Raw genomic sequence first — 48,267 nt, 5'->3', positions numbered from 1 at the left:
GCTCAATGGCCTGAGCCCTGTCGACTACAGGGCTCAGGCTGCTGGTTAATACTGTCCAACTTTAGGGGGGCAGTCCACTCTGTGGGAGCGGGCTTGACCCGCGATTGGCCTGCGACTGTTACATCCTTTTTCCTGACCGATCAATCCGCTATGCTCGGTTCCAGACCGCGCCGCCTCGAGCCGGATAGTGCTGCAGGAAAGAGGGCTCCATGATCAGTAGCAAGTTGCCGAACGTCGGCACGACCATCTTTACCACCATGTCCCAGCTCGCCGCGCAAACCGGCGCCTTGAACCTGTCCCAGGGTTTTCCCGATTTCAACGGCCCGCAAGCACTGCTCGATGCGGTCGGCCGGCATGTCAGTGCCGGACACAACCAGTACAGCCCCATGACCGGCTTGCCGGCATTGCGCCAGCAGGTGGCGAACAAGATCGCCCGCAGCTATGGCGTCAGCGTCGATGCCGAGCATGAAGTCACCATCACTCCCGGTGCCACCGAAGCGATCTTCTGTGCCATTCAGGCGGTGATTCGCACAGGCGATGAGGTCATCGTCTTCGACCCCAGTTACGACAGCTATGAGCCCTCGGTAGAGCTGGCCGGTGGCCGTTGCGTGCATGTGCAACTCACTGATGGCGAGTTTGCCATCGACTGGCAGAAACTCACCGACGCGCTCAGCCCGCGCACGCGGATGATCATCCTCAACTCGCCGCACAACCCCAGCGGCGCGTTGATCAGCCGCGATGACCTGGACAAGCTGGCGCTGCTGATCGCCGAGCGCGATATCTACCTGATCAGCGACGAAGTCTACGAGCACCTGGTGTTCGACGGCGTGCAGCACGCCAGTGTGTTGGCCCATGAGGCGCTGTACCCGCGCGCTTTCGTGGTCAGCTCGTTCGGCAAGACTTATCACGTCACTGGCTGGAAAACCGGCTATGTGGTGGCGCCGCCAGCCCTGAGCGCCGAACTGCGCAAGGTCCACCAGTACGTCAACTTCTGCGGCGTGACCCCGCTGCAATGGGCGCTGGCCGATTTCATGGCGGCGCACCCCGAGCATGTCGAAGAACTGCCGGCCTTCTACCAGGCCAAGCGCGACCTGTTCTGCGACTTGTTGGGCAGCTCGCGCTTGCACTTCAGACGCAGCGCTGGCACTTACTTCCAGCTGGTGGATTATTCGCAGATTCGCCCGGACCTGAACGACGTCGACATGTCGCTGTGGCTGACCCGTGAACATGGCGTGGCGACCATTCCGGTGTCGGTGTTCTACCAGCACCCTATCCCCGAGCAGCGCCTGGTGCGCCTGTGCTTTGCCAAACGCGAGGAGACGCTGCGTCAGGCAGCGGAAAAACTATGCGCGATCTGAGTAGCCTGCCGAACCTGAACATCGCGTTGGTGCAGACCAGCCTGGCCTGGCAGGACCGCCTGGCCAACTACGAACATTTCGAAACCCTGCTGGATCAGGCCCGTGGCGCCGACCTGATCATCCTCCCGGAGATGTTCACCACCGGCTTTTCCATGGACTCCGAAAGCCTGGCCGAGCCCGAGAACGGGCCGACCTACAAATGGCTCAAGAGCCAGGCCAAGAAGCTCGATGCCGTGGTCACCGGCAGCGTGATCATCCAGGCCGCCGACGGTAGCCACCGCAACCGCCTGCTGTGGGCGCGGCCCGATGGCGAGATCCTGTTCTACGACAAGCGCCACCTGTTCCGCATGGCCGGTGAGCACAAGCACTACACCCCAGGCGAACGCCAGGTGCAGTTCGAACTCAAGGGCTGGCGGGTCCGGCCGTTGATCTGCTACGACCTGCGGTTCCCGGTGTGGAGCCGCGATGCCCAGGACACCGACCTGCTGCTGTACACCGCCAACTGGCCAGCAGCCCGTCGCCAGCACTGGAACCGCCTGTTGCCGGCGCGGGGCATCGAGAACCTCTGCTATGTGGCGGCGGTGAACCGCGTGGGTACCGACGGCAAGGGTTTTGCCTACACCGGCGACAGCCAGGTACTGGACTTCCAGGGAGAGAGCCTGCTGAGTGCCGGGGAGGCGGACGGGGTGTTTACCGTCGTGCTCAGCGCGGCGGACCTTGCGGCCTACCGCACGCGGTTTCCGGCCAATCTGGATGCCGATACCTTCGATCTGCACTGACCGCCATCGCTGGCAAGCCAGCTCCCACACCAGACCTGTAGGAGCGGGCTTGACCCGCGATGAGGCCCTCAAGGCTTAGTACACATCCCGCCGATAGCGCCCCAGCTCGATCAGCCGTTCAACCTCGGCAGCCCCCAGCACCTCGTTCAGCACCTCATCGACGCCACTGGCCATGCCCTGCAAACTGCCGCAGATGTAGATCGACGCGCCCTGATCCAGCCAGCGCCGCAGCTCTGGCGCCTGCTCGCGCAAGCGGTCCTGCACATAGACCTTGTGGCTCTGGTCGCGAGAAAAGGCCAGGTCCAGCCGCGCCAGATCAGCGCTGCGCTGCCAGCCCTGCAGCTCATCCCCGCAGAGAAAGTCATACGCCTGGTTGCGTTCGCCGAACAGCAGCCAGTTGCGCTGCTCACCGGCCACGATGCGGCCCTTGAGCAGGCTGCGCAGCCCGGCCAGCCCGGTACCGTTGCCGATCAGGATCATTGGCGTTGCCGGTGCCGGCAGGTGGAAACCGCTGTTGCGGCGCAGGCGCAGGCTGACGCTGTTATCCACAGCCAGGTGCTCGGTCAGCCAGCCTGAACCCAGGCCCAGGCTGCCGTCAGGGTGGCGTTCCTGGCGTACGATCAGCTCGAGCACGCCGTCACTGGCGATCGAAGCAATCGAGTATTCCCGAGCAGCCAACGGGATCAGCGCATCGACCAGGGCCTGGGCGTGCAGGCCGACCAGGTGCTCGCGGCTTTTCGGCAACTGGCGGCTGGCCAGGGCCTGCAGCAGGCTCTCCTGCAGGCCTTCGACCTGCACGCAAGTTTCGCCATCAAGCCCCAGGCCCTTGAGGAACAGCTCAAGGCTCTGGGGGGTGTTGCGTGGGAGGATCTCCACCAGGTCTCCAGCTTCCCACTGCGCGGGGTGCTCAGGCGTGAGGCTGAGCAGATAGACCGCCGAGCCCTGGCTGCCCGGGTTCATCAATTCGCGACTGACAAGGGTCCAGTTGCCGAACTCGGGTGCTTGCCAGGCAGCAGGCGGCGTGCTTGCGGTGATTTTCGCAAGCTCTTGCTGCCAGTGCTGCAAGGCCGCCGGGTCAGCGCTGTCGACTTCTACCGGGGTGAAGGCGCTAGTGGCGCCGCGCTCGCCCAGCCAGGCCTGCAGGCGCTGGGCAAAGCCGCAGAAATGCGGGTACTGGCGGTCGCCCAGAGCGAGCAGGGCATAGTTCAGATTACCCAGGGCCCAGGGCTGTCCAAGCACTTTACGTTCAAAGCCGCGGGCGCTGTCGGGAGCTTCGCCGTCACCGAAGGTGCTGACCACGAACAGCGCTTGCCGGGCCTGGTTCAAGTCCTGCTCGGTCAGCTCGGCCAGGGGCCGGACCTGTACCGCGACGCCGGCAGCCTGCAGTTGCCCGGCGCTTTGCCAGGCCAGTTGCTCGGCAAAGCCGCTCTGGCTGGCAAAGCCCACCAGCCAGCCGCCATCTTGCCCGTTCGCAGGCGCGAGATTGCCCCGTGCAGCGCGAACCTGGCGCTTTTTACGCCGGCGGTCCAGGTACAACAGCCAGCCGGTGACAAAGAACAGCGGCATGCTCAAGCTGGCGATGGTCACCAGAATCCGCCCGGTCAGGCCAAAGTAGCTGCCCACGTGCAGGGCATAGACGCTGGCCAACAGCTGCGCCTTGAACGACTTGTCGGCGTAGCGCTCGTTGGTCTTCACCTGGCCGCTGGCCGGGTCGATGCTCAGGGTGTTGAGCGCGCGTTCGTGTTCGGCGCCTTCAAGCAGGTAGAAGATCGTTGCCGGTTGCTCACCGGCTGGCGGCAGGCGCAGGTTGTAGCTGGTCATGTCGGGACCGGCAGCGGCCTGCAGGCTGGCCCAGACGGCGTCGTAGTCGACCACCAGCGGCTTGGCGTCCTTGCCCGGGGCACCACCTGGGCGCCCGCCGCGGCCTTCGCCGCGCGTGTGTTGCTGGCCAGCAGCCGGGCTGTCGGCGAGCAGCGTGTTCAGGCCTTCGCGGTACCACTCGTAGCTCCAGAACAGGCCGGTGAGGGCAAACAGCAGATAGAACAGCAAGCACCAGGTACCGGCCACGGCGTGCAGGTCCCAGTTGAAGGCGCGGCCTTTTTTCGCCCAGTCCAGGGTCAGCCAGGTCCGCCAGTTCAGTGCCTTGCGCGGCCAGCGCAGGTACAGGCCCGAGAGGCAGAAAAAAATCAGCATCAGGGTACAGGCGCCCGTGATCTGTCGGCCGCTATCACCCATGGCCAGGAAGCGGTGCAACTGCAGCATCAGGTCGAAAAAGCCCTGACCGGCTACCTCGCCCTGCAGCTTGCCGGTGTACGGGTCGGCATAGCGCAACACGCCCCGACGCTCGCCGGGAGGAGGGGTGAAGAAAACCCGCGCGGCCCTGTCGCTACGCGGCTGGACCCAGAGCATGGCGACCTTGTCGCCTTGCTCGGCCTCGATCCTGCGCACCAGTTCAGGCATCGGCAGTACGCCTTGCTGACGTACCTCGACGGTAAGCACCTCGGGGTTGAACAGTTCCAGCAGCTCATCCTGGAACGACCAGATGGCACCGGTAATGCCCATCAGCGCCAGCACCAGGCCTGCGGTAATGCCGAAGAACCAGTGCAGTTGAAACAGGGATTTCTTCACCACATCAATCACCTTGTCGTGTCGCAAATGCGAATGCGACGCGCATTATGCCTTGATACACAAAAGCCCAGTTCACCTAAATGAACGGGGCTTGCTGCACGCACCAATCTGAAGTGGACGTTCGCACTCAGGCCGTGTTCGATCCTGATAGTGCCCCAACCGCCGAACGGGCTTGTAGAGAGTCAATGGGAATCAATACCATTGGCATCCTTTCACCTTCAGGTGCTGTGCCATGCTGCTACCTATTTCCGGCCTGTTTTCCTCCGAGGAGGTTCAGCGCATTCGTGAGGCGCTGGAACAAACCGAATGGGCCGACGGCAAGATCACCGCGGGTTACCAGTCGGCCAAGGCCAAGCACAACCTGCAGTTGCCCGAAGGCCACCCGCTGGCCAAGGAAATTGGCACGGCGCTGATCGAACGCTTGTGGCAGCATCCGCAATTCATGTCGGCGGCCTTGCCGCACAAGGTGTTCCCGCCGCTGATCAATTGCTATCGAGAGGGCGGCAACTTCGGTTTTCACATCGACAACGCCTTGCGCCAGCCCCGAGGCAGCCACGAGCGGGTGCGTACAGACCTGTCCTCGACGCTGTTCCTGAGCAACCCCGAGGACTACGACGGCGGTGAGCTGGTGATCCAGGACACCTATGGCGTGCAGCAGGTGAAGCTGGCGGCGGGCGACCTGGTGTTATACCCGGGGACCAGCCTGCACAAGGTCAACCCGGTGACCCGTGGAGCGCGTTATGCGGTGTTTTTCTGGACCCAGAGCCTGGTGCGCGAAGACAGCCAGCGTGCGTTGCTGTACGAGATGGACCAGGCCATCCAGCAATTGGGCGCCGATGTACCGGATCACCCGGCGCTGATCCGCTTGACCGGTACTTACCACAACCTGCTGCGCCGCTGGGTCGAGGTTTGAGCCATGACTTTCGCCTTGCGCAACCGCCAGGAGCTGGACAGCGAACAGTTCGCCCAGATGCTCGAACACAGCCCGGCAAAAGCTGCCCAGGCTTTGCTGGCCGCGGCAGGGCAGGACATCGTCGAGGCGCAGTTGCTGCTCGGGCAGATCCTTCTCGACGGGCGTGGCATCGAGAAAGACCCGGCCCTGGCCCGGCGCTGGTTCGCGATTGCCGCCAACCGTGGCAGCGCCATGGCGCACAACATGCTCGGGCGGTGCCTGGAGCATGGCTGGGGCGGTGAAGTGGACCTTGCAGCGGCAGCCGCGCGGTATGCTCAGGCGTCACGAGCCGGGCTCGACTGGGGGATGTACAACTTCGCCAACTTAATGGCCACCGGTCGTGGTGTGGAGCAGGACAGCACCGCAGCCTTGGGCCTTTATCGTCAGGCCGCCGAGCTTGGGCATGCCAAGTCGATGAACCTGCTGGGGCGTTATCTGGAAGAAGGGCGGCATTGCCCGCGTGATGAAGCGAGCGCGCAGCATTGGTACCAGCGCTCGGCAGAGGCTGGGGATTTTCGCGGGCAGTTCAGTTATGCCGGGGTATTGGCAGGCAAGGGCCAGGTACACGAGGCCCTGGTTTGGCTACAGCGCGCGCTGGCCATCGGCAACGTGAATTTTCTGAAGGTCGCGGGACCTGCGCTGGAGCAAGCCGCGGACGCCGAAATTCGCGCCCTGGCGCCGGCCTACCAGGCGCGCCTGCTGCAATTGCAAGCGGGGCACTGAAACGAAAACGGGGCCAGCCCGCTGGCTGATCAGCAGCAGGCTGGCCCCGCGCCGAGCTGCCAGGCAGCCCGGTTGAACTTACAGGTAGTAAGCCTTCAGCGGCGGGAAGCCGTTGAATTCCACCGCGCTGTAGCTGGTGGTGTAGGCACCGGTCGACAGCCAGTACAGGCGGTCACCGATCGCCAGGTTCAGCGGCAGGCCGTACTTGTAGTGCTCGTACATGATGTCGGCGCTGTCGCAGGTGGGGCCTGCGATCACCACTTCTTCCATCTCGCCTTTCTTCTCGGTCCAGATCGGGAACTTGATGGACTCGTCCATGGTTTCGATCAGGCCGGAGAACTTGCCCACGTCGGTGTACACCCAGCGCTCGACAGCGGTACGCGATTTACGCGCCACCAGCACCACTTCACTGACCAGGATGCCGGCGTTGGCGATCAGCGAACGGCCTGGCTCGAGGATGATTTCCGGCAGGTCGTCGCCGAAGTCTTCCTTGAGGAAGCGGATGATCTCTTCGGCGTAGGTTTCCAGGCTGTTGGTACGGGTGATGTAGTTGGCCGGGAAGCCGCCACCCATGTTGATCAGCTTGAGTTCGATGCCGTCTTCTTCTTTCAGGCGCTCGAAGATCACTTTCACTTTGGCGATCGCTGCGTCCCAGACGCTGATGTCGCGCTGCTGCGAGCCGACGTGGAACGACACGCCGTATGGCACCAGGCCCAGGTCACGGGCGAGGATCAACAGGTCCATGGCCATGTCGGTCTGGCAGCCGAACTTGCGCGACAGCGGCCAGTCGGCGGTGGTCGAGCCTTCGGTGAGGATACGCACGTAGACTTTCGAGCCCGGGGCAGCCTTGGCGATGTTGCGCAGGTCGGCTTCGGAGTCGGTGGCGTACAGGCGCACGCCCTTCTCGTAGAAGTAGCGTATGTCCTTGGATTTCTTGATGGTGTTGCCGTAGCTGATGCGATCGGCGCTGACGCCGCGGCTCATCACCTTGTCCAGCTCATAGATCGAGGCGATGTCGAAGCTCGAACCCTTTTCCTTGAGCAGGTCGATGATCTCCACGGCCGGGTTGGCCTTGACCGCGTAGTAGACCTTGGCGAACTCGAAACCGGCGCGCAGGTCGTCATAGGCCTGGCTGATCATCTGCGTGTCGATGAGCACGAACGGGGTTTCTTGCTTGTCGGCGAACGCCTTCATTTTCTGGAAGGTATCGCGCGCGAAGTAGTCTTCGACCTGAATCGACATGCTTAGGGACTCCATGGGCAAACTGAAAAAATAAGTGGCTGCAACTGAACGTCCTCCGTATCCCCACTTTGGTTCGCCTACTTCCCAAGGCATGTCGCCGAAAGCAAAAAGGTCATCCGTGCGTGATAAAGCGAGCTACGGGTGACCTTGCTGTCTCGTCGTCAGTACTTGAGCCGGATGGATCGTTTCCAGCATGGACGTTCGGCGCGAACTTTAGGACCTGAGGGGCTTGAGATCAACAAAAAATGTCGCGTTTTTGCACACGTCCGTCGCCCCGGGGCGGCCAGCCACTTTGCTACCGACCCAGGTAAACAGTAGATGTTCAATTTGATGACAAAAGCGTTAAAAATACCGGTATACGCCGGGATCTCTCGTAGAACACGCAAATGGATGCAATAGTCGAAGTTGGTGGCGAAAGTGCGGTAAATATCGGTCATTTGCGGGCGCAACGACGCTCAAGCACAGCGCGCGATTAATCGGCGGCTGTTCATATTTTTTTTCGCCCTGACAGTCGGTCGTCGACACACTTTTTCGTCGATTTTTTTCCCGCCGGGCGCTTCGTCGGTAGCAGCGATCTTCGATTGCCGGCCTTAATAAGAAATATTACTATTCGCGCCATTCCTACTCGCCTGTGAAGACCTGTGCATCGTGTCGCGACACAAAGGCTTTCTCGACCACTACCACGAGCTGATCGGTACCTGGACGCGCAAACTGCGCAGTCGTCAGCAGGCCGAGGACCTGGCGCATGATGCATTTGTGCGGGTACTGGAAAGCGACCAGGCCGGGGTCGAGCAACCGCGGGCTTATTTGCACCAGACTGCGCGCAACATTGCGGTGGACGGCTACCGTCGCGAAGACCGTCGCCAGGCCCTGGAGCAGGACGCTTTCGAGCTCGGCAGTGATGCCTGCGGCGATCCGGAGGCCTATATGAATGCCGTGGAGCTGGCCGACAGCGTCGAACGTGCCCTGGCCGAGCTGCCGCTCAACTGTCGGCGGGTGTTCATCTGGCAGAAGCTCGAAGGCCTGACCCAGGCGGAGATCGCCGAGCGCATGGGCTTGACCAAGAACATGGTCGAAAAGTATATGATTCGCACGCTCCGGCATCTGCGTGAGCACCTGGATGTGTCGACGAGATGAGTCAGGCGAATGTTTTCATGAATCAGGACGCGTGCCGTTGCGGCAGCGAAACCGTGCGCGAGCAGGCGGCCCAATGGTTTGCCCGCAGCCGTGATGGCGCCCTGGCGCTGGCGCAACAGGGTGAGCTGCAGCGCTGGCTGGCCGAACACCGACAGCACCAATACGAATTCGATCTGCTCGGCACGCTCTGGGACGCTGCCGGGCACGTGCCGCATGCGCGTCTTGAGGCCCTGTGCCAGGCCGATCCGGTCAGCCAGTTGCCGCGTCGGCGCTTCATCAGTCAGGCATTGGCGGCCGGTGTTGCGAGCCTGGCGCTGGGTTTGGGCTGGTTTGGCTGGCAGCAGCACCAGCTCAATTATCAGGACCAGGTGCAGACGGCCCTGGGCGAACGTCGTCAGCTCGACTTGCCGGATGGCTCACAGCTTGAAGTCAACGGTCGAACGCAACTGGTCGTACAGTTCAGCGCCGGTCAGCGGCGTATCGAATTGCGTGAGGGCGAGGTGATGTTCAGCGTCGCCCACGACAGCGCGCGGCCTTTCATGGTCAGCACCGGGCATGGCACGGTGACGGTCACTGGTACTCGCTTCGATGTTCGCCAGGACCCGGAGCAAACCCGTGTGGCGGTCGAAAACGGCTCGGTGCGGGTCGAAGGCCGCGATGCCTCCAGGGCTCTGCTGACCGCCGGGCTCGGTTCGCATATCGATGCCCAAGGCCAGGTGGCGGCGCCCTACGCGGTAGATGCCGCAGCAGTGACCGCGTGGCGCAAGGGCAAGCTGGTGTTCAACGATGCGCCGCTCAGCGAGGTGGTCAAGGACGTCTCGCGCTACCGTGAGCAGCCCCTGCGTGTCGCCCCAGGCAGTGTTGCCGCGCTACGCCTGAGCAGCACCTTCAATGCCGACGATACCGACGCCTTGCTGCGGGCGCTGCCGAGCATCCTGCCAGTGGCGATCAAGACCCATGCCGATGGCTCCAGCGAAATAATCGCAAAATAAATTCAGGTTTTTTTCCAGTTGTTCGTCTTCCTGCCCAACTGCAACTGCCAAGCATTTCCATTTGCACGGCATTGACATCTATGTGGACCCTCAGGACCTCTCGACGACGTGAACAACAACAAGTTTTCCCCGCGTTCTAGCCGCTGGTTGCCTCTGGCCCTGGCCCTGGCTGTCAGTGGCGGTGTTGCCAGCAGCTATGCTGCACCGGCACCGGCACCGGCCAGCATCCAGATCCAGGCTCAACCCCTGGCTTCGGCCTTGAGCCAGTTGGGCCAGCAGACTTCGCTGCAGCTGTTCTTCAGCCCCGAACTGGTGGCCGGTAAACAGGCCCCGGCAGTGTCCGGCAGCCTGCAGCCGGAAGAAGCGCTGCAAGCCTTGCTTGAGGGCAGCGGCCTGACCTATGAAATCTCCCAGGGCACCGTCGTCCTGCACCCGCTGCAGACTGCCGGGACCTTGACCACCGGCAGCCTGGAACTGGCGCCCACCGACGTCAAGGTGGTCGGTGACTGGCTTGGCAGCGCCGAAGAAACCGTGGTCCACAACCATCCCGGCGCCCGTACCGTGGTGCGCCGCGAAGCGATGATCGAGCAGGGCGCGCTGAACGTGCGCGATGTACTGCGCGGCGTGCCGGGCGTCCAGGTGCAGGACTCCAATGGCACTGGCGGCAGTGATATCGCCTTGAACGTCGGCGTGCGCGGTCTGACCTCGCGGCTGTCGCCACGCTCCACGGTGTTGATCGACGGCATCCCGGCGGCGTTTGCGCCCTACGGCCAGCCACAACTGTCGATGGCGCCGATCTCTTCCGGCAACCTCGACAGCATCGACGTGGTGCGTGGTGCCGGCTCCGTGCGCTATGGCCCGCAGAACGTCGGCGGGGTGATCAACTTCGTCACCCGGGCGATCCCGGAAAAGGCCACCGGTGAGCTGTCGACCACGATGGAAACCTCCCGCCATGGCGGCTGGAAGCACATCGAGTCGGCGTTTCTCGGCGGCACTGCCGATAACGGCCTGGGCGCGGCGCTGCTGTACTCCGGGGTCAATGGCAACGGCTACCGCAGCAGCAACAACGACAACGACATCGATGACGTGTTGCTCAAGACCCATTGGGCAGTCACCGACAGCGACGAGTTCTGGCTCAACTTCCATTACTACGACGCCAAGGCCGACATGCCCGGCGGCCTGACCCAGGCCCAGTTCGACGACGACCCGTACCAGTCCGACCGCGATTACGACACGTTCAGCGGCCGACGCAAGGACGTATCCTTCAAGTACCTGCGCCAGATCGACGACGTCACCCAGTTCGAAGTGCAGACCTACTACACCGACAGCTTCCGTGGCAGCAGCATCGCTGCCCGCGACCAGAAGACCCTGTCGTCGTACCCGCGCAGCTACCACACCTTCGCCATCGAGCCACGGGTTTCACGGATCTTCTTCGCCGGCCCCACCACTCAGGAAGTCAGCGTTGGTTACCGTTACCTGAAAGAAGCGATGCACGAGCAGTCGACCCGCCTGGCGCTGATCAACAACGTGCCGACCGTCACCCCGACCTCCGACGGCCATGTGTTCCAGGATCGAACCGGCGGTACCGAAGCCAGCGCCTATTACATCGATGACAAGATCGATGTCGGCAACTGGACCATCACCCCGGGCATTCGCTTCGAGCACATCAACACCGACTGGCACGAGCGCCCGGTGCGCGGCACCAACGGTGTGCCGGTGCAGGAAGAGAACCGCAGCGTGACCAGCAACGAACCGCTGCCGGCACTGAGCGTGATGTATCACCTGTCCGATGAATGGAAGCTGTTCGCCAACTACGAAACCTCATTCGGCAGCCTGCAGTACTTCCAGCTCGGCCAGGGCGGCAGCGGCGATCAGACCGCCAACGGCCTGCAAGCCGAGAAAGCCAAGACCTATGAAGTGGGGACCCGCTACAACAACGGCACTTGGGGTGGTGAGCTGACCGCGTTCTACATCGACTTCGATGATGAGCTGCAGTACATCAGCAACGACATCGGCTGGACCAACCTTGGCGCGACCAAGCACCAGGGCATCGAAGCGTCGATGCATTACGACCTGTCGGGGCTCGATCCGCGTCTGCAGGGGCTGAGCGCCAATGCCGGCTTCACCTACACCCGTGCCACCTATGAAGGCGAGATCCCGGGCTTCAAGGGGCGCGACCTGTCGTTTTACTCGCGGCAGATCGTTAATGCCGGGCTGCGCTATGAGATTAATCGCTGGACCTGGAACCTGGATGCCTACGCCCAATCGAAACAGCGCGCACCGGGTACCGGCATGAATGCCGACGGCAGCTTCAACGGCAATTACATCACCGAGCCGAGTGCCGATGGCCAGTACGGCGACATTCCGGGCTACGTGACCTGGGCGGCGCGCGGTGGCTATGACTTTGGCAAGGAGCTGTCGAACCTCAAGCTGGCGGCCGGGGTGAAGAACATCTTCGACAAGCAGTACTACACCCGCTCCAGCGACAACAACGCGGGGATCTACCTGGGTGAGCCGCGCACTTTCTATGTGCAGGCCAGTGTAGGCTTCTGAGGCCTGATCGCGGGGCAAGCCCGCTCCCACATGTAGGAGCGGGCTTGCCCCGCGATGCTTTTCAGCGTTACGCGACCGCTTCTGCCGGCGACACAATGCAGGTCTTGCCCCCACGCGAACGCCCCGAACTCAGGTAGGCGGCAATCGATTCCTGGGTCACCTCGCCGAGGAACACCTGCTCGGCATCCAGCACCGGCAACCACGAGCGATTGAATTCGTACATCCGCGACAGCAGGATGCGCAGGTGCTCATCGTGCGACGCGGTGGCGTTGAAGGTACGCAGGAAGTCGGCGCAGGTGCCTTGCTGGCGATGCAGGTCGCGACGACGCACATAGCCCATGGCCTTGTTCTGCCCGTCGGTGACCACCAGGTAGCGACGGTCATGTTCGTCCATCAGTTCCAATGCATCGGCTACCGGCGTTTGTGGGCTTACCGCCGGTGCGTTGTCGGCGGCGTCTTCGGCACGCACCAGCAGCAGGCGCTTGAGGGTGCTGTCCTGGCCAACGAAGTTGCTGACAAAATCGTCCGCAGGATGGGCCAGCAGGGTGTCCGGGTGGTCGATCTGGATCAGCTTGCCAGCGCGGAAAATCGCAATCTTGTCACCCAGCTTGATCGCCTCGTCGATGTCGTGGCTGACCATGATCACGGTCTTGTTCAACGCCCGCTGCATCTCGAAGAACTCGTTCTGGATCATCTCGCGGTTGATCGGGTCGACCGCGCCGAACGGCTCGTCCATCAACAGCAATGGCGCATCAGCGGCAAGGGCGCGGATCACGCCGATACGCTGTTGCTGGCCACCGGACAACTCACGTGGGTAGCGTTGCAGGTACTGCTTGGGTTCGAGCTTGATCATGCTCATCAGCTCGCGGGCGCGCTCGTGGCATTTCTGCTTGTCCCAGCCGAGCAGGCGCGGGACCACGGTGATGTTCTCCTCGATGGTCATGTTGGGGAACAGGCCGATCTGCTGGATCACATAGCCGATGCGCCGGCGCAGGGTCACTTCATCCAGGCCGGTGGTGTCTTCGCCGTTGATCAGCACCTTGCCGGAGGTCGGCGCAATCAGGCGGTTGATCATCTTCAGCGTGGTGCTCTTGCCGCAACCGGACGGGCCGAGGAACACGCAGATCTCGCCTTCGTTGACGGTCAGGCTCACGGAGTCGACGGCTTTGACGTCCTTGCCGTTGGCGTGGAAGGTCTTGCTGAGGTTCTGGAGTTCGATCATTTGCGCAGTCCTTCTGGAGTCAGGGCACGTTGCAGGATTTGCAGCAGCAGGTCGGCGATGATGGCCAAAAGGCTCACCAGCACGGCACCGACCAGCAGCATCGACATGTCGCTGCGGCTGATGGAGGTAAGGATGAGCACACCCAGGCCACCGGCGCCGATGGTCGCGGCGATGGTCATGACACCGATGTTCATGACCACGGCGGTACGTACACCGGCGAGGATCACCGGCACGGCGATGGGCAACTCGACCATGCGCAGGCGCTGGCCGAAGGTCATGCCGATGCCGCGGGCGGCTTCCCGGATGCCCGGCTCGACGTTGGTCAGGGCCAGGTAGGTGTTGCGCAGGATCGGCAACAGCGAATACAGAAACACCGCCGTGATCGCTGGCAACGGCCCCAGCCCCTGGCCGAACGTGGAGTAGAACGGCAGCAGCAGGCCGAACAGGGCGATCGAGGGGATGGTCAGCAGCACCGTGGCAGCGGCTTGCAGCGGGCCGGCGAGGGCCGGGAAGCGGGTCATGAGGATGCCCAGCGGCACGCCGATGACAATCGCCAGGCTGACGGCGATGCCGACCAGGGTGATGTGCTGCCAGGTCAGGTGCAGGACCTGGGCCCAGTCCAGGTGGGTAAAGGTATCGAGCATGTTATGGCTGCTCCTGTGCAGGAGGATGCTGGCGCAGGTACTCGGCGGCGACGTTGCCCGGGCTCTGGTGTTCGACATCGACCTTGGCGTTGAGCTGGCGCATGGTTTCGTCGTCGAGCTGTTCGGCCAGGGGCTTGAGCAGGCTGGCCAGTTGCGGGTGGGCGTCGAGCACGGCCTTGCGCACCACCGGGGCTGCGGTGTAATCGGGGAAGTAGTGCTTGTCGTCTTCCAGCAGCTTGAGGTCAAAGGCGCTCAGGCGCCCGTCGGTGGTGTACACCAGGCCGCTGAACACCTGGCCGTTGCGTAGCGCGGTGTAGACCAGGCCGGCGTCCATCTGGCGGATGTCGCGGCGGGTCAGTTGCAGGTCGTAGGTTTCGCTCAGGCCCACCAGGCCATCGGGACGGTTGGCGAACTCGGTGTCCAGGGCCACCACGTGGGGGCGGTCCTGCTCGTCGCGCAGCACCTGGTTCAGTTCGCTGATGCTGTTGACCTGCGGGTATTGCTCGGCGACCCTGCGCGGCAGGGCCAGGGCGTAGGTATTACTGAACTTCGACGGCGTCAGCCAGATCAGGTCTTTCTTGGCATCCAGTTCCTTGACCCTGGCGTAGGTGGCGGCGGCGCTGGGCATGCGTTCGTCGATATGGTTGTAGGACACCAGCGAAACACCGGTGTATTCCCAGACCATGTCCAGCTGGCCGGTTTCGTGGGCGCTGCGGGCAAGGTTGCTGCCCAGGCCGCCGGTGATACGCACGTCAAAGCCGTTCTGGTTGAGGTACTGGGCAGTGATTTCAGCCAGCACCGTCTGTTCGGTGAAGACCCGCGCACCGAGGCGGATCACAGGTTTGGTCGCGGCCTGGGCAAATCCTGCGAACAGCAGGGCCGCGCCCAGCAACAAGGCGATTCTTTTCATGAGAGTTCCTTCGCTTAGTGGGCCAGGCCGCGTTCAAGCCAACGGCGGCTGGACTGCGCCACCAGGGCGTCGAGCACCAGGGCGAGCAGGGCGGTACAGGCAGCGCCGAGCAGCAGTTGCGGCTGATTGTTCAGGGCAATGCCGGGGAAAATCAGGCTGCCCAGGCTATTGGCGCCAATCAGGAACGACAGCGGCGCGGTACCGACGTTGATCGCCAGGGCCACCCGCACACCGCCGACGATGATCGGCACGGCGTTGGGCAACTCGACCCGCCAAAGGGTCTGGCGCGGGGTCATGCCGATACCGGTGGCGGCTTCCTTGAGCGAGGCGGGAACGTTTTTCAGGCCTTCGTAGGTGTTGCGTACGATGGGCAGGAGGGAGGCGAGGAACAGCGCGAAGACTGCGGGGCCGGCGCCAATGCCCAGGAAACTCAGGGCGATGGCCAGAACGGCCAGAGGGGGGATGGTGTTGCCAATGTTGAAAAACTGCATGAAGCGTTCGGCGCGGTCGACCCGGTGTGGTCGACTCAAGGCAATCCCAGCGGGTATGCCCACGGCTAACGCCGCCACCATCGACAGCAACACCAGCATCAGGTGCGCTTGCAGGTAGAACCACAGATCGGCGCGGTAGTGCGCGATCGTATCGATGCCGATCCAGTGGATCAGCAGGGCCAGGATGACGAGCACGAAGGCACATCCCATCAGCCCCTTGCCATAGCTTTTAGCCACAGGCGGACTCCTTTTGTTGTCGGCGAACACACTCCCGTGGCGGCCACCATTCCAGGCGGCAGGCAGTGTGATCGCGATAAGCAGCGCGTTGTCCGAAAACGGAGCGGAACACGCCATAAGCGAAGCCTCGTCAGGCTCGTAGTGCCGGTGAAACCAACCCTGACGAACGGTCATGACCGATTGCGGATCAGGGGAGTGGACGCCTCCACAGCCGTAAAGGTTCCCATCTGAAGCGGCATTTGGCCAGCGCTGATTAACCCAACGGTTCAGTTCGGGGGCAAATTTGGGCTATAATCTGCGCCCTTTTTTTGAATCACCTGCCAGGCGATTTCCCATGACCAACCAGGCCGCCGAAGTCGCGAAACGCCGCACCTTCGCCATTATTTCCCACCCCGATGCGGGTAAGACCACCATCACCGAAAAGCTCCTGCTGATGGGCAAGGCGATTGCCGTTGCCGGTACGGTGAAATCGCGAAAGTCCGACCGCCATGCCACCTCCGACTGGATGGAAATGGAGAAGCAGCGTGGTATCTCCATCACTACCTCGGTGATGCAGTTCCCCTATCGCGAGCACATGATCAACCTGCTCGACACCCCGGGCCACGAAGACTTCTCGGAAGATACCTACCGTACCCTCACCGCCGTCGACTCGGCGCTGATGGTGCTCGACGGCGGTAAAGGGGTCGAGCCACGGACCATCGCCCTGATGGACGTCTGCCGCTTGCGTGACACGCCGATCGTCAGCTTCATCAACAAACTCGACCGGGATATCCGCGACCCGATCGAACTGCTCGACGAAATCGAAGCGGTCCTGAAGATCAAGGCCGCACCGATCACCTGGCCGATCGGTTGCTACCGCGATTTCAAGGGCGTGTACCACCTGGCGGGCGACTACATCATTGTCTACACCCCGGGCCACGGCCACGAGCGTACCGAGGTGAAGATCATCGAGAAGCTCGACTCCGATGAAGCCCGCGCCCACCTGGGTGACGAGTACGAGCGCTTCCTCGAGCAACTGGAGCTGGTGCAGGGTGCCTGCCACGAATTCGATCAGGACGAGTTCATGCGCGGCGAGCTGACCCCGGTGTTCTTCGGAACCGCGCTGGGTAACTTCGGCGTCGACCACGTGCTCGATGCCGTCGTCGACTGGGCGCCACGCCCGCTGCCGCGCGAGGCCAACGAGCGCAGCGTCGAGCCGAGCGAAGAGAAGTTCAGCGGTTTCGTGTTCAAGATCCAGGCGAACATGGACCCCAAGCACCGCGACCGTATCGCCTTCATGCGTATCTGCTCCGGCCGTTACGAGAAGGGCATGAAGATGCGCCATGTGCGCACCGGCAAGGACCTGCGCATCGGCGACGCGCTGACCTTCTTCTCCTCCGAACGTGAGCAACTGGAAGAGGCCTGGGCCGGCGACATCATCGGCCTGCACAACCACGGTACCATCCAGATCGGCGATACCTTCACCGAAGGCGAGGCTCTGGGCTTCACCGGTATTCCGCACTTCGCCCCGGAACTGTTCCGCCGTGTGCGCCTGAAAGACCCGCTCAAGTCCAAGCAACTGCGCCAGGGCTTGCAGCAGTTGGCCGAAGAGGGCGCGACCCAGGTGTTCTTCCCCGAGCGCAGCAACGACATCATCCTCGGCGCCGTCGGTGTGCTGCAGTTCGATGTGGTCGCCAGCCGCCTGAAGGAAGAGTACAAGGTCGAGTGTGCCTACGAGCCAATCACCGTCTGGTCGGCGCGCTGGATCAGCTGCGACGACAAGAAGAAGCTCGAGGAATTCAAGAACAAGGCCGTGGAAAACCTGGCCATCGACGGCGGTGGTCACCTGACCTACCTGGCTCCGACCCGGGTCAACCTGGCGCTGATGGAAGAGCGCTGGCCGGATGTGAAGTTCCGCGCGACCCGCGAACATCACTGATCGTCATGCCCCGCCGCCTTCGGTGCGGCGGGGTTGCTTCCCTCATGGGTGCAGTTCTGCGCCTAACCGGTAGATCAGCAATGCCAGGCTGTCGGCATTGGACAGCATGATCTGCGCGCGTTTTTCGCTGTCATTCAAGAACACCTGGCGGGCCTGATTGAGGTCCCGGGCGCCGGTGATCTTCAGCACCAGCTTCTTGCCTTTACGATCACTGCGACGCAAGTCGCGCCGCGTGCCTGTGCCTTCATCGAACAGCGTGAACAACGTGTTCATCGGCGTCATGGCGCTGAAGCCGCTCTCGTGGGCGCGTTCCAGCCAGGCGCGCTCAGGACCTGCGATCAGCCAGTCAGCATAGGGGGCGGTGCCCAGGATGTAGATGATGTCGCGGGTCTGGCAGGCCAGGTGGGACAGCTCGTGCAGCAGGGTGAAGGCGCGGGTGAGGTTGGCGGCTTGCGGTTGGGTGTATTGCCCGCGTAGCGAAAGTTGATTAATGGTCGGATTGTCGAAGAAGGCGTCGAGCAAAAAGATCTGTCGGCTGCGGTCGGCGGGGTTGATGAAGGCGCTGGCATCGACGGGAGCCGCGAAACTGGTACCCATGACATAACGAGTCGAATGCACCGGTGAGTAGTTGCGTGAGAGCAGCAGCGTCAGCAGTTTCTTTATCGGCTTGCCTACTTGCACCAGGAGTGCGTCGGACACGTCCGCCACGTTGAAGAACTCCCTCAGGACCCTTGTCGTTTGCACCGGCAGCTGGCTCGCCGTGGTTCGACTGAGGTGGTAGTGGCAGTTCACCAGGTAGGTCACCGCCGTATCATGTGCTTCGCGGATCAAGTTGGCACGATAAGGGTTCACACGCTGGATCTGCGGCATGCCGACCGCGAGTATCGATATCTGTTCCCGGGACACCACCCGACGGGTATAGCGGCCGCTGAGGTCGCTGAGTACGCCGCCGGACTCGAGCGATCCGGCTTTTTCAGGCGGTGCCCTGTTCTCCAGGTTTTTCCAGAACACCTCCAGCGATTCGACCGCGCCAGTGACTTTGCCTACCAGCAAGCCCTGTACCAGTGCCGCGCAAAGTTCGGCCAGTGACTGGCCCCAGTTGCTGCGATCAAGTTTTTCCAGGGTTTGCAGCACGCCGGTTTCTGCCTGGAAGATGGCCAGCAGCGTGCCCAGCCGGCCAGGCAGGAACATGCTGACTTGCAACCAGAGCTGGCCGAGCAGGTTCTTCAATGTTTGCCAGCGGGCTTGTTCAAGGGTTACCAACTGGGCCTGGGCCATGTCCTGGAGCATCTGGGCGTTATCCACGAACAGTTGCTTGAGCAGGTTGCCGGCGATCGGACGCCACGCCAGGGTGATGGGGCCGGGGCGGGAAAACGGCAGGTCGAAATCCGATTCCGTGCTGAACGGCAGGTGCGGTTCTTCAAAGCCACCGCGGGCATAGCGCTTGCGCATCAGCGCAGGCATGCGCCCGAGCAGCAGGGCCTGCAGCGCCGGGGTGGTCCTGAGCTTTTTCAGCAGATCGCGGGTACCGGCAAATTGCTGATAGGTCTGGCGACTGTCGTAGGGGCTGTACAGCACCAGCGGGCCCGCCTCCTGTGCACCGATCAGGTACAGGCCGGGCACCTGGTCAGGCTCGAGCCCGGTATCGGCCACCAGCAGCAGTGGCGTCATGTTGATGCTCATGCCGGCAAAGGCTTGCCGCCTGCTGTCGTCCGGCATTTCCAGTACCCGGTAAATCAGTTGCAGCGCTTGAGCATTCAGCTCGCCCTTGAGCCTGGCGCGCCAGGCGGCTTCAAGCATCTGCCCGGGTAGTTGCCGGCAGAAGGTTGCCAAGCGCCGCGCATAGTCGGGGTCGTGTTCGGCGAATTTTTGCTGTAGCAGGCGCTGGTAATGGCCGCCAATGTCCAGCGCCTTGGCGAGGGTGCGTATGTACTGGCTGCGCAAGCTTGCCGGCAACAGATTATGGTACTGGTCGCTGACGAAGGTGATTGCATTGTCCCAGTCGCGGTAATGATCCAGCGCATACTCGACCAGTGTCTGGCGATGACGCAGGTAACTGGCAGGCAGCGCCAAGGGGATTTCGCCAGGCAGCGCCGGCGCGGTGATCCAGCGGTTGGTGGTAACGAAAATGTCTTCGGGTCGGTAATGCCCGGGGCCGAAATCCTGGTCCAGGCGCCGTTGCAGTTGTGCATGGGCGTAGGTGTCGATATCGGGGATATCGAACAGATAGTCCTCGGTTGTGCTCGACAGGTTCCTGGCCAGCACCTGCAAGTAGTCGTGCTGATCGGTTGCCGATGCCTTGCGTAACCAGGGCGGTGCATGGGCAGCAACAGTCTGCGCCTTGGCCCGCTCGCGCAGGCTAGCCAGGATCCCGGCAATCTCGTCACGCTCGCTGTAGTAGCGGTTGAGCGCCTTGACCACATTGCCCGGCAGCCGGGCAGCGATGGCCCGGTCGTAAAGCGTCAGAACCTGTGCTCGTCGTGCCGGCAGCGACGCGGGTGCAAGCGGGGTGTCGAGGCGGTCGGCCAGGGCGCGGATCAGCGCAAGTAGTTGCTGCTGGTAGCCTTGGGTCAGTTGCTCGTCGCTCATCAATACCTGTTGCAGTTGCGGGCGAAGGTTGCGGCGCACTCGCCCCGTGCAGTGGTGGATCAACGTCGGGGGTAGCAAGCGCAAGGGGATAGGCAGTTCAGTGGCTGTTGCGGCACTGGCCTGCCATTGCGTTTTGTCCGTGGGGTGCCAGATCAACTCGATCAAGGACAAGGCCGGGGTGCTGCTGCGCGAGGGGTGTACGGTGATGGCGTGCAGGGCCGGGCCCTTTTCCAGAAAGCGTGCCAGCTCATGTTTGACCAGCGCCCGGGTGATCGAGTTGAGGTTTGGACGCTGGGCGAGCATGGCGTGATACTCCGCTACCAATAGCCCTAGCTGAGTCTCTATCGAGGCGGCATCCGGGTTGCCATTGCTAAGGGTTGAAGCAATCCGTTGCAAAGCGGCCGTTGAGGGTGGTGCTGGCAGTGTGTGCCGGGGGCTGGTCCGGTCGCTAAGCCGATCATTGATCGTCAGCATCAGATGGTCGAACAGCGGTGTATCAACCAACGTGGCCTGAAAATCCACGGCAGGGTGCAGTTGCACTATCTGCCGTTGCGCCGCAGGTGCGTAACGCAGCACTTTCCCGATCAGTGCAGGATGATCCTGGAGGCTCAGCAGCGTCTGCTTGGCTTGATGCCGGTCGGCAAAGCGTTGCAGGCCGAAGTCGGGGTTATAGATGAACACTTCAGGCCAGTCGCGGTGGCTGAGCAGGAAAGTGGTATCCAGGGCGATGGCCTGGCCATCGCTTGTCAGGGCATCCAGGCGGTCCACGCGCAGGGCCGGGTCATCGCTCAGTCGCTGCAGGGATTGATGTTGTGGGTCCGTCAGCGGCTGCCTGGCGTGGAGCTGTTCGAGCTGACGAGCGAAGCCTGCACGCAGGACGTCACGGTGAAAGTAGGGCAGGTTGGCAAACGTCATGAAGCGGTCCCGGTAGTAAAAGACAACCGGGGGCCGATCCCCGCGGCAATCGCTGGAGATTGCCGCAGGCAAGCAGGGTAGAGGCGTTACTTATATCAATTGCCTGCCTTGATGCTGGTCCAGATCCGGGTGCGGATGCGGTCGATCTTGGCCGGCATCGCTTCCAGGGCATAGAGCTTGCCGAGCATCTGGTCGCTGGGGTAGATCATGCCGTTGGCTTTTAGCGCCGGGTCGACCAGGGTGTCGGCCGTGAGGTTACCGTTGGCGTACTGCACATGGTTGCTGATGTTGGCCATCACTTCAGGCTGCAGCAGGTAGTTCATATAGGCGTAGCCGGCTTTCTCGTCTGGTGCGTCGGCCGGCATGGCGACCATGTCGAACCACATCGGTGCGCCTTCCTTGGGAATCGAGTAGCCGACCTTCACGCCGTTTTTCGCCTCTTCTGCCCGGTTCTTGGCCTGCAGCACATCGCCGGAGAAGCCCACCACCACGCAGATATCGCCGTTGGCCAGGTCGCCGGTGTACTTGGAGGAGTGGAAGTAGCTGATGTACGGGCGCACAGTCATCAGCAGTTGCTTGGCCTTGTCGTAGTCTTTCGGGTCTTGGCTGTGGTGCGCCAGGCCCAGGTAGTTGAGGGCGATCGGCAGTAGTTCCGGGCCATTGTCGAGCACCGCCACGCCGCAGCTTTTCAGCTTGCTGATGTACTCGGGCTTGAAGATCAGGTCCCAGGAGTCCACCGGGGCTTTGTCGCCCAGCACCGCCTTGACCTTGTCGATGTTGTAGCCGATCCCGGTACTGCCCCACAGGTACGGGAAGCCGTACTGGTTGCCCGGGTCGTTGACCTCCAGGGCCTTGAGCAGCACCGGGTTGAGGTTTTTCCAGTTGGGCAGCTGGCGCTTGTCCAGTTGCTTGAGCGCCTTGCCCTGGATCTGCCGGGCCATGAAGTGGTTGGAGGGGAACACCACGTCGTAGCCGGAGTTGCCGGTCATCAGCTTGCCGTCGAGGGTCTCGTTGCTGTCGAACACGTCGTAGGTCGGCACGATGCCGCTGGCCTGCTGGAAGTGCTTGAGGGTGTCGGGGGCGATGTAGCTGGACCAGTTGTAGATTTTCACCGTATCGGCCGCCTGGGCGACGGAGGCGGCCAGTAGTACAGGTGCGAAGAGCAATGGGCGCATGTCCGGATTCCTTGCTTGGTCTGTTTTTTATCGAAGGAGGCAGGCGATCAAATGATCAGAAAATCAGCACGTAGGTCTTGCGCACGGTCTCCTGGATATCCCAGGTGCCGGTGCTGTTGGCCGGTAGCAGGATGGCGTCGCCGGCTTCGATGCTCAGCGGTTCGCCACCGTCAGGGGTGAAGGTGCAGCGGCCCTTGATGAAATGGCAGAACTCCTGCTGGACGATCTGCCGGCGCCAGCGCCCCGGGGTGCATTCCCAGATGCCGGTTTCGACGCCATCGCTGCGCTCGACGCAGGTTACCGAGGCGATCGAGACCGGCTCGCCGAGCGGTACGGCCACCGGGTTGGAGTCGTCGAGGGTGACGCTGTCGGTGTTCTTGAACTGGGTAATGCTCATACCGGTGAGTCCTGTGCAGGGGAACGAAAAGTCAGCGCATGAAACCTTCCATGAAGTCCGCCACGCCGCCTGCCAGGCGTCGGCGCCAGGGGGCGCTGGACGGGTTGGCGAGGGTCTGGTCTTCATGGACGAAACTCTTGATGATCGCGTTGTAGCCCAGCCAGCGGCAGGGTTCAGGCTCCCAGCCGGGCAGGCTGTGCAGGGCCCGGTCGTGGTTGGCCCAGGGCTGTTCGGTAAGCACGCTGCGCCGCTCCAGGATCAAGTCGGCCAGGGTTCGCCCGCCCAGGTTGCTGGCGCCGACGCCTTCGCCGCCGTAGCCACCCGCCAGGGCAATCCGCTGTTTGCGGTCGCAGAACATGTGCGGCTGGAAGCGCCGGGCCATGCCCAGGTTGCCGCCCCAGGCGTGGGTGATGGCGACGTTCTTGAGCTGCGGGAACAGTTCGCCGAACAGGTAGCGGCGCAGTTCGATTTCACTGTCGGTGAGGTCGAAGTTGTCACGCAGGCGCCCGGCGAAGCGGTAGCCGCCACGGGCGCCAAACACCAGGCGGTTGTCGAGGGTGCGCTGACCGTAGGTGACCTGACGGCTGTTCTCGCTGAAGGCTTGGCCGCGGTTGAGGCCGATCTGCTCCCAGGTCTGTTCGGGCAGCGGCTCGGTCGCCACCAGCAGGCTTTGTACCGGCATTTGATAGCGGCCCAGTGGCGGCAGATTGACCGAGTAGCCCTCGACCGCCGGTACCAGCCACTGGCATTTGACCCGTGCCTGCAACGTACGCACCTCGCCGGCGCGCCACTGGGTGACGGGGCTGCTCTCAAAGAGTTTCACGCCCATGGCCTCCACCGTACGGGCCAGGCCGCGTACCAGTTTGGCCGGCTGGATGGTGGCGACATTGGGGTTGAAGATTGCGCCATAGGGGCGGCTGATACGCAACTGGAGCGCCAGCTCATCGGGGCTCAGCCAGCGGTAGTCGGCTTCGCTCAGGCCCTGTTTGTAGCATTTGTTCAGGTAGGTGCGCAGGCTGGTTTCCTGCTCGGGGTAGCGCGCGGCGCAATACAGCACGCCAGCTTTGCGGTAGTCGCAGTCGATGCTTTCGCATTCGAGCACTTGGGCAACTTCATCGGGGATGCCGTGCAGCAGGTCAAAGCTGGCGCGTCGCTGTTCGGGGGTGCAGCCGGCGAGCAGGCGGTCTTCACCGAGCAGGTTACCCATCAGCCAGCCGCCATTGCGCCCGGAAGCACCGAAGCCTGCGATCTGCGCTTCGACGATGGCGATGTTCAGTTGCGGCGCCAGGCGTTTGAGGTAGTAGGCGGTCCACAGCCCGGTGTAGCCAGCGCCGATGATGCAGACGTCGACGTCCAGGTCCTGTTGCAGCGCCGGGCGTGAGGCCAACGGCTCATCGAGTTGGTCCATCCACAGGCTGATACTGCGCCATGCCAGCATTGTTCGGCTCCACATCGGTAACGGTCTGTGGCGATCCTAGAAGCTTGCGGGGCGCTGTGTCTTACGTGCGTGCACGCAGAGAATTCTGCTTCACGTAGGCCTTGGGCGACAGGCCGGTGTGCTGGCGAAAACACTTGTAGAACGCCGACAGCGAGTTGAAGCCGGCGGCAAAGGCCAGCTCGTCGACGCGCGCGACTGTGGCGCTGGCCCCCAGGCTGGTCAGCAGGTGTTGCAGGCGGGCCTGGTTGACGTAGCGGTAGAAGCTCTGGCCGAGCACCTGGTTGAGCAGGTAGGAGATCTGGTTACGGCTGTAGCCACTTTCGCGGGCGACGCGCTGTAGGTCCAGCTCCGGGTCCAGGTAGGGTTGCTGGTGCTGGAAGTACTGTTCCAGGTCCTGGGCCATGAAGCTCAGCTGGCGCGGCGACAGGCCCAGGCGGCTGACTGCCGGGCGCAGGTCGTTGTGGCCGGGGGCCTGGCTGGGGGCACGGACCAGCGAGGCGTACTCGTTGACCCGCCAGATCAAGCCGTCGCGCACGGTGATCGCTTCGCTGGACTGGAACGCCACCAAACCTTCGCCTCCGCGCAGGGTGACCTGGTACTGAATGAAGGCGGTGCAGCCGTCGACGCGGATGCGGTCACTGTGGACGATGTCTTCATCGGCTTCGCGGGGCATGCTCACGCGCACGTATTCGCGCAGCTGGTCGAGGTGCAAGACGCGGTTCTGGAAGAAGTCGTTGTAGTGGATATCGGGGTGATACAAGGCCATGACCCCGTCGAGGTCGCGATGCTTCCAGCACAGGTGGTAGCGCAGGACGGTGGCGGCGGTTTCCGGGGTTTGTTCCGGGCCGTCGGGGATAGGGGCTGGGGTCATTGACTGATAGTGCCCCAAGGCTGATCGAGGCTCAACTGCCGTTGGGGCCGCTGCGCGCCCCAATCGCCGGCAAGGCCGGCTCCCACAAGGGATCCTGTGGGAGCTGGCGTTGCCAGCGATGGGCTGCAAAGCAGCCCTTAGAGGAACTGCTCGGCGTAATGGCACGCCACTTGTCGCGTCCCTACCTGGCGGAACGCCGGTTCCTCCACCGCGCAGCGCTCGGTGGCATACGGGCAGCGCTTGTGGAAGGCACAGCCAGGTGGCGGATTCAGTGGGTTGGGCAGCTCGCCGGCGATCTTGATTTTCGGCTTGAGCGGGTCCGGATGAATGGTCGGTGTCGCCGACAGCAGCGCCTGGGTGTAAGGGTGCAGCGGCTTGCTGTAGATATCCTCCTTGGGGCCCATTTCCGCTGGCCGGCCCAGGTACATCACCAGCACCTGATCCGCCACATGGCGCACCACCGCCAGGTTGTGGGAGATGAACACGTAGGCGGTGTTGAACTCCTTCTGCAGGTCCATGAACAGGTTCAGTACCTGGGCCTGGATCGACACGTCGAGGGCCGAAGTCGGTTCATCGGCCACCAGCACTTTCGGTTGCAGCATCATCGCCCGGGCAAGGGCAATACGCTGGCGCTGGCCACCGGAGAACATGTGCGGGTAGCGCTGATAGTGCTCGGGGCGCAGGCCGACCTGTTGCATCATCGCCTGCACCTTCTCGCGGCGTTCGGCCTTGCTCAGGTTGGTGTTGATCAGCAGCGGTTCGCCCAACTGGTCGCCGATCTTCTGTCGCGGGTTGAGCGAGGCGTAAGGGCTCTGGAAGACCATCTGCACGTCCTTGCGCAGTTGCTTGCGCTCGGCCTTGTTGGCCCCGGCGACTTCCTGGCCGGCGATCTTCAGCGAACCGGAAGACGGCTCTTCGATCAGGGTCAGGGCCCGGGCCAGGGTCGACTTGCCACAGCCGGACTCGCCAACCACAGCCAGGGTCTTGCCGGCTTCCAGTTCAAAGGACACACCGTTGAGTGCGCGTACCAGGGCATGGCCCTTGAACAGGCCACGGGAAACTTCGTAGTGACGGGTCAGTTCACGGGCGGTAAGGACGACGGTCATTACGCCACCTCCTGGTTCAGCGGGTAGAAACAACGCACCTGGCTATGGGCCTGGGGATCGAGGGTTGGCCGTTGCCGGCGGCAGTTGTCCTGCACGTACGGGCAGCGCGGCGACAGCAGGCAGCCTTCGGGGCGATCGTAGCGCCCGGGGACGATGCCCGGCAGGGTCGCCAGGCGCTCGGCGCCTTGGCTGTGCTCGGGGATCGCCGCCAGCAAGGCTTCACTGTAGGGGTGCGCCGGTACGTCGAACAGTTCGGGCACCTGACCCACTTCCACGGCCTGGCCTGCGTACATCACGCACACCCGTTTGGCTGTTTCGGCCACTACGGCAAGGTCATGGGTGATCAGGATCAGGGCCATGTTCTGCTCTTTTTGCAGGTTGAGCAGCAGTTCCATGATTTGCGCCTGGATGGTGACATCGAGGGCGGTGGTCGGTTCGTCGGCGATCAGCAGCTTGGGCTCGCCGGCAATCGCCATGGCGATCGCCACCCGCTGGCTCATGCCGCCGGAAAGCTGGTGTGGATAGGCGTCCAGGCGGCTTTCGGCGCCAGGGATTTCAACCTTTTTGAGCAGTTCCAGGGCACGCTGGCGGGCAGCCTTGCCGCGCAGGCCGAGGTGCTGGCGCAGGACTTCCTCGATCTGGAAACCCACGGTGTAGCTGGGGTTGAGAGCGGTCATCGGGTCCTGGAAGACCATGGCCATATCCTTGCCGACCACCTTGCGTCGTTGCCGGCCGCTGAGCTTGAGCATGTTGGTGCCGTCGAAGGTCAGGGCGTCGGCGGTAATACGCCCGGGGGCGTCGATCAGGCCCATCAACGCCATCATGGTCACCGACTTGCCGGAGCCCGATTCGCCGACGATGGCCAGGACTTCACCTTCATTGACCGACAGGTCCAGGCCGTCGACCACCGGTACCGCATTGGCGTCGCCAAAGCGCACATTCAGATTCTTGATTTGCAGAAGTGACATGGCGATCTCCTCAGGCGGCATTCTTGAGTTTCGGGTCCAGCGCATCGCGCAGTCCGTCACCCATCAGGTTGATTGCCAGCACGCTGAGCAAAATGGTCAGGCCAGGCAGGCTCACGACCCACCAGGCGCGTTCGATGTAGTCGCGGGCCGAGGCCAGCATGGTGCCCCACTCGGGGGTTGGCGGCTGCACACCAAGGCCGAGGAAGCCCAGGGCGGCAGCGTCGAGGATCGCCGAAGAGAAGCTCAGGGTGGCCTGGACGATCAGCGGCGCCATGCAGTTGGGCAGCACGGTGACGAACATCAGCCGTGGCAGGCCGGCACCGGCCAGGCGCGCGGCGGTGACGTAGTCACGGTTCAGTTCACCCATCACCGCCGCGCGGGTCAGGCGCACATAGGATGGCAACGAGACGATGGCGATGGCGATCACGGTGTTGATCAGGCCAGGGCCGAGGATGGCGACGATCGCGACCGCCAGCAGCAGCGAGGGCAGGGCCAGCATCACGTCCATCAGGCGCATGATCGACGGCCCGAGGATGCGCGGGAAGAACCCGGCCAACAGACCGAGGAAGATCCCCGGGATCAGCGAGATCACCACCGACGACAGACCGATCAGCAGCGACAGGCGCGAGCCCTGGATCAAGCGCGAGAGCAGGTCGCGACCGAGTTCGTCGGTGCCGAGGATGAACTGCCAGTTGCCGCCTTCGAGCCACACCGGCGGGGTCAGCAGGAAGTCACGGTACTGCTCGCTGGGGTTGTGCGGCGCCACCCAGGGTGCGAACAGCGCGCAGAATACGATCAGGCTCATGAACATCAGCCCGGCGACCGCACCCTTGTTGCGCGAGAAGGCTTGCCAGAACTCCTTGTACGGCGAAGGGTAGAGCAGGCTCTGGTCGACAGCGGTGGCCGGGGTGGTGACAGATTTCGGAAGTGGGGTAGTCATGACGAGGCCCTCAGCGCTGATGACGGATGCGTGGGTTGGCCAGGCCGTAGAGAATGTCCACGACGAAGTTGACCAGGATCACCAGGCAGGCAATCAACAGGATGCCGTTCTGTACCACGGGGTAATCACGGGCGCCGATGGCTTCGATCAGCCACTTGCCGATGCCCGGCCAGGAAAAGATGGTTTCGGTCAGTACCGCACCGGCCAGCAGGGTGCCGACCTGCAGGCCGAACACCGTCAGCACCGGGATCAGCGCGTTGCGCAGGCCGTGCACGAACACCACGCGGGCCGGTGACAGGCCCTTGGCGCGGGCCGTACGGATGTAGTCTTCGCGCAGCACTTCGAGCATGGAGGAGCGGGTCATCCGGGCGATCACTGCCAGCGGAATGGTGCCCAGGACAATGGCCGGCAGAATCAGGTGCATCAGCGCGTCCTTGAAGGCGCCTTCTTCGTCGCTGAGCAAGGTGTCGATGAGCATGAAGCCGGTTTTCGGCTCGATGTCGTAAAGCAGGTCGATGCGCCCGGAAACCGGGGTCCAGCCCAGGCTTACGGAGAAGAACATGATCAGGATCAGGCCCCACCAGAAGATCGGCATCGAGTAGCCGGCCAGCGAGATACCCATGACCCCGTGATCGAACAGCGAACCGCGCTTGAGCGCGGCGATTACCCCGGCCAGCAGGCCGATCACCCCGGCGAAAAACAGCGCCGCCATGGCCAGTTCCAAGGTTGCCGGGAACAGGGCGAGGAACTCGGTCCAGACACTTTCACGGGTACGCAGCGATTCGCCAAGGTCACCCTGGGCAAGCTTGCTGACGTAGTCCAGGTACTGTTCGGGAAGTGGTTTGTTCAGCCCCAGGCGCTCCATGGCCTGGGCGTGCATTTCCGGGTCGACCCGCCGTTCACCCATCATGACTTCAACCGGATCGCCGGGTATCAGCCGTATGAGCGCAAACGTCAGCAAGGTGATGCCGAAGAAGGTCGGGATCAGCAATCCCAGGCGCCGGGCAATAAAACTAAACATCTTCTGGAGTACCTCATCAGCCGGTCAGGCATGCCCACCGGCACCCGGGTAGGGCGCCGGCGGTCGTTCTTGTTCTACTTCACCTGGGTAGTGGCGAAGTTGTTATTGGTGAGGGGATTGATGTGGTACCCCTCAACGTTGTCGCGCATGGCGGTGAACATCTGCGGGTGCGCCATGCTGATCCACGGTTGATCTTCATCGTACACCGCCAGAGCCTTTACATAGAGCGCTGCACGCTCATCGTTGTCGGTGACTTCGCGAGCCTTGGTGATCAACTGCTGGAAAGTTTGATTGCACCAGCGGGCATAGTTCTCGCCACTTCTCACCGCGTCGCAGCTAAGCAGTGGGCTGAGGAAGTTGTCCGGGTCGCCGTTGTCGCTGGCCCAGCCGGTGGAAACCATATCGGCTTCGCCTTTTTTGGCGCGGCGCAGCATCTCCGCCCACTCCATCACGCGGATGTCGACGGTCAGGCCGATCTTGGCCAGGTCTGCCTGGAGCATTTCGGCGCTCAGTCGCGGGTTGGGGTTGGTCGGGCCGCCGCCGTTGCGGGTGAACAAGGTCAGCACCGTGCCCTCGGGCACACCGGCTTCCTTGAGCAGGGCACGAGCCTTGTCGAGGTCGCGGGGCGGGTTCTTGTTGTCGGTGTTGTAGCCGATCATGGTCGGTGGGTAAGGGTTGACCGCGACCAGCGCGTTGCCTTTGCCGAACAGCTGGTCGACGTGGGTCTGGCGGTCGAAGGCGATATTGATGGCTTTGCGCACGCGCACATCGCTCAGGTACTTGTGTTCAGTGTTGAGCGAGATGTAGCCGGTGGTCAGCGCTTCCATCTCGGCCACTTTCAATTTGGGGTCGGCCTTGATGCTGGGGATGTCGTCGGGCTTGGGATACAGCGCCACCTGGCACTCGTTGGCCCTGAGCTTTTGCAGGCGCACGTTGTTGTCGTTGGCGATGGCGAAGATCAGGGCATCGGCTGGCGGCTTGCCGCGAAAGTATTCCGGGTTGGCCTTGTAGCGAACCTGGGCGTCCTTGTTGTAGCGCTGGAAGATGAACGGGCCGGTGCCGATTGGCTTGCTGTTGAGCTCGGCGGTTTTGTCGGCCTTGAGCAACTGGTCGCCGTACTCGGCGGAGTAGATTGAGGTAAAGGCCATGGCCAGGTCACGCAGGAAGGGCGCTTCTGGGCGATTGAGGGTGAAGACCACGGTGTGATCGTCGGTCTTTTCGACGCTTTTGAGCAGGTCCTTGAAACCCATGCTCTCGAAATAAGGGAAACCGATGCTGGTCTTGTTGTGCCACGGGTGATTCGGGTCCAGCTGTCGTCGGAAGCTCCACAGCACGTCGTCCGCATTCATATCGCGAGTGGGTTTGAAGTAGTCGGTGCTGTGGAACTTGACCCCTTCGCGCAGGTGGAAGGTGTAGGTCAGGCCGTCTGCGCTGATGTCCCAGCGTTCGGCCAGGGCTGGCTGGATATCGGTGGTGCCTGGCTTGAAGTCGACCAGGCGGTTGAAGATGGCCTCGGCCGAGGCATCGGCGGTCACGGCAGTGGTGTACTGGACGATATCGAAGCCTTCCGGGCTGGCCTCGGTACACACCACCAGCGGCTTGGCCGAGAGGCCCGCCGCAGTACTCAACAGGACGGCTGCCAGGGCAGCCTGTAGTGGTAACAGTTTCATGAAACCTCCTGCAATCGATTAACCAGAGTAGCCGTCCCGGTCGATTCGGCGAACCGACCGGGCTGCCGCGTTCTAGAGGAAGTTGAAAGGAATGGTGGTGACAATCCGCAGCTCGTCCAGGCTACCGTCGGCCTGGGCCTTGCTGGCCCGGTGGGCGGTATAGGTCGCGCGGATGGTGGTGTCCTTCAGGGTGCCGCTCTGCACCGCGTAGGTGGTGCCGATGCCCCACTCGTAGTGGTTCTCGTCGTCCAGGCCGCGGACGTCGTAACCGGTGCCCTTGTAGTGGGTACCGTCGATGCCCCAGCCACGGGCGTTGTACAGGTTGAACTTGAGCCCCGGCACGCCGTATTGGGCCATGTTCAGCACGTAGGCGATCTGCATCGACTTCTCGTTCGGGCCGTTGAAGTCCGAGAGCAGGGAGTTGGCCAGGAAGATCGCGTTGGTGTCGTGCAGGTAGTCGAAGTATTCGTTGCCGTTGACCTGCTGGTAGGAGAAGGTCAGGTTGTGGGCCTGGTGGGTCAGGCCGAACGACAGACTGTAGGTGTCGTTGTCGATGTCACCCAGCTTGCTTTTGCCTTCGTCCTTGGTCTTGTAGTAGTTCAGGCCGGTGGTCAGGCTCAGCACCGCGCTGTCGCCCAGCTCATGGCTGGCACCGAAGTAGTACTGGTTCCACAGGTCTTCGACGTTGGACACGTAGAAGTTGGTTTTCAGGCTCTTCAGTGGTTGGTAGTTGACGCCGGCGATGTTGACGTGATCGGCTTCAAAGGCGCGATCACCGTACTCGGCAACGAATTTGCTGGTGCCCTGTTCGGTCCGGGTCGAGAGTCGGTCGAAGGTGCCGAAATCGAAGGCCAGGTTGTCGAATTCTTCGCTGCGGATGCTCACGCCCTCGAAGCTCGATGGCAATGCCCGGTTGCCGATGTACGCCAGTACCGGGGTGTCCATCGATTGGCGGCCGGCGGTCAGGGTGGTGTTGGAAACCCGCGCCTTGACGTTGGCCAGGCCCATCTTGCTCCACTGGCCGATGACGTCGCCATCGCTGTGGGTCAGGGTCCGGTTATTCGGCCCGGCCACTGCGGCACGGCCGCGCTGCAGGGCAATGGCGTTGTAGGCCGCGACTTCGGTGCTGAAACCAACGGTGCCTTCGGTAAAGCCCGAGGTGTAGTTGAGGATGGTGCCCTGGACCCAGTTGTCCCGGCTGTGGGTGTCGTGGCGGGTACCATCGCTCTTGTAGTACTTCCACATCGGCGCGCGGGTGGCGCGTTCGCGGGCATACCAGTTGCGGGTCGAGCCGGACAGGCTCTGCCCTTCGATGAAACCCTTGGCTTCGCTCTGGGCACTGGTGGATTTGACGCTGACCGGGACGAAGTCCTGGCTGGCGGGTTCGGCCTGGGCCACGGCTGACAGGCCACTGAGGGACAATGCCAGTACTGCGGTTTTGGTTCGTCTCAAGGTAAAGCTCCCTTTTCTTTTCTTTTTTTAGTGACCGCCTGGCTTTTTGAGCTGGGCGTCTTGCCGGATGGAACAAGGGTTGCAAACGTTTGCTGTAGGGCAATCGAGCATCTTCAGGTTGAGTTCTCCTGCGAGGGCGATGCGCACCCTCGAGGGAGAAGTCGGTTTTTATTCGGTACTGACGCCTGAAAAGTTGTTGCGCCCGAAAGGACTTACCTTGAAATCCACGACCTTGGCGCTGAGCGGCTGGTTGACCGTCGAGTGGGCGATCGGGGTGATGGGCAACTGTTGCTTGAGGCGCTGCTGCGCCTGTTTGTAGAGCACGGTGCGTTGCTCGCGGTCGGTGATGGTCTTGGCTTTCTTGACCAGGGCGTCGTACTGCGGGTCGCACCACATGGAGTAGTTGTTGCTGCCGATCGCGTCGCAGCTGTACAGGGTGCCGAGCCAGTTGTCCGGGTCACCGTTGTCGCCGGTCCAGCCGATCAGCGAGATGTCGTGTTCGCCGTCCTTGGTGCGCTTGAGGTATTCGCCCCATTCGTAGCTGACGATCTTCACTTTCAGACCGACCTTGCCCCAGTCGGCCTGGAGCATTTCGGCCATCAGCTTGGCATTGGGGTTGTACGGGCGTTGCACGGGCATGGCCCACAGGGTGATTTCGGTGCCTTCCTTGACCCCGGCAGCCTTGAGCAACTCGCGGGCCTTGTCCGGGTTGTAGCCGGCATCCTTGATGCTGTCGTCGTAGGACCACTGGGTCGGCGGCATGCTGCCCACCGCCAGCTGCCCGGCCTGCTGGTACACCGCCTTGACAATGGCCGGCTTGTTCACCGCCATGTCCATGGCCTGGCGTACTTCAAGCTGATCGAAAGGTTTGTGTTGCACGTTGTAGGCGATGTAGCCGAGGTTGAAGCCGGGCTTTTCGATAACCTGCAGCGAGGGGTCGCTTTTGAGCGCATCGAGATCGGCCGGGCGCGGGTGCAGGGTGACCTGGCATTCGTTCTTGCGCAGTTTCTGGATGCGCACCGAGGGGTCGGTGTTGATCGAGAAGATCAACTGCTCGATCTTCACCTGGCTCGGGTCCCAGTAGTCCTTGTTGCCGCGGTAGCGGATCTGCGAGTCCTTCTGGTAACGCTGGAACACGAACGGGCCAGTGCCGATCGGCTTCTGGTTGATGTCGCTGGGGCGCCCGGAAGCCATCAATTGCTCGGCGTACTCGGCCGAGAGCACGGCAGCAAAGCTCATTGCCAGGTTTTGCACAAAAGCGGCATCGACGCTGTTGAGGGTAAAGACCACGGTCATCGGGTCGGTCGTCTCGATCCGCGCGATGTTCTTGTCCAGGCTCATGCTGACGAAGTAGGGAAACTCGGTGGGGTAGGCCTTGCGAAACGGGTGGTTGCGGTCGAGCATCCGGTTGAAGGTGAACAGCACATCTGCGGCGTTGAAGTCGCGGCTGGGGGTGAAAGCCTTGTTGCTATGGAACTTGACCCCTTCGCGCAGGTGGAAGGTGTAGGTCAGGCCGTCGTCGGACACCTCCCAGCTTTTCGCCAGGGCCGGCTTGACGGCGGTAGCACCGCGCTCGAATTCCACCAGGCGGTTGTAGATCGGTTCGGCGGCGTCGTTGTCGGTGGCGCTGGTGTACTGCGCCGTGTCAAAACCGCCCGGGCTGCCTTCGGAGCAGAACACCAGGTTGTTGGCCAGGCTGGTAGGGGCCTGGGCGAGCAGGCCAAGGCCCAGAAATGCCGCATAAATCGGGGTGTGGCGCATGACAATCCCTTCTCTCTTGTTGTTTTTCACGCGGTCCATGGCGCACAGCTGTACGAATCGCGCCGACTACGCTGCACCCTTGACGGTAGGTCCATCAGGGCGTTGCAGATAGGTGCGATTGCGCAGAGGTGTGTAGGAGGTATCCGATAGAGCGGGCGACGTTTCCGTGTCGATGCGCTAGCGGTTGACCTGCCAGGCCATCAGGTTGCGGCCCCGGGTGCCGTGTGGCGTCGCGGGGCCGATCCGTTTGGCTGCTATTTGGTCACGCTGACCCCATAGAAGGAGTTCAAGCCAAAGGGGCTGATCTTGAAGTCCTGTACGGTTGAACGCATAGGTTGATACACCGTCGAGTGAGCGATGGGTGTCATCGGAACCTGTTCTTTGAGGATGTGTTGCGCTTGCTTGTACAACTCGGTGCGCTTGGCCTGGTCAGAGGTGGCCTTGGCTTGCTTGACCAGGTCGTCGTACGGCTTGTAGCACCATTTGGAGAAGTTGTTGCCTTCCAGGGCATCACAACCGAACAGGGTGCCCAGCCAGTTGTCCGGGTCACCGTTGTCGCCGCTCCAGCCAATCAGCATGGCGCCGTTTTCGCCGCCTTTGGAGCGCTTGATGTACTCACCCCACTCGTAGCTGACAATCTTGGCCTTGATGCCGACCTTGGCCCAGTCCGACTGCAGCATCTCGGCCATCAGCTTGGCATTGGGGTTGTACGGACGTTGCACCGGCATGGCCCAGAGGTTGATCTCGGTGCCTTCCTTGATGCCGGCTTCCTTGAGCAGTTGCCGGGCTTTTTCCGGATCGTACTTGGCGTCCTTGATGGTGGTGTCATAGGACCACTGGGTCGGCGGCATGGCGTTGACTGCCAGCTGGCCGGCGCCCTGGTACACCGAATCGATGATCTGCTGCTTGTTCACCGCCATGTCCAGCGCTTCGCGGACCTTGAGCTGGGCCATCGGGTTGGGCTGGTTACTGCCCTTGATCTTGTCCATCACGTTGTAGGCGATGTAGCCGAGGTTGAAGCCGGCCTGGTCAGGCATCTTCAGGTTGGGGTCGTTCTTCAGCGGCTCGATATCGGCCGGGCGCGGGAACAGGGTGACCTGGCACTCGTTTTTCTTGAGCTTCTGCATGCGCACCGAGGCATCGGTGGTGATGGCGAAGATCAGGTTGTCGATCTTCACATCGTCAGGCTTCCAGTAGTCCTTGTTGCCCTTGAAGCGGATCTGCGCGTCTTTCTGGTACTTGCTGAACACGAACGGGCCGGTGCCGATCGGTTTCTGGTTGATGTCGGCGGGCTTGCCCTGCTTGAGCAACTGGTCGGCGTATTCGGCGGACTGGATCGAGGCGAAGCTCATGGCCAGGTTCTGGATGAAGGCGGCGTCGACGCCATTGAGGGTGAACTTGACCGTGTGATCGTCGAGCTTTTCGACCTTGGCGATGTTTTTGTCCATGCCCATGTCGGTGAAGTACGGGAACTCGGTGGGGTATGCCTTGCGGAACGGCATGTCCTTGTCGAGCATCCGATTGAAGGTGAACAACACGTCGTCGGCGTTGAATGCGCGGGTCGGCTTGAAGAAGTCGGTGGTATGGAACTTGACCCCTTCACGCAGGTGGAAGGTATAGGTCAGGCCATCCTCGGAAATGTCCCAGCGAGTTGCCAGGCCCGGGATGACCGCAGTGCCGCCACGCTCGAACTGGCTCAGACGGTTGAAGACGGTCTCGGCTGAGGCATCGAAGTCGGTTCCGGTGGTGTATTGGCCAGGGTCGAAGCCCGCTGGGCTGCCTTCGGAGCAAAACACCAGGTTAGTCGCCGCAAGGGCAGAGGGGGCGCCGGCAAGCAAGCCTGCGCCGACCAGAAACGGAATGACCGCGTGTTTGAGCATGGTGGCCTCATTGTTGTCATTTTTGATTTGAGGGGGCCTTGTGAGCCGACCTGCGGATACTTATGCAGGCCCCATACCCAATGCAACACTCAAAGGGATGTGTGACGGAAAACAGTGGGACGAACGTACAAGAATGTCGCATCCGTATAATTTTTTATGGAGTTGATCGTTTGCGAGGGGGTGTTTCAGTGTGTTTCGAAGACGTTGTCTCTATATCGAGTCAGTCTTTGCACTAAATTGGGGCATGAGATGCTACGAGTAACAGGGTTCGCGGCAGCCGAAGCTGCCGCGAAACAGCAGAAAAGTAACGTTGTTTACGGCATCTGGACTTCGATGGTGCCGTCGGCGCTGAGGGTCACCTGGCTGGTGCCCGCCTCGATTTCTGGAACGGCAGCAGCGTCTTCGGCCATGCCGGCTTTCATCATCATCGGCGCGCTACGGGCATAAGGATGCGGGTAGCCGCTGCTGTTGAGGTTGAGGTTGACCACTTTGTAGCCTTTGCCGCCCAGCGCTTCGGTGGCCAGTTGGGCGCGGGCCTTGAAGGCGCTGACGGCATCCTTGAGCAACTCGTCTTCGCTGGTTTTGCGCGTGGCCGGGGCGATGGAGAAGTCCATGCCGCCCATCTTCAGGTCCTGCAGCAGGGTACCGGTGAGTTGCGACAGGGCCGGGAAGTTGGCGCTTTCCAGGCGCAGTTCGGCGCGCTCACGCCAGCCAGTGATCCTCTGGCCCTTGTTGTCGTAGATCGGATAGCTGTTGCGGCTGCCCTGGCTGATCTTCACCTCCTTGACTTCGCGGGCCTGTTTCACCGCCTTGTTCATGGTTTCGGTGATTTGCGTGGCGAGCTTGCCCGGGTCGGTATTCTGCGCTTCGCTGTACAGGGTCACGACCATCAGGTCGCGGGCCACTTCCTTGCTGACTTCGGCGCGCAGCGAAATCTGGTTGTAGCGAGGGGCTTCTTCAGCCAGGGCCGGAAGGCTGGCAAGCAAGCTGGTGGCCATGACCAGGGCGGCGCTGCTGCGGGTGATAGACATGTATGACTCCTTGAAATTGAGGCGCGAACACTGAACAGAAGCAGTGCGCGCAGGCCCATAAGACTGGCAACAGTGTAGTGAGGTTCAAAATGGCCATCATTGTTGTGTAAAAAAGTGTGGCGCTTTGCCGCATCACTGCAGACCAGGCCACAGCTTCGGTATACTCGCGACGATTCGCCTGGAGCACTCATCAGGAGAGCTCATGCTCGCCCCCGTACAAATGTTGTCTGCAACCCGTCAGAACCTCTGGCGCCTGACCTTCATCCGCATCCTGGTGCTTGCCGCCCAGGCCGGCTCGGTCGGTGTCGCCTACTGGACCGAACTGCTGCCGCTGCCGTGGCTGTCGCTGGTCATCACCCTTGGCCTGTCGATGCTGCTGTGCGCCTTCACGGCCCTGCGCCTGCGCCTGACCCTGCCGGTCACCGAGCTGGAGTATGCCTTCCAGCTGGCCTGTGACCTGCTGATCCACAGTGCCTTGCTGTATTACTCGGGGGGGTCGACCAACCCCTTCGTGTCCTACTATCTGGTGCCACTGGCTATCGCTGCGGTGACCTTGCCCTGGGTCTATTCGCTGATCCTTTCCGGTATCGCCCTGGCGGCCTACAGCCTGCTGCTGGTGCAGTTCTACCCGCTGGAAACCTTCCCCATGGCCCGGGAGAAGATGCAGGTCTACGGCATGTGGCTGAGTATCGCCCTGGCCGCCGCGGTGATTACCTTCTTCGCCGCGAAGATGGCCGAAGAGCTGCGCCGCCAGGAACAACTGCGCGCCGAGCGCCGGGAGGAGGGCCTGCGTGACCAGCAACTGCTGGCCGTGGCTACCCAGGCGGCGGGCGCCGCCCATGAACTGGGCACGCCTTTGGCGACCATGAGCGTGTTGATCAAGGAAATGCGCCAGGACCACAGCGACCCGCTGCTGCAGGAAGACCTGGCGGTGCTGCAGGATCAGGTCAAGCTGTGCAAGGAAACCCTGCAGAATCTGGTGCGCGCCGCCGAAGCCAACCGGCGCCTGGCGGTCGAGAACCAGGAAGTGACCTTCTGGCTCGACGAGGCGCTCAACCGCTGGCACCTGATGCGCCCGGAAGCCAGTTACCGCTTCCAGCGCCTGGGCCAGGGTAGCGTGCCACGCCTGGCGCCGCCGCCGGACCTGACCCAGGCCCTGCTCAACCTGTTGAACAACGCCGCCGATGCCTGCCCGGATGATCTGGAAGTACGCCTGGACTGGGATGCCCAGGACATGGTGATCAGCATCCGTGACCATGGTCCCGGCGTGCCGGCGGCGATTGCCGAATCGATCGGCAAACCCTTCTTTACCACCAAGGGCAAAGGCTTCGGCCTGGGCCTGTTCTTGAGCAAGGCCAGCGTGACCCGTGCTGGCGGCTCGGTAAAACTCTATAGTCATGAAGAAGGCGGTACGCTCACCGAGCTGCGCCTGCCGCGTGACGCGCGAGGAGATGTGTGATGAGTGATGAAATCCAGGTTGAAGGCGAAGAGCTGCCGCACCTGTTGCTGGTTGACGACGACGCGACCTTTACCCGGGTGATGGCCCGGGCCATGAGTCGCCGCGGCTTTCGCGTGAGCACCGCAGGTTCTGCCGAGGAGGGCCTGAAAATCGCCCAGGACGACGTGCCGGACTACGCCACGCTGGACTTGAAGATGGACGGCGATTCCGGCTTGGTACTGCTGCCCAAGCTGCTGGAGCTGGACCCGGAAATGCGCGTGGTAATCCTCACCGGTTACTCGAGCATCGCCACGGCGGTCGAGGCGATCAAGCGCGGCGCCTGCAACTACCTGTGCAAGCCGGCCGATGCCGACGATGTGCTGGCCGCGTTGCTCTCCGAGCATGCCGACCTCGACAGCCTGGTGCCGGAAAACCCGATGTCGGTCGACCGCCTGCAGTGGGAGCACATCCAGCGCGTGCTGACCGAGCATGAAGGCAATATCTCCGCCACGGCCCGGGCCCTGGGCATGCACCGGCGGACCTTGCAGCGCAAACTGCAGAAGCGCCCGGTGCGGCGCTGAGCGATCTCAGATGGCCAGGCCCTGCTGAGCCAGGGCCTGGCGGATTAGCCCCAGTACCTGATCGGGATGTACTGCGCGCCGTCGAATGGCGGCGCAGCCGGGCAGTGGTTTATTGACGAAGTAATCGATACAGATAAAGTCGTCTACCAGCCCTTGCTGGAACACGCGAAAGTCCGCTTGCCCGTCGCCAACCATTAGCACCGGTCCCTTCAACTGGCCGCGCCTGCGCCAATCACGAATGATCGCACCTTTGCCTTGTGCTGCACTGAGCAAGGGGGATGGGCGTATGGTCAGGGCTCGTGAACCGAACCAGAAAAACCGGTTGGCTACCACATGGCGAGCCTCGATTCCCCATGCCTGAGCCAGTGGCACAATCCACTCCATGTAACCGCCGGAGATAATATGGATGCCAACTTGGCGCTGCTGCAGGTAGTGCAGTGCCTGGCCAAGGGCGTGCGGTAACTGCGTAAGGCGTTGTTCGATGTAGTGCTGGATATGCGTGCGGCGAAGGGTTGGCACCATACTCAGCAGGGTCATCAGCTCTTTTGCGCTGGCATTGCCGGCCAGGGCCCGGGGCGCGATGCTGGCGAGTTTTTGCAGGCGCTGTGCGGCATTGTCATGAAATTGCAGGCTCAGCTCCAGGACTTGCACCGTGCTTTCCCCGGGTAGTAACGTCTGATCGAAGTCGAAGATCACATGCGCTTTCATCCGCGCGAACTCCGCTCGTTGCGAAAGCGGTACTTGTCTTCACGGGTCCATTGCGTGGCAGGGATCTGCAGTTGTTGGGCGATGCAGGCTTGCACCTGATCTGCGAAGGCCTGGTCGGACTGGCCCGGGGCAAAAACCTGGCGCTCAAGAAAGTTCAACTCGAACTCCAGCCAAGGCATTGATAACAGGCGCAGGAATTTCATCGGCCCGGCACCGTATAGCGGATTGGGATTGAGCATGAATGGTGCCTTGAGCCGCATGGCCAGGGGAACTACCGGCAACCCACGAACCAGAAACTCCGGACGGAAACGAAACAGTCCCAGTCCATTGTTGATGGTCGCCTCTGGCGTGGTGTAAAGCGTTGTGCCCAGAGGGGATTGCCGCCACTGCCGGAGTCGCCGGGCCAGCTGGCGCTTGTCGGCAACCTTCCAGTAGCGAGCACCTGAGCATTGGAACAGCAGGTGACCGGTCAGTTTGCCGAGCAGGCTGTCACTTCGCACCACTATCAAGGTTGCATGTGGCATGGCCAGTACCGGGTAATGGTCGAACACACTGATGTGGTTGCTGGCGACGACGCATCCGTCGGTATGTGCCGCGACCTGTCGCAAGCTCATCGGGCACTTGACGCGAATGTTCAAGACCCACAGCAGCGCACGATACAGCGCCGGCTTAACCGCCGAGGGCAGGGCGCTGGTTGCCAGGCTCATCAACACGATCGCAGACAGCCTGAACAGCACCAGCAACAGCCCTACAGGCAGGTACAAGTAACGCAGCAGGCGTGCTCGCGTACTCACGTTGCGCCACACGCAAACATCGCAGATTCTATCGATTGGCACTGTGCTATCGGGCCCAAGGTTCTTACGCATCTGCTGACTCGCTCGGCTGATGGGCTTGCAGCCTGGCGAACACTGACGTTGAAAGGCGTCGATAGGCACTTTGAAGACGGGATGCGTTGTGTGAAGTGATGCTGCGGAAGTATTCCCTCGTTATATCAATTTTCAGGTGCGGACCGAACGGCGTTTCAATAATCGTGTCAGGGAGTTTATTCAGCTGCAAGAAACGCTTGTTCATGTTTAAAGCGGCGCGGTGTTTGATGTTGGTCAACGTGTGCACGTGGGTGAAACCCAGGGTTTCGAATCCATGCGTCAGCGCGAGTTGTGCAGTGGTGAAGGGCGACAGTGTGCCCCAATAGTCTTTAAGAAAGCGCATGCCGAAATTGATGCCTAGCGGCTTTTGGGCAAAACCGGCATAGCCGATGAACGGGCCATCGGGGGCAAGGCTTACAGCCCAGCGAGACCACCCCTGTTGTTGCTGCTCTCGGTCGAACTGGGCGATTTCGTTTCGCGCCTGGGTGCGGGTGCGGGTGGCGCCGGAGGAGATGTAGCGCATTGTTTGCGCGTCACCAATCAAATTGGCATAGCTTGGAATATCAGCAGATTGCCAGGTTCGAATGACAATGCCGTGTAGCGTTGCTATTTCCATGGATAACTATCTACGGTGGTTAATGATGTCCGCCGTTTTAGATAGATTATGGGGGCTGCACAATATGTGCGGTGGAGGCAGCACCAAACTAAGGCAATTCGATGCGGGGCGGTTATATCTTCCTATATGTATGAAGGTAGGGGAGGGTAGAGAAGAAGTAGAGCATAACACTGAAGGCTGTCAGCCAAATCCTTCAGTGTTAACGTCTCTGGTTGTGTCGAAGGTGCCAGGCTTACATGGCTTTTATGATGCTGCGGTCAATCCGTACGGCCAACTGCCCAGAGGCCTTGTTGGCATTGAATGTGGCCTGGCCGTTTTCGGCGATTACCGCCCGGCCGATCACCACGCCATCGCGCAGCAGTTCCAGGGGGACATCCTTGAGTGACTGGCCCGACGCCAGTTCAATGTTCAGGGTAATGCTCATGAGTGATTTCCTTATCACGGGTGTTGATCGATGTAGGTCGTGGTGCCCGCATCCAGCGAGGCGATCAGTTCCGGCGAGCCACCGCGGAACTGGCGAAACAGGTTGCGCGAAACTGACTTGCCGGAGGTGTCCACCGGCACCGTCAAGGTCGGCTGGAAGCGCTCGGTCAGTTCGGCATAGTCGCTCCACGGGCCGATGTACGATTCATTCAGGCCGTTGACCACACTGACCGCATACCGCACGGCATGGCCGGGCAGCCAGTTCGGCAGGCTCGGTACTTGGGTCTGCCAGCCGTCGGCGCGCACGCTCGGTGCACCGGCAGGGGCCTGGAGGTAGCCGGCGGGTGTGTTCGGGGTGTAGTCCTTGAGCAGCAGGTAAGTGCTCCAGCCCCACCAGTTGTCGATCTGCGCCGGGTCATTGAGGTTGTTGACGTCGGCGCGGCGCATCAGTTTGCCGTTGCGCAGGGCGAACAGCGGCGCGAAGTTGCCCGGCACTTGCCCCTCTACCGCGGCCTGCAGGTCGGCGGCGATGCGCAGGGCGCCATAGGCTGTCGGCGCGGGCAGATTACCGCTGTCGAACGCCTGGAAGATCTCATCGGCAGACTTCTGCACCGCCAGGCCCACCTGCTTGCGGTTGGCCACATCGATGCTGTCGAAGTAGCGCTTGTCGCCATAGCCACGCCAGGTATCGCCCTGGGCGTTGCGCAGCACCAGGCCGTACTTGCTGTCTTCATCGTGCATGAAGCGCGAGATCAGCGAGCCGAGGTCGGCCGGGGTGACGTTGTCCTTGATGGCCTTGCGCGGCACCCGCACATGGCCGGCCGAGAACAGGTCAGTGAGGAAGTGGTCAGCGAAGGCGTTCATCGCATAGGCCAGCTCCAGCTGCCCGTCATCGCCGCTGGCCCGTGCTTTCACGGCTTGGCGCAGAGCGGCGGTGTGGCCGGCGATATAGGCCAGCAGCGCCCATTCGCCAAAGTGGTCCCAGTTGCTCGCAGCCAGTTTCAGGTAGCGGCCAAGTGGGAACATCGGCGAGACGAAGCTGCCACCTCCGGTGATCTTGTTCCATTCTTCCGAGAGGGTGTCGCCCAACTGATCGTAAGCTTCGTGGGGCTGGCGACCGTCTTTGATCGCCTGGTTGGCAGCGGCGATTTCCCGTTGCATGACCGCGAGGATCTTGCCGGCTTCTTCCCGGGAGGCGGGAAGCACGGCCAGCGAATCAAAGGCGGCGGCAAAGCGCTGGACGCGTTCTTCAGCATTGGCGCCATCGGCAATCGGCCGCTCGGGAACGCCATAGAAGTCGCCGCCCAGGGCAACGATCTGGCCATAGCTGAGGGTCAGGCCGTTGGGCAGGTGCAGGGCGACTTTCCAGGCGGGGATCGGCGCGCTGTCCTGGCTGAAGCGCAGCAGGGTGTTGTCGCCGATGGCGGTGTGTTCACCCCCTTCGAAGCGCAGCACCGGCTTGCCGCTGGTTGGCGGTTTGGCGGGCAGGCCAAGGCGGTGGTACTTGATCGTGTGGTGACCATCGAGCACCAGCACGATACGGGTATCGGGGCCGGGGATCTTGATACCGTCGACACTGAACAGGGCATCGAGGTCGGCGACCACGGTGGTGGCGAGCGCCTTTTGGGCGTGCAGTCCGGTTTGCATACCTGACATATTCAACTCCTTTGAGATGTCATGGATTTCCGTAAACAACTGTATGTATGTACAGTTGTTTGGATCATATCCAATCTGCTTCCTACGTCAACAATTCTTTTTTCTTACGTCAGAATGCGATTCATCAACTTGCGGCTGACGTATCATTAGCCCCCTAACGACAGCCATCGGGACCACCCTGCATGCTCGCCCTTTTTATCCAGACGCTGAACATCACGGCGCCGGTGTTCGCCATGCTGTTCATGGGCGTGCTGCTCAAGCGCATCAAGGCCATCAACGATGGCTTCATCCACACCGCGTCGTCGCTGGTGTTCAACGTCTGTATGCCGGCGCTGCTGTTTCTCGGGATTTATCACGCTGACCTGACGGCGGCGGTCAAACCCGGGTTGCTGGTGTTTTTCGTGGTCGCCACGCTGGGCAGTTTTTCCCTGGCCTGGGGCTTTGCCCTGTGGCGCTGCCCGCGCGAGGATCGCGGCATCTACACCCAGGGCGGCTTTCGCGGCAATAACGGGGTCATTGGCCTGGCCCTGGCAGCGAGTATGTATGGCGATTACGGCATCTCGCTGGGGGCGATCCTCGCCGGCCTGGTGATTCTGTTGTACAACTCGCTGTCATCGGTGGTGCTGGCGGTGTACAGCCCGAGCATGAAGTCCGACCCCTGGAGCATCTTCAAGAGTATCCTGCGCAACCCGCTGATCATCAGCGTATTGCTGGCTACGCCCATGGCCTACGGGCAAGTGCCGCTGCCAAACTGGTTGCTGACCTCCGGCGATTACCTGGCGCAGATGACCCTGCCGCTGGCGTTGATCTGCATCGGCGGTACCCTGTCGCTGGCTTCGTTGCGTGAAAGCGGCGGCCTGGCGGTCAGCGCCAGCCTGGTGAAGATGATCTGGCTGCCGGTGATCGGTACCCTGGCTGCCTGGCTTTGCGGCTTTCGCGGGGCGGAACTGGGCATCCTGTTCCTGTACATCGGTAGCCCGACCGCCGCCGCCAGTTATGTCATGGCGCGGGCGGCCAATGGTAACCATGAACTGGCCGCCTCGATCATCGTGATTACCACGCTGATGGCCGCCATAACCACGAATATCGGCATTTTCCTCTTGCAGTGGGGCGGCTGGATCTAGATTCTGTGCCGACAATAAAGCCAACACTGCCTTCCACCTTCAAGGACACTTCATGCAAGAACAGATCCCCCCAGAGCGATTACAGCGCGGGTTGAAAAATCGCCATATCCAGTTGATTGCCCTGGGTGGCGCCATCGGTACCGGCCTGTTTCTCGGCATTGCCCAGACCATCCAGATGGCCGGCCCGGCCGTGCTGCTGGGTTACGCGATTGCCGGCCTGATGGCGTTCTTCATCATGCGCCAGTTGGGCGAGATGGTGGTCGACGAGCCGGTTGCCGGCAGCTTCAGCCACTTTGCCCACCGCTACTGGAACGAGTTCGCCGGTTTCGTCTCTGGCTGGAACTACTGGGTGGTCTATGTACTGGTCGGCATGGCCGAGCTGACAGCGGTAGGCATCTATGTGCAGTACTGGTGGCCGGACTTTCCGACCTGGGCCACGGCGGCGATCTTCTTCGTGGCGATCAACCTGATCAACCTCACCCAGGTGAAGGTCTATGGCGAGATGGAGTTCTGGTTCGCCCTGGTCAAGGTGATCGCCATCGTCAGCATGATCGGTTTTGGCGCCTGGCTGCTGGCCAGTGGTAACGGCGGGCCGGATGCCAGCGTGGCCAACCTCTGGCAGTACGGCGGCTTCTTCCCCAACGGCTTCACCGGCTTGCTGATGGCCATGGCGGTGATCATGTTCTCGTTCGGCGGCCTGGAGCTGGTCGGTATCACCGCCGCCGAAGCCGACGATCCGCGCCACAGCATTCCGCGCGCCACCAATCAGGTGGTCTATCGCATCCTGATTTTCTACATCGGTGCACTGGCGGTACTGCTGTCGTTGTATCCGTGGCAGAAGGTAGTGCAGGGCGGCAGCCCGTTCGTGATGATCTTCCACAACCTGGACAGCAACCTGGTGGCGACCATCCTCAACGTGGTGGTATTGACCGCCGCGCTGTCGGTGTACAACAGCTGCGTGTACTGCAACAGCCGCATGCTGTTTGGCCTGGCCAGCCAGGGTGACGCGCCGCGGGCCCTGCTCAAGGTCAACCGCCGTGGCGTACCGCTGACCGCCCTGGGCGTTTCTGCCCTGGCCACCGGCCTGTGCGTGCTGATCAACTACCTGATGCCGGGCGAGGCCTTCGGCCTGTTGATGGCCCTGGCGGTCTCGGCGCTGGTGATCAACTGGGCCAGCATCAGCATCACCCACCTGAAGTTCCGCCGCGCCAAGCAGGCGTCGGGCGAGTCGACCTTCTACAAGAGCTGGGGGCATCCGCTGACCAACTACCTGTGCCTGGCGTTCATCGGCCTGATTCTGGTGGTGATGTACCTGACCCCGCCGATCCGCATTTCGGTCATGTTGATCCCGGCCTGGATCGCCACCCTGGGCGTGGCCTTCTGGCTGAAGAAAAAGGGCCAGAAGGCCCCAGTCGTCAGCAACTGACGGCCTTGGCGCAAGTGATCGTTCAGCCCTGCTGGTAGCTGTCGATCACTTCCTGGGCGGCGCGGAAGGCATCGATGGCTGCCGGGACACCGGCATACACCGCGCAGTGCAGCAGCGCCTCACGAATCTCCTCGACCGTACAACCGTTGTTCAAGGCGCCGCGCACGTGGCCCTTGAGCTCTTGCGGGCACTTGAGTGCGGTGAGGGCGGCGAGGGTGATCAGGCTGCGGGTTTTCAAGGGCAGGCCTTCGCGGCTCCAGACACTGCCCCAGGCATGCTCATTGACGAAGTCCTGCAGCGGCTGGGTGAAGTCGGTGGCGTTGTTCAGTGCGCGATCGACGAAGGCATCACCCATGACCTGGCGGCGAACCTGTTCGCCGGTTTTGTTGTTGTCGCCCATGTTGTTTTCCTTAGTGTTGGCGGCGCCAGGCACGCAGGGTGGTGTACAGCAGCAACGCCCCCAGTGCTGGCAATGCGTAGAACAGCATCAGTTTTTCAAGTCGGTTGGCCAGTGGCATGCCGGTGGTGAAGGCCACCACGTGCAGACCATAAGCCAGGTACAGGCAGAGGAACACCAGACCTTCGGCGCGCGTCACCCGGTAGCCGGAGTAGAACACCGGCAGGGCCAGCACCGCGACCCCGAGCATCACCGGCAGGTCGAAGGCCAGGGCGTTGGGTGAGATCGACAAGGGCTCGGGGGCGACCAGCGCGGTCAGGCCGAGCACCGCCAGCAGGTTGAACAGGTTGCTGCCGATGACATTGCCCACGGCGATTTCGCGCTCGCCGCGCAGGGCGGCGATCAGCGAAGTGGCCAGCTCCGGTAGCGAGGTACAGACGGCGACCACGGTCAGGCCGATGACCCGTTCCGACAGGCCCAGGTCCTGAGCGACCTCCACCGCCGCCTCCAGCAGCAGATGACCGGCCATGCTCAGCAGGCCAAGCCCGGCCAGCATCAGCAGCACGCTCCCCAGCCAGAAACGGCCGCCACGTTGCGGGCGTGGGCCGGGGGCCGGGTAGGTGCGGGCATGATGACGGGACTGGTGCCAGAGCATCGCCAGGTAGCCGAACAGGCCGCACAGCAATAGTGCGCCTTCCAGCCGGCCCAGCAGTTCGTTGAAGGCCAGCAGATACACCGCCAGGCTGGCGGCGATCATCAGCGGGATATCCAGGCGTACCAGTTGCCGGGAGACCCGCAACGGAATGATCAGCGCGGCCAGGCCCAGGGTCACCAGGATGTTGAAGATATTACTGCCGATCACGCTGCCGACGGCCACGTCGGGCGCGCCGGTGTAGGCGGCCTGCAGGCTGACGGTCAATTGCGGCGCGCTGCTGCCGAATGCCACCAGGCTCAGGCCGATGATCAGCGGCCGTACTTGCAGGCTGGCGGCCAGGCGCAGGGCGGCGCGTACCAGCAGCTCGGCGCCGGCGATCAGCAACAGCAGGCCGATGCTCAGTTGCAGCAGGCTGAAGGTGGGTAAAGCGGCCAGGTCGAAAATGGTCGTGCTCCGGGGGCAGGTCAGTCGCTGAGACTTTGTACCCGTACGCGCGCGGTTCCGCTACGGATCATCCCGAGTTTTTCCGCGGCAGCGCGTGACAGGTCGATCAGCCGGCCGCGGGTATGCGGGCCGCGGTCGTTGATGCGGACCACGACGCTGCGATCGTTGTTCAGGTTGGTGACCTTGACCCGCGAGCCAAACGGCAGGCTGCGGTGGGCGGCGGTCATGCCGTGTTGATTGAAGGGCTCGCCACTGGCGGTACGTTTGCCATGGTGACGGGAGCCGTAATAGGAGGCGGTACCGGACTGGTCGTAACCGCGCGGGTCAATATCGTGGCTGGCGCAGCCGGCCAGCAGGGTGAAGAGCGCGAGTGCGCTGAGGGGACGCCACATCAAATCAGTTGCTCCGAGGTGAAGTGATCACCTGTGGGAGCCGGCGTTGCCGGCGATGGGCTGCTCGGCAGCCCCAGAAACTGGCAAGGCTTCGCCTTGCATCGCCGGCAACGCCGGCTCCCACAGGGTAATGCGAATTACCCTTCGAGCTTGCTCTTGAGCAGTTGGTTCACTTGCTGCGGGTTGGCCTTGCCCTTGGAGGCTTTCATGGCCTGGCCGACGAAGAAGCCGAACATCTTGCCGCGCTTGGCTTCATCAGCGGCGCGGTACTGCTCGACCTGCTCGGCATTGGCTGCCAGGACTTCGTCCAGGACCTTCTCGATCGCACCGCTGTCGGTGACCTGTTTCAGGCCCTCGGCTTCGATGATCTGGTCGGCATCGCCGTCACCGGCAGCCATCTTCTCGAACACTACCTTGGCGATCTTGCCGCTGATGGTGTTGTCGAGGATGCGCTTGAGCATGCCGCCCAGGTGCTCGGCACTGACCGGCGACTGGTCGATTTCCAGGCCCAGTTTGTTGAGCAGGCTGCCCAGCTCGACCA

At 62.1% G+C, this 48,267-nt stretch carries 41 protein-coding genes (1 of these 41 only partly in view); 12 read left to right on the top strand and 29 right to left on the bottom strand.

Annotation, left to right across the window (positions count from 1 at the left end):
* The first annotated feature begins 209 nt into the window (after positions 1-209).
* Both NLX68_RS08925 and NLX68_RS08920 read left to right on the top strand, forming a co-directional pair.
* On the top strand, positions 210-1,358 hold the full coding sequence (locus tag NLX68_RS08925; protein WP_254283694.1) for a pyridoxal phosphate-dependent aminotransferase: 1,149 nt from the start codon (positions 210-212) through the stop codon (positions 1,356-1,358).
* On the top strand, positions 1,346-2,137 hold the full coding sequence (locus tag NLX68_RS08920; RefSeq protein WP_254283693.1) for an amidohydrolase: 792 nt from the start codon (positions 1,346-1,348) through the stop codon (positions 2,135-2,137). The genes NLX68_RS08925 and NLX68_RS08920 overlap by 13 nt, the downstream gene beginning before the upstream one ends.
* Before the next feature lie 75 nt (positions 2,138-2,212).
* On the opposite strand, the gene NLX68_RS08915 is transcribed toward NLX68_RS08920, so the two are convergent.
* Positions 2,213-4,768, bottom strand: a complete 2,556-nt coding sequence (locus NLX68_RS08915) for a sulfite reductase flavoprotein subunit alpha (protein WP_254283692.1) — start codon at positions 4,766-4,768, stop codon at positions 2,213-2,215.
* Positions 4,769-4,997: 229 nt separating this feature from the next.
* Between NLX68_RS08915 and NLX68_RS08910 the strand changes: the two genes are divergently transcribed.
* Both NLX68_RS08910 and NLX68_RS08905 read left to right on the top strand, forming a co-directional pair.
* Positions 4,998-5,678 carry a Fe2+-dependent dioxygenase gene (locus NLX68_RS08910; RefSeq protein WP_254283691.1) on the top strand — a complete coding sequence of 227 codons (681 nt, stop codon included), beginning with the start codon at positions 4,998-5,000 and terminating at the stop codon, positions 5,676-5,678.
* Positions 5,679-5,681: 3 nt separating this feature from the next.
* The gene (locus NLX68_RS08905) at positions 5,682-6,440 is read left to right on the top strand and encodes a tetratricopeptide repeat protein (RefSeq protein ID WP_254283690.1); all 759 of its coding nucleotides are present in this window, start codon (positions 5,682-5,684) and stop codon (positions 6,438-6,440) included.
* 78 nt (positions 6,441-6,518) lie between these two features.
* Here the strand turns inward: NLX68_RS08905 and NLX68_RS08900 are convergent, their stop codons facing one another.
* A complete protein-coding gene (locus NLX68_RS08900) occupies positions 6,519-7,682 on the bottom strand; it encodes a type III PLP-dependent enzyme (RefSeq protein ID WP_197875780.1) in 1,164 nt (387 codons plus the stop codon).
* 648 nt (positions 7,683-8,330) lie between these two features.
* Between NLX68_RS08900 and NLX68_RS08895 the strand changes: the two genes are divergently transcribed.
* The 3 genes from NLX68_RS08895 (at position 8,331) to NLX68_RS08885 (ending at position 12,364) form a co-directional block, all read left to right on the top strand.
* Positions 8,331-8,819, top strand: a complete 489-nt coding sequence (locus tag NLX68_RS08895) for a sigma-70 family RNA polymerase sigma factor (protein ID WP_254283689.1) — start codon at positions 8,331-8,333, stop codon at positions 8,817-8,819.
* Positions 8,820-8,836: 17 nt separating this feature from the next.
* Complete coding sequence (locus NLX68_RS08890) at positions 8,837-9,811, top strand: FecR family protein (RefSeq protein WP_254283688.1); 975 nt, start codon at positions 8,837-8,839, stop codon at positions 9,809-9,811.
* Positions 9,812-9,919: 108 nt separating this feature from the next.
* Positions 9,920-12,364: a TonB-dependent receptor gene (locus NLX68_RS08885; RefSeq protein WP_254283687.1), complete on the top strand. Its 2,445-nt coding sequence runs from the start codon at positions 9,920-9,922 to the stop codon at positions 12,362-12,364.
* Between the two features lie 67 nt (positions 12,365-12,431).
* On the opposite strand, the gene NLX68_RS08880 is transcribed toward NLX68_RS08885, so the two are convergent.
* Genes NLX68_RS08880 through NLX68_RS08865 form a run of 4 tightly spaced genes read right to left on the bottom strand, consistent with a single transcriptional unit; the run spans position 12,432 to position 15,868 of the window.
* On the bottom strand, positions 12,432-13,586 hold the full coding sequence (locus NLX68_RS08880) for a betaine/proline/choline family ABC transporter ATP-binding protein (protein ID WP_254283686.1): 1,155 nt from the start codon (positions 13,584-13,586) through the stop codon (positions 12,432-12,434).
* A complete protein-coding gene (locus NLX68_RS08875) occupies positions 13,583-14,230 on the bottom strand; it encodes an ABC transporter permease (protein WP_100781962.1) in 648 nt (215 codons plus the stop codon). Before NLX68_RS08875 ends, NLX68_RS08880 begins: the two co-directional genes overlap by 4 nt.
* Before the next feature lies 1 nt (position 14,231).
* Positions 14,232-15,140 (bottom strand): glycine betaine ABC transporter substrate-binding protein, encoded by a 909-nt coding sequence (locus NLX68_RS08870; protein WP_254283685.1) that lies wholly within the window; start codon positions 15,138-15,140, stop codon positions 14,232-14,234.
* Positions 15,141-15,154: 14 nt separating this feature from the next.
* The gene (locus tag NLX68_RS08865) at positions 15,155-15,868 is read right to left on the bottom strand and encodes an ABC transporter permease (protein WP_010223432.1); all 714 of its coding nucleotides are present in this window, start codon (positions 15,866-15,868) and stop codon (positions 15,155-15,157) included.
* Positions 15,869-16,202: 334 nt separating this feature from the next.
* Here NLX68_RS08865 and NLX68_RS08860 point away from each other — a divergent pair, with 334 nt between their 5' ends.
* Positions 16,203-17,786: a peptide chain release factor 3 gene (locus NLX68_RS08860; protein WP_254283684.1), complete on the top strand. Its 1,584-nt coding sequence runs from the start codon at positions 16,203-16,205 to the stop codon at positions 17,784-17,786.
* A gap of 42 nt (positions 17,787-17,828) precedes the next feature.
* Here NLX68_RS08860 and NLX68_RS08855 read toward each other — a convergent pair whose 3' ends face one another.
* The 14 genes from NLX68_RS08855 to NLX68_RS08790 form a co-directional block, all read right to left on the bottom strand.
* On the bottom strand, positions 17,829-21,290 hold the full coding sequence (locus NLX68_RS08855; RefSeq protein WP_254283683.1) for a DUF6543 domain-containing protein: 3,462 nt from the start codon (positions 21,288-21,290) through the stop codon (positions 17,829-17,831).
* A 95-nt stretch (positions 21,291-21,385) separates the two neighbouring features.
* Entirely contained in the window at positions 21,386-22,465 is a 1,080-nt protein-coding gene (locus tag NLX68_RS08850; protein WP_254283682.1) for a polyamine ABC transporter substrate-binding protein, read from the bottom strand.
* Positions 22,466-22,520: 55 nt separating this feature from the next.
* A complete protein-coding gene (locus tag NLX68_RS08845) occupies positions 22,521-22,862 on the bottom strand; it encodes a cupin domain-containing protein (protein WP_010223429.1) in 342 nt (113 codons plus the stop codon).
* Between the two features lie 31 nt (positions 22,863-22,893).
* The gene (locus tag NLX68_RS08840; protein WP_254283681.1) at positions 22,894-24,300 is read right to left on the bottom strand and encodes an FAD-binding oxidoreductase; all 1,407 of its coding nucleotides are present in this window, start codon (positions 24,298-24,300) and stop codon (positions 22,894-22,896) included.
* A gap of 61 nt (positions 24,301-24,361) precedes the next feature.
* Positions 24,362-25,171 carry a nuclear transport factor 2 family protein gene (locus tag NLX68_RS08835; RefSeq protein WP_254283680.1) on the bottom strand — a complete coding sequence of 270 codons (810 nt, stop codon included), beginning with the start codon at positions 25,169-25,171 and terminating at the stop codon, positions 24,362-24,364.
* A gap of 137 nt (positions 25,172-25,308) precedes the next feature.
* Positions 25,309-26,277 carry a peptide ABC transporter ATP-binding protein gene (locus NLX68_RS08830; RefSeq protein WP_010223426.1) on the bottom strand — a complete coding sequence of 323 codons (969 nt, stop codon included), beginning with the start codon at positions 26,275-26,277 and terminating at the stop codon, positions 25,309-25,311.
* Positions 26,277-27,245, bottom strand: coding sequence for an ABC transporter ATP-binding protein (locus NLX68_RS08825; protein ID WP_254283679.1), 969 nt, complete (start codon positions 27,243-27,245; stop codon positions 26,277-26,279). The genes NLX68_RS08830 and NLX68_RS08825 overlap by 1 nt, the downstream gene beginning before the upstream one ends.
* A 10-nt stretch (positions 27,246-27,255) precedes the next feature.
* Positions 27,256-28,185, bottom strand: coding sequence for an ABC transporter permease subunit (locus NLX68_RS08820; protein WP_036993939.1), 930 nt, complete (start codon positions 28,183-28,185; stop codon positions 27,256-27,258).
* 10 nt (positions 28,186-28,195) lie between these two features.
* A complete protein-coding gene (locus tag NLX68_RS08815) occupies positions 28,196-29,206 on the bottom strand; it encodes an ABC transporter permease subunit (protein WP_036993941.1) in 1,011 nt (336 codons plus the stop codon).
* Between the two features lie 74 nt (positions 29,207-29,280).
* Positions 29,281-30,876: an ABC transporter substrate-binding protein gene (locus tag NLX68_RS08810; protein WP_254283678.1), complete on the bottom strand. Its 1,596-nt coding sequence runs from the start codon at positions 30,874-30,876 to the stop codon at positions 29,281-29,283.
* Positions 30,877-30,948: 72 nt separating this feature from the next.
* A complete protein-coding gene (locus NLX68_RS08805; protein WP_254283677.1) occupies positions 30,949-32,328 on the bottom strand; it encodes an OprD family porin in 1,380 nt (459 codons plus the stop codon).
* A gap of 168 nt (positions 32,329-32,496) precedes the next feature.
* On the bottom strand, positions 32,497-34,089 hold the full coding sequence (locus NLX68_RS08800) for an ABC transporter substrate-binding protein (protein WP_254283676.1): 1,593 nt from the start codon (positions 34,087-34,089) through the stop codon (positions 32,497-32,499).
* 254 nt (positions 34,090-34,343) lie between these two features.
* Positions 34,344-35,969: an ABC transporter substrate-binding protein gene (locus NLX68_RS08795; protein WP_254283675.1), complete on the bottom strand. Its 1,626-nt coding sequence runs from the start codon at positions 35,967-35,969 to the stop codon at positions 34,344-34,346.
* 314 nt (positions 35,970-36,283) lie between these two features.
* On the bottom strand, positions 36,284-37,000 hold the full coding sequence (locus NLX68_RS08790) for an SIMPL domain-containing protein (RefSeq protein WP_254283674.1): 717 nt from the start codon (positions 36,998-37,000) through the stop codon (positions 36,284-36,286).
* A gap of 202 nt (positions 37,001-37,202) precedes the next feature.
* Here NLX68_RS08790 and NLX68_RS08785 point away from each other — a divergent pair, with 202 nt between their 5' ends.
* A complete protein-coding gene (locus NLX68_RS08785) occupies positions 37,203-38,459 on the top strand; it encodes an ATP-binding protein (protein WP_010223416.1) in 1,257 nt (418 codons plus the stop codon).
* Positions 38,459-39,019 carry a response regulator transcription factor gene (locus tag NLX68_RS08780; RefSeq protein WP_010223415.1) on the top strand — a complete coding sequence of 187 codons (561 nt, stop codon included), beginning with the start codon at positions 38,459-38,461 and terminating at the stop codon, positions 39,017-39,019. Before NLX68_RS08785 ends, NLX68_RS08780 begins: the two co-directional genes overlap by 1 nt.
* Before the next feature lie 6 nt (positions 39,020-39,025).
* Here the strand turns inward: NLX68_RS08780 and NLX68_RS08775 are convergent, their stop codons facing one another.
* The 5 genes from NLX68_RS08775 to NLX68_RS08755 form a co-directional block, all read right to left on the bottom strand.
* Entirely contained in the window at positions 39,026-39,727 is a 702-nt protein-coding gene (locus tag NLX68_RS08775; protein ID WP_254283673.1) for an HAD family phosphatase, read from the bottom strand.
* The gene (locus NLX68_RS08770) at positions 39,724-40,593 is read right to left on the bottom strand and encodes a hypothetical protein (protein WP_254283672.1); all 870 of its coding nucleotides are present in this window, start codon (positions 40,591-40,593) and stop codon (positions 39,724-39,726) included. The genes NLX68_RS08775 and NLX68_RS08770 overlap by 4 nt, the downstream gene beginning before the upstream one ends.
* A complete protein-coding gene (locus NLX68_RS08765; protein WP_254283671.1) occupies positions 40,586-41,209 on the bottom strand; it encodes a GNAT family N-acetyltransferase in 624 nt (207 codons plus the stop codon). The genes NLX68_RS08770 and NLX68_RS08765 overlap by 8 nt, the downstream gene beginning before the upstream one ends.
* A gap of 232 nt (positions 41,210-41,441) precedes the next feature.
* Entirely contained in the window at positions 41,442-41,633 is a 192-nt protein-coding gene (locus NLX68_RS08760; protein WP_254283670.1) for a hypothetical protein, read from the bottom strand.
* 14 nt (positions 41,634-41,647) lie between these two features.
* Entirely contained in the window at positions 41,648-43,288 is a 1,641-nt protein-coding gene (locus NLX68_RS08755; protein WP_254283669.1) for a phospholipase, read from the bottom strand.
* 182 nt (positions 43,289-43,470) lie between these two features.
* Between NLX68_RS08755 and NLX68_RS08750 the strand changes: the two genes are divergently transcribed.
* A complete protein-coding gene (locus NLX68_RS08750) occupies positions 43,471-44,412 on the top strand; it encodes an AEC family transporter (protein ID WP_254283668.1) in 942 nt (313 codons plus the stop codon).
* Between the two features lie 52 nt (positions 44,413-44,464).
* Entirely contained in the window at positions 44,465-45,838 is a 1,374-nt protein-coding gene (locus tag NLX68_RS08745) for an amino acid permease (protein WP_254283667.1), read from the top strand.
* A gap of 22 nt (positions 45,839-45,860) precedes the next feature.
* Here NLX68_RS08745 and NLX68_RS08740 read toward each other — a convergent pair whose 3' ends face one another.
* The 4 genes from NLX68_RS08740 to gatB all read right to left on the bottom strand — a co-directional run.
* On the bottom strand, positions 45,861-46,238 hold the full coding sequence (locus NLX68_RS08740; RefSeq protein WP_010223409.1) for a carboxymuconolactone decarboxylase family protein: 378 nt from the start codon (positions 46,236-46,238) through the stop codon (positions 45,861-45,863).
* A gap of 10 nt (positions 46,239-46,248) precedes the next feature.
* Entirely contained in the window at positions 46,249-47,292 is a 1,044-nt protein-coding gene (locus tag NLX68_RS08735) for a calcium/sodium antiporter (RefSeq protein ID WP_254283709.1), read from the bottom strand.
* A 62-nt stretch (positions 47,293-47,354) separates the two neighbouring features.
* Positions 47,355-47,729: a septal ring lytic transglycosylase RlpA family protein gene (locus NLX68_RS08730; RefSeq protein ID WP_254283666.1), complete on the bottom strand. Its 375-nt coding sequence runs from the start codon at positions 47,727-47,729 to the stop codon at positions 47,355-47,357.
* Between the two features lie 134 nt (positions 47,730-47,863).
* Positions 47,864-48,267: the 3' end of an Asp-tRNA(Asn)/Glu-tRNA(Gln) amidotransferase subunit GatB gene (gatB, locus tag NLX68_RS08725; protein ID WP_254283665.1), read on the bottom strand. 1,042 nt of this gene lie beyond the right edge of the window; 404 of the gene's 1,446 nt are visible here — the last part of the coding sequence; its start codon lies off the right edge, out of view; its stop codon occupies positions 47,864-47,866.

It is taken from the genome of Pseudomonas sp. SBB6 (genome assembly GCF_024213215.1).
Lineage (GTDB): Bacteria > Pseudomonadota > Gammaproteobacteria > Pseudomonadales > Pseudomonadaceae > Aquipseudomonas > Aquipseudomonas donghuensis.
Note: the sequence above shows the minus strand (reverse complement) of the source record. Positions and strands in the feature narration are given on the sequence as shown.

Coding starts and splice junctions, on each gene's coding strand:
- NLX68_RS08925 (WP_254283694.1), top strand. CDS start 210: ATGATCAGTAGCAAGTTGCCGAACGTCGGCACGACCATCTTTACCACC.
- NLX68_RS08920 (WP_254283693.1), top strand. CDS start 1,346: ATGCGCGATCTGAGTAGCCTGCCGAACCTGAACATCGCGTTGGTGCAG.
- NLX68_RS08910 (WP_254283691.1), top strand. CDS start 4,998: ATGCTGCTACCTATTTCCGGCCTGTTTTCCTCCGAGGAGGTTCAGCGC.
- NLX68_RS08905 (WP_254283690.1), top strand. CDS start 5,682: ATGACTTTCGCCTTGCGCAACCGCCAGGAGCTGGACAGCGAACAGTTC.
- NLX68_RS08900 (WP_197875780.1), bottom strand. CDS start 7,682: ATGTCGATTCAGGTCGAAGACTACTTCGCGCGCGATACCTTCCAGAAA.
- NLX68_RS08890 (WP_254283688.1), top strand. CDS start 8,837: ATGAATCAGGACGCGTGCCGTTGCGGCAGCGAAACCGTGCGCGAGCAG.
- NLX68_RS08880 (WP_254283686.1), bottom strand. CDS start 13,586: ATGATCGAACTCCAGAACCTCAGCAAGACCTTCCACGCCAACGGCAAG.
- NLX68_RS08875 (WP_100781962.1), bottom strand. CDS start 14,230: ATGCTCGATACCTTTACCCACCTGGACTGGGCCCAGGTCCTGCACCTG.
- NLX68_RS08870 (WP_254283685.1), bottom strand. CDS start 15,140: ATGAAAAGAATCGCCTTGTTGCTGGGCGCGGCCCTGCTGTTCGCAGGA.
- NLX68_RS08860 (WP_254283684.1), top strand. CDS start 16,203: ATGACCAACCAGGCCGCCGAAGTCGCGAAACGCCGCACCTTCGCCATT.
- NLX68_RS08855 (WP_254283683.1), bottom strand. CDS start 21,290: ATGACGTTTGCCAACCTGCCCTACTTTCACCGTGACGTCCTGCGTGCA.
- NLX68_RS08850 (WP_254283682.1), bottom strand. CDS start 22,465: ATGCGCCCATTGCTCTTCGCACCTGTACTACTGGCCGCCTCCGTCGCC.
- NLX68_RS08845 (WP_010223429.1), bottom strand. CDS start 22,862: ATGAGCATTACCCAGTTCAAGAACACCGACAGCGTCACCCTCGACGAC.
- NLX68_RS08840 (WP_254283681.1), bottom strand. CDS start 24,300: ATGCTGGCATGGCGCAGTATCAGCCTGTGGATGGACCAACTCGATGAG.
- NLX68_RS08835 (WP_254283680.1), bottom strand. CDS start 25,171: ATGACCCCAGCCCCTATCCCCGACGGCCCGGAACAAACCCCGGAAACC.
- NLX68_RS08830 (WP_010223426.1), bottom strand. CDS start 26,277: ATGACCGTCGTCCTTACCGCCCGTGAACTGACCCGTCACTACGAAGTT.
- NLX68_RS08825 (WP_254283679.1), bottom strand. CDS start 27,245: ATGTCACTTCTGCAAATCAAGAATCTGAATGTGCGCTTTGGCGACGCC.
- NLX68_RS08820 (WP_036993939.1), bottom strand. CDS start 28,185: ATGACTACCCCACTTCCGAAATCTGTCACCACCCCGGCCACCGCTGTC.
- NLX68_RS08815 (WP_036993941.1), bottom strand. CDS start 29,206: ATGTTTAGTTTTATTGCCCGGCGCCTGGGATTGCTGATCCCGACCTTC.
- NLX68_RS08810 (WP_254283678.1), bottom strand. CDS start 30,876: ATGAAACTGTTACCACTACAGGCTGCCCTGGCAGCCGTCCTGTTGAGT.
- NLX68_RS08800 (WP_254283676.1), bottom strand. CDS start 34,089: ATGCGCCACACCCCGATTTATGCGGCATTTCTGGGCCTTGGCCTGCTC.
- NLX68_RS08795 (WP_254283675.1), bottom strand. CDS start 35,969: ATGCTCAAACACGCGGTCATTCCGTTTCTGGTCGGCGCAGGCTTGCTT.
- NLX68_RS08790 (WP_254283674.1), bottom strand. CDS start 37,000: ATGTCTATCACCCGCAGCAGCGCCGCCCTGGTCATGGCCACCAGCTTG.
- NLX68_RS08785 (WP_010223416.1), top strand. CDS start 37,203: ATGCTCGCCCCCGTACAAATGTTGTCTGCAACCCGTCAGAACCTCTGG.
- NLX68_RS08780 (WP_010223415.1), top strand. CDS start 38,459: ATGAGTGATGAAATCCAGGTTGAAGGCGAAGAGCTGCCGCACCTGTTG.
- NLX68_RS08775 (WP_254283673.1), bottom strand. CDS start 39,727: ATGAAAGCGCATGTGATCTTCGACTTCGATCAGACGTTACTACCCGGG.
- NLX68_RS08770 (WP_254283672.1), bottom strand. CDS start 40,593: ATGCGTAAGAACCTTGGGCCCGATAGCACAGTGCCAATCGATAGAATC.
- NLX68_RS08765 (WP_254283671.1), bottom strand. CDS start 41,209: ATGGAAATAGCAACGCTACACGGCATTGTCATTCGAACCTGGCAATCT.
- NLX68_RS08760 (WP_254283670.1), bottom strand. CDS start 41,633: ATGAGCATTACCCTGAACATTGAACTGGCGTCGGGCCAGTCACTCAAG.
- NLX68_RS08755 (WP_254283669.1), bottom strand. CDS start 43,288: ATGTCAGGTATGCAAACCGGACTGCACGCCCAAAAGGCGCTCGCCACC.
- NLX68_RS08750 (WP_254283668.1), top strand. CDS start 43,471: ATGCTCGCCCTTTTTATCCAGACGCTGAACATCACGGCGCCGGTGTTC.
- NLX68_RS08745 (WP_254283667.1), top strand. CDS start 44,465: ATGCAAGAACAGATCCCCCCAGAGCGATTACAGCGCGGGTTGAAAAAT.
- NLX68_RS08740 (WP_010223409.1), bottom strand. CDS start 46,238: ATGGGCGACAACAACAAAACCGGCGAACAGGTTCGCCGCCAGGTCATG.